At 69.9% G+C, this 57,671-nt stretch carries 45 protein-coding genes, 2 tRNA genes and 1 pseudogene (2 of these 48 running past the window's edge); 18 read left to right on the top strand and 30 right to left on the bottom strand.

All coding sequences use genetic code 11. The features are described 5' to 3' along the window. On the top strand, positions 1-833 hold the 3' portion of the coding sequence (locus tag ACYU96_RS19820) for a ParB N-terminal domain-containing protein (RefSeq protein WP_460757589.1). Its footprint begins 295 nt before the window's first position; the window shows 833 of its 1,128 coding nt (coding positions 296-1,128); the start codon falls outside the window, past its left edge; its stop codon occupies positions 831-833. Here ACYU96_RS19820 and ACYU96_RS19815 read toward each other — a convergent pair. From ACYU96_RS19815 to gyrB, 9 genes are all read right to left on the bottom strand, one after another. After that, positions 805-2,124: a tyrosine-type recombinase/integrase gene (locus ACYU96_RS19815; RefSeq protein WP_460757586.1), complete on the bottom strand. Its 1,320-nt coding sequence runs from the start codon at positions 2,122-2,124 to the stop codon at positions 805-807. The genes ACYU96_RS19820 and ACYU96_RS19815 overlap by 29 nt on opposite strands. Before the next feature lie 3 nt (positions 2,125-2,127). Then, a complete protein-coding gene (locus ACYU96_RS19810; RefSeq protein ID WP_460757582.1) occupies positions 2,128-2,406 on the bottom strand; it encodes a helix-turn-helix domain-containing protein in 279 nt (92 codons plus the stop codon). 178 nt (positions 2,407-2,584) lie between these two features. Then, positions 2,585-2,657 (bottom strand) — tRNA-Ala (locus ACYU96_RS19805). A 33-nt stretch (positions 2,658-2,690) separates the two neighbouring features. Continuing rightward, positions 2,691-2,810, bottom strand: coding sequence for a DLW-39 family protein (locus ACYU96_RS19800; RefSeq protein ID WP_211341653.1), 120 nt, complete (start codon positions 2,808-2,810; stop codon positions 2,691-2,693). 165 nt (positions 2,811-2,975) lie between these two features. Further along, the gene (locus ACYU96_RS19795) at positions 2,976-4,646 is read right to left on the bottom strand and encodes a beta-1,3-glucanase family protein (protein ID WP_460757580.1); all 1,671 of its coding nucleotides are present in this window, start codon (positions 4,644-4,646) and stop codon (positions 2,976-2,978) included. Between the two features lie 343 nt (positions 4,647-4,989). Beyond that, positions 4,990-5,063 (bottom strand) — tRNA-Ile (locus ACYU96_RS19790). 182 nt (positions 5,064-5,245) lie between these two features. Next, positions 5,246-6,643: a DUF3566 domain-containing protein gene (locus ACYU96_RS19785; RefSeq protein ID WP_460757577.1), complete on the bottom strand. Its 1,398-nt coding sequence runs from the start codon at positions 6,641-6,643 to the stop codon at positions 5,246-5,248. Continuing rightward, complete coding sequence (gyrA, locus tag ACYU96_RS19780) at positions 6,643-9,309, bottom strand: DNA gyrase subunit A (RefSeq protein WP_460757574.1); 2,667 nt, start codon at positions 9,307-9,309, stop codon at positions 6,643-6,645. The genes ACYU96_RS19785 and gyrA overlap by 1 nt, the downstream gene beginning before the upstream one ends. Before the next feature lie 130 nt (positions 9,310-9,439). Continuing rightward, positions 9,440-11,545, bottom strand: coding sequence for a DNA topoisomerase (ATP-hydrolyzing) subunit B (gyrB, locus tag ACYU96_RS19775; RefSeq protein WP_460757571.1), 2,106 nt, complete (start codon positions 11,543-11,545; stop codon positions 9,440-9,442). A gap of 803 nt (positions 11,546-12,348) precedes the next feature. Here gyrB and ACYU96_RS19770 point away from each other — a divergent pair. Continuing rightward, complete coding sequence (locus ACYU96_RS19770) at positions 12,349-13,152, top strand: hypothetical protein (protein ID WP_460757568.1); 804 nt, start codon at positions 12,349-12,351, stop codon at positions 13,150-13,152. 235 nt (positions 13,153-13,387) lie between these two features. Here the strand turns inward: ACYU96_RS19770 and ACYU96_RS19765 are convergent, their stop codons facing one another. From ACYU96_RS19765 to dnaA, 5 genes are all read right to left on the bottom strand, one after another. Continuing rightward, on the bottom strand, positions 13,388-14,029 hold the full coding sequence (locus ACYU96_RS19765) for a DciA family protein (RefSeq protein WP_460757566.1): 642 nt from the start codon (positions 14,027-14,029) through the stop codon (positions 13,388-13,390). After that, on the bottom strand, positions 14,022-15,365 hold the full coding sequence (gene recF, locus ACYU96_RS19760) for a DNA replication/repair protein RecF (RefSeq protein WP_460757675.1): 1,344 nt from the start codon (positions 15,363-15,365) through the stop codon (positions 14,022-14,024). The genes ACYU96_RS19765 and recF overlap by 8 nt, the downstream gene beginning before the upstream one ends. Before the next feature lie 4 nt (positions 15,366-15,369). Further along, entirely contained in the window at positions 15,370-16,263 is an 894-nt protein-coding gene (gnd, locus tag ACYU96_RS19755) for a phosphogluconate dehydrogenase (NAD(+)-dependent, decarboxylating) (RefSeq protein WP_460757563.1), read from the bottom strand. Positions 16,264-16,345: 82 nt separating this feature from the next. Further along, positions 16,346-17,479, bottom strand: a complete 1,134-nt coding sequence (gene dnaN, locus ACYU96_RS19750; protein ID WP_460757561.1) for a DNA polymerase III subunit beta — start codon at positions 17,477-17,479, stop codon at positions 16,346-16,348. A gap of 729 nt (positions 17,480-18,208) precedes the next feature. Then, on the bottom strand, positions 18,209-19,645 hold the full coding sequence (gene dnaA / locus ACYU96_RS19745) for a chromosomal replication initiator protein DnaA (RefSeq protein WP_460757559.1): 1,437 nt from the start codon (positions 19,643-19,645) through the stop codon (positions 18,209-18,211). 498 nt (positions 19,646-20,143) lie between these two features. Between dnaA and rpmH the strand changes: the two genes are divergently transcribed. From rpmH to ACYU96_RS19700, 9 genes and pseudogenes are all read left to right on the top strand, one after another. Beyond that, positions 20,144-20,281, top strand: coding sequence for a 50S ribosomal protein L34 (gene rpmH / locus ACYU96_RS19740; protein WP_460757556.1), 138 nt, complete (start codon positions 20,144-20,146; stop codon positions 20,279-20,281). Between the two features lie 2 nt (positions 20,282-20,283). Next, on the top strand, positions 20,284-20,751 hold the full coding sequence (gene rnpA, locus ACYU96_RS19735) for a ribonuclease P protein component (RefSeq protein ID WP_460757554.1): 468 nt from the start codon (positions 20,284-20,286) through the stop codon (positions 20,749-20,751). Positions 20,752-20,843: 92 nt separating this feature from the next. Continuing rightward, entirely contained in the window at positions 20,844-21,104 is a 261-nt protein-coding gene (yidD, locus tag ACYU96_RS19730) for a membrane protein insertion efficiency factor YidD (RefSeq protein WP_460757672.1), read from the top strand. 121 nt (positions 21,105-21,225) lie between these two features. Continuing rightward, a complete protein-coding gene (yidC, locus tag ACYU96_RS19725; protein WP_460757551.1) occupies positions 21,226-22,413 on the top strand; it encodes a membrane protein insertase YidC in 1,188 nt (395 codons plus the stop codon). 10 nt (positions 22,414-22,423) lie between these two features. Then, a pseudogene (locus ACYU96_RS19720) lies at positions 22,424-22,927 on the top strand (Jag family protein); the annotation flags it as partial. Between the two features lie 388 nt (positions 22,928-23,315). Further along, on the top strand, positions 23,316-23,966 hold the full coding sequence (gene rsmG, locus ACYU96_RS19715; protein ID WP_460757669.1) for a 16S rRNA (guanine(527)-N(7))-methyltransferase RsmG: 651 nt from the start codon (positions 23,316-23,318) through the stop codon (positions 23,964-23,966). A 626-nt stretch (positions 23,967-24,592) separates the two neighbouring features. Then, on the top strand, positions 24,593-25,426 hold the full coding sequence (locus ACYU96_RS19710; protein WP_460757548.1) for an LLM class flavin-dependent oxidoreductase: 834 nt from the start codon (positions 24,593-24,595) through the stop codon (positions 25,424-25,426). A 128-nt stretch (positions 25,427-25,554) separates the two neighbouring features. Next, positions 25,555-27,510: a ParA family protein gene (locus ACYU96_RS19705; protein WP_460757545.1), complete on the top strand. Its 1,956-nt coding sequence runs from the start codon at positions 25,555-25,557 to the stop codon at positions 27,508-27,510. Positions 27,511-27,574: 64 nt separating this feature from the next. After that, entirely contained in the window at positions 27,575-28,918 is a 1,344-nt protein-coding gene (locus ACYU96_RS19700; RefSeq protein WP_460757542.1) for a ParB/RepB/Spo0J family partition protein, read from the top strand. 195 nt (positions 28,919-29,113) lie between these two features. Here ACYU96_RS19700 and trxA read toward each other — a convergent pair whose 3' ends face one another. The 6 genes from trxA to ACYU96_RS19670 form a co-directional block, all read right to left on the bottom strand. Further along, positions 29,114-29,464 carry a thioredoxin gene (gene trxA / locus ACYU96_RS19695; protein WP_460757539.1) on the bottom strand — a complete coding sequence of 117 codons (351 nt, stop codon included), beginning with the start codon at positions 29,462-29,464 and terminating at the stop codon, positions 29,114-29,116. A 43-nt stretch (positions 29,465-29,507) separates the two neighbouring features. Further along, positions 29,508-30,476, bottom strand: a complete 969-nt coding sequence (gene trxB, locus ACYU96_RS19690; protein WP_460757536.1) for a thioredoxin-disulfide reductase — start codon at positions 30,474-30,476, stop codon at positions 29,508-29,510. 201 nt (positions 30,477-30,677) lie between these two features. After that, positions 30,678-32,576, bottom strand: coding sequence for a hypothetical protein (locus ACYU96_RS19685; RefSeq protein ID WP_460757533.1), 1,899 nt, complete (start codon positions 32,574-32,576; stop codon positions 30,678-30,680). Between the two features lie 181 nt (positions 32,577-32,757). Beyond that, a complete protein-coding gene (gene murJ / locus ACYU96_RS19680) occupies positions 32,758-34,437 on the bottom strand; it encodes a murein biosynthesis integral membrane protein MurJ (RefSeq protein ID WP_460757530.1) in 1,680 nt (559 codons plus the stop codon). Positions 34,438-34,480: 43 nt separating this feature from the next. After that, positions 34,481-36,772, bottom strand: a complete 2,292-nt coding sequence (locus ACYU96_RS19675) for a DUF6049 family protein (RefSeq protein WP_460757527.1) — start codon at positions 36,770-36,772, stop codon at positions 34,481-34,483. Beyond that, on the bottom strand, positions 36,769-37,413 hold the full coding sequence (locus ACYU96_RS19670; protein WP_460757524.1) for an NUDIX hydrolase: 645 nt from the start codon (positions 37,411-37,413) through the stop codon (positions 36,769-36,771). Before ACYU96_RS19670 ends, ACYU96_RS19675 begins: the two co-directional genes overlap by 4 nt. A gap of 190 nt (positions 37,414-37,603) precedes the next feature. Between ACYU96_RS19670 and ACYU96_RS19665 the strand changes: the two genes are divergently transcribed. Next, entirely contained in the window at positions 37,604-39,061 is a 1,458-nt protein-coding gene (locus ACYU96_RS19665) for a CCA tRNA nucleotidyltransferase (protein ID WP_460757521.1), read from the top strand. A 66-nt stretch (positions 39,062-39,127) separates the two neighbouring features. On the opposite strand, the gene ACYU96_RS19660 is transcribed toward ACYU96_RS19665, so the two are convergent. The 10 genes from ACYU96_RS19660 to ACYU96_RS19615 all read right to left on the bottom strand — a co-directional run bounded on the left by ACYU96_RS19660 (position 39,128) and on the right by ACYU96_RS19615 (position 50,953). Then, complete coding sequence (locus ACYU96_RS19660; RefSeq protein ID WP_460757517.1) at positions 39,128-40,078, bottom strand: ribose-phosphate diphosphokinase; 951 nt, start codon at positions 40,076-40,078, stop codon at positions 39,128-39,130. A 135-nt stretch (positions 40,079-40,213) separates the two neighbouring features. Continuing rightward, positions 40,214-41,746: an MDR family MFS transporter gene (locus tag ACYU96_RS19655; RefSeq protein ID WP_460757514.1), complete on the bottom strand. Its 1,533-nt coding sequence runs from the start codon at positions 41,744-41,746 to the stop codon at positions 40,214-40,216. Positions 41,747-41,944: 198 nt separating this feature from the next. Then, positions 41,945-43,282, bottom strand: coding sequence for a M23 family metallopeptidase (locus tag ACYU96_RS19650; protein ID WP_460757511.1), 1,338 nt, complete (start codon positions 43,280-43,282; stop codon positions 41,945-41,947). Beyond that, the gene (locus tag ACYU96_RS19645; RefSeq protein ID WP_460757508.1) at positions 43,279-43,896 is read right to left on the bottom strand and encodes a hypothetical protein; all 618 of its coding nucleotides are present in this window, start codon (positions 43,894-43,896) and stop codon (positions 43,279-43,281) included. Before ACYU96_RS19645 ends, ACYU96_RS19650 begins: the two co-directional genes overlap by 4 nt. Further along, positions 43,896-45,962: a hypothetical protein gene (locus ACYU96_RS19640; protein WP_460757505.1), complete on the bottom strand. Its 2,067-nt coding sequence runs from the start codon at positions 45,960-45,962 to the stop codon at positions 43,896-43,898. Before ACYU96_RS19640 ends, ACYU96_RS19645 begins: the two co-directional genes overlap by 1 nt. Next, entirely contained in the window at positions 45,959-48,490 is a 2,532-nt protein-coding gene (locus ACYU96_RS19635) for an ATP-binding protein (protein WP_460757502.1), read from the bottom strand. The genes ACYU96_RS19640 and ACYU96_RS19635 overlap by 4 nt, the downstream gene beginning before the upstream one ends. Beyond that, entirely contained in the window at positions 48,490-49,104 is a 615-nt protein-coding gene (locus ACYU96_RS19630; RefSeq protein WP_460757499.1) for a hypothetical protein, read from the bottom strand. Before ACYU96_RS19630 ends, ACYU96_RS19635 begins: the two co-directional genes overlap by 1 nt. Positions 49,105-49,133: 29 nt before the next feature. Continuing rightward, positions 49,134-49,451, bottom strand: coding sequence for a hypothetical protein (locus ACYU96_RS19625; protein ID WP_460757497.1), 318 nt, complete (start codon positions 49,449-49,451; stop codon positions 49,134-49,136). Between the two features lie 15 nt (positions 49,452-49,466). Then, on the bottom strand, positions 49,467-50,681 hold the full coding sequence (locus tag ACYU96_RS19620) for a hypothetical protein (protein WP_460757494.1): 1,215 nt from the start codon (positions 50,679-50,681) through the stop codon (positions 49,467-49,469). Continuing rightward, positions 50,678-50,953, bottom strand: coding sequence for a hypothetical protein (locus ACYU96_RS19615; protein WP_460757491.1), 276 nt, complete (start codon positions 50,951-50,953; stop codon positions 50,678-50,680). Before ACYU96_RS19615 ends, ACYU96_RS19620 begins: the two co-directional genes overlap by 4 nt. 261 nt (positions 50,954-51,214) lie before the next feature. Here ACYU96_RS19615 and ACYU96_RS19610 point away from each other — a divergent pair, with 261 nt between their 5' ends. The 6 genes from ACYU96_RS19610 to ACYU96_RS19585 form a co-directional block, all read left to right on the top strand. After that, positions 51,215-52,126, top strand: a complete 912-nt coding sequence (locus ACYU96_RS19610) for a hypothetical protein (RefSeq protein ID WP_460757488.1) — start codon at positions 51,215-51,217, stop codon at positions 52,124-52,126. Positions 52,127-52,465: 339 nt separating this feature from the next. After that, positions 52,466-53,314 (top strand): SAF domain-containing protein, encoded by an 849-nt coding sequence (locus ACYU96_RS19605; RefSeq protein WP_460757485.1) that lies wholly within the window; start codon positions 52,466-52,468, stop codon positions 53,312-53,314. Positions 53,315-53,318: 4 nt separating this feature from the next. After that, positions 53,319-54,140, top strand: coding sequence for a hypothetical protein (locus ACYU96_RS19600; RefSeq protein ID WP_460757482.1), 822 nt, complete (start codon positions 53,319-53,321; stop codon positions 54,138-54,140). Further along, positions 54,137-55,996, top strand: coding sequence for a CpaF family protein (locus ACYU96_RS19595; protein WP_460757479.1), 1,860 nt, complete (start codon positions 54,137-54,139; stop codon positions 55,994-55,996). The genes ACYU96_RS19600 and ACYU96_RS19595 overlap by 4 nt, the downstream gene beginning before the upstream one ends. After that, positions 55,993-56,874: a type II secretion system F family protein gene (locus tag ACYU96_RS19590; protein ID WP_460757476.1), complete on the top strand. Its 882-nt coding sequence runs from the start codon at positions 55,993-55,995 to the stop codon at positions 56,872-56,874. The genes ACYU96_RS19595 and ACYU96_RS19590 overlap by 4 nt, the downstream gene beginning before the upstream one ends. Then, positions 56,874-57,671, top strand: the 5' portion of a protein-coding gene (locus ACYU96_RS19585; protein ID WP_460757473.1) for a hypothetical protein. Its footprint extends 141 nt past the window's final position; only the first 798 of its 939 coding nucleotides appear in the window; the start codon lies at positions 56,874-56,876; its stop codon lies beyond the right edge, outside the window. Before ACYU96_RS19590 ends, ACYU96_RS19585 begins: the two co-directional genes overlap by 1 nt.

Genomic DNA, 57,671 nt, shown 5'->3' with positions numbered 1-57,671 from the left:
AACCCCTGCCGCTGGAGACCGCCGAAGAGCTGTACCGCGAGTACAAGTCCCTCGAAGCCGAACAAGCCGCCCTCCGGCAGCGCGCCACCCGCTTCCACGCCGCGCCAGCCTCGGCAGGCAGCGGCGACGAGAGCGGCGTGAAGGGTGGGGGCAAAAGAGGCAACCTCGGTGCCGCCGATTCGGCGGGACCGTCCGACCAGGCACTCCATGTACCGGGGCGTCATGGGGAATCGCGCGCCAAAGCCGCCCAGATGGTCACCGGCTCCAACTCGTACACCCGCTTCGAACACGCCGGGCGAATCAAGGACGCCCGCAAAGACCCGGACCTGCCCGCCCACATCCGCGCCATGGCCAAGACCGCCTGGGACAACGTCACCGCCGGGAACGCTTCCGCCCAGAAGGAATGGGCGAAGATCAGCGCCGCGATCACCGAACACGAAGCCACCGCCGACCAGCCCGCTGAGGACGGCAGCCAGGTCGACCCTGCCGACCTGGCGGCCGTCGCCCGTGCCGCGCTCGCTCAGCCCCGCCGACGCCGCCAAGCAGCGACGTCCGACGACGAGACGGTGGCAACGCCGAGCACCGAGCGGTCACTCGCCGAGGCGCTGACCGCCTTCGGCGAGTGGATCGACCACGCCGATCCCGACGCCCTGGCCGAGAACGCCAGCACCGCCGAGCTCGCACGCATGCACCACACCACCGAACGCTTCGACCACCTGTGCACCGCCGTCCACGCCGCGCTCCACAAACGCCACCCTGCGCTCCGCCGCCGCAAGACCACCGGCGGAGCACAGGGTGATGCCGTCAGCGGCGAGCAGTCCCGACTGTGGTGAGCGCACCCGCAGACCTGGCCGTGTCGTCGGCCGCCTCCCGCGCGGCTTCCTCGTCCCCGATCTCGACCATGGTCTGCAGCACCGCCGACGTGTCTGGCGCCAGCCGGAGCTGCTCGATGTAGTGCCTGCCGGTGATCCCCGCATCGATCGCATGACCGAGCAGCGCGGCGGCGTCGGCGGCGCGCATCTTGCGCGCCACCTGAGTCGCCACCGTCGAGCGCAGCAGGTGCGGATGCACCTCGCCCTTCATGCCTGCCCAGTCCAGCGCGGCGCGCAGCATCCGCCGCATGTTGTGCGTCGAGACCGGGCGGCCGGCGTTCCGGCCGTCCTTGAACAGCCGTCCCTGGAAGACCGGCATGTCGGCGGTCGTCTCGGCTGGCCGGATCGAGTTCAGCGCCTCGAGGGCGAAGGGCGGAAGGATGATGACGCGCGCCCCTGCGTCGGTCTTCGGCCTGTCCTGCCGCACGACTCCCTGCCCCTTGATGTCGGTCAGGGTGGCCTCCACGGCGATCGTCGGCAGGCCGTCGGGGGAGAGGTTCACCTCTCCCCAGCACAACGCCATCACCTCTCCGATCCGCAGCCCGGCACCCAACATGACGTCGACCGCGACGCGCAGGTGCCCGGTCGGCTTCGGCCCGGACCTGTCCTCCCGCGACTTCTCCCACCCGCGCACCACCGCCCGTAGACGGCCCACGTCCGGGGCAGTGATCGCCTTCGGCCGCGGCTTGTCCTTCGACGGCGCGATCGCCTTGCGCATCGGGTTGTCCCGCAGCGCATCGTGGACCACGGCGCGATCGAGCACCTGGTTCATCGCGTTCCGGACTTGGCGGGTGGTGGTGATCATGTTGTTCTTCCCGCCTTTGCCCTTCTTCAGGATCGAGTCCAGGAGCTTCTGGCACGACGCCGGGGTGAGCTCGTTCAGCCGCCGCTTGCCCAGTTCCGGGATCACGTGGTTGTCGATCACCCGCTCGTACTCGTCTACAGACTGTGGACGAAGCGGCGGGTTCGGCCACGTCGTGCGCTCTCGCATCTCGTCGATCCACTGGCGACATGCCAGCCCTACCTTCGACGTCGGTTTCAGATCCTCCGAGCCCCGGGCGGCGCTGAGGCGCTCGACCACGCCGCGCTGCACCTTCAACCGCGCCGCGTCGCTTGTGGTCGCGTTGCGTGAGACCGACGTCTTTGTGCCGTCCCACAGGCACAACCGCGTACGTCCACGCCACTTGCCTGGGCTGGTCTCCTTCAGGAAGATCTCGCCGTGCTCGCCTGGCTCCAGCTTCTGCTTGCCCATGGGTCACCACCCCGACCCGTCGCCAGCGGAGCCCCGCTCACCGCGAGTCTCGTGGGCGTCCGCCTCGGCCGCCGCCGCGCAGGACTCCAGCCACGCGGCTACGTCCGACTCCGCGAACAGCAGGTGCCGCCCGACCTTGTACGCCCGCGGCCCGGTACCCCGCTTCCGCCAGGTGTGGACGGTGGCCGGCGTCGTCCGCACGAACGCGCACAACTCCTCCAGCGTCCACATCGGAGTGCGGTCCAGCCGGTGGTGCTTCCGGTCGCCGGGCGTCGTACTCATACCCATCACGAGTCCGGCGCCGACCAAGCCCCGCCCGCAACTGACGTCGTCCACGGGCAACGCTGGGCGCCGCAATCGTGTCAGGAACCGTGTCATCCTCATCGCATCGCTCTTTTCGTCGATGCCTCGCGAGGAACGCAAAAGGCCGCTGACCTGCGGGTCAACGGCCTTCACCAGGTGGAGCCAAGGGGACTCGAACCCCTAACCCCCTGCTTGCAAAGCAGGTGCGCTACCAATTGCGCCATGGCCCCGGACGAGACGCCTCAGCCGGCGCCCCGCATATCTTACTCGACGGTGTCGGTGACCTCGGACCAGAGGTCGCGGCCCTCGGCGTCCTCGTTGAGCTTGCGCCACAGGACGTACCCGGCACCAGCAGCCAGAATCAGGACGAGCAACTTCTTCACGAGTTCCTCCGTGGTCAGTGAACGACGGACCGACGTCTACGGCCCTCGTGCGTTCCACGATCCCACATCTCCGGCGGCTACGACCAGTTGGAACAGGCCCCACGCGCCTCTGGGCGAGACCTGGCGGGCTCGGCCCAGGGCCGAGCCCGCCAGGTCCGGGTGACGTCAGGCGCCGAACGTCCAGGACTGCTCGGCCGCACCGCTGCAGGCACGGATCTCGAGCTTCTGGCCGTCCTGCATCGTGCCGTCCTTCACCGTGAGGCACTTGTCGGACTGCGGGTTCACCAGGTGCTTCGACCCGGCGTCGTAGGTCCACTCCTGGGCACCGGTGTCGTTGCACGTCCACAGCTGGACCGCGGTTCCGTCCGCCGTCCCGCCGCCGGCCACGTCCAGGCACATCCCGAGCGCGGAGATCGTGCCGCCCGAGCGCGTCCAGGTCTGGGCGTCGTTCCCGCTGCAGTTCACGATCTGGATCGGGTTGCCCTCGGAGGCGTCCGCCCACGGCACGTCGACGCACATGTCGTTGCTGGCGAGGATCGTTCCGGTACCTTCCGGCAGGGCCGTGCCCGGCGGGTTGCCGTCGTCTCCACCGTCGTCGCCGCCGTTGTCCCCACCACCGTTGTCTCCGCCGCCGCTGGTCCCGGCGATCGGGGTGGCAGCGCCCGCGAACGGGTCGAGCTGGATGAAGGCCTCGGTCGGGTTGCCGTCGTGCACCAGGGACTCCTGGTTCTCGACGTCGTCGAACGCGAAAGCGTACGCCTGGCCGTTCGCCATCTGCTGGTGGATGTACTTACCGTAGTAGTTCGTCTTCTCATGCTGGTAGAAGACGTCCTTCGACGGACCGGGGTGCACGTCGCCCTCGAGCAACGTGGAGCGGTGGAACCCGGCGCACAGCGTGCGAGCGATAGCACCCACGTCGTTGTTCGGCGCGGCCAGGTCACCGGCGCAGCCGAAGATCGACTCGGCAGACGGCTTCGGGAACGTGGCGACCTGCGCGCCCGACTGATCGGTGAACGTCATCGTGCCGCCGGAGACGGTCCCGAAGAACTTCGTGTCGGGCTCGTAGGAGTACGGCACCACCGTCATGGTCGCGCCGGAGTAGCGCGACCAGACCTGGTCGACGTAGGAGTCGATCACGTCGGAGCTGATCTGGCCCGTTCCGATCGCGTGGCCCGGGGACATCACGCGCAGGACGGAGCCGTCGCCGGACGTCTGCGCGAGCCCGTCCCAGCCAGGGGTTCCGGCGAGTGCGTCGACGACGTTCGAGAAGCCGTTCTCCTTGAGCATGCCGGTGTGCAGGACCTCGCCGTCGGAGGTGCGCAGGCCGGTCTGGTACGGCGCGGAGAAGAAGTCGACCTGGGTGCTGTTGATCCACAGCCCGGAGTCGTTCAGCGTGTACTCGGTCCAGTTGAACATGATGTCCCGGTTGGGGTCACTCGGGTTCTGGACCGCCGGCTGCACGAGTCGCCCGTCGAGCACGACCTGGAAGGTCATCTTCTGGCCGTAGCTGAAGTAGACACGGCCCGAGAGCTTCGGCATCTGGATGGTCTTCGACCCGCCCTGCGAGGGACCGGCGATGGACGCGTCCGGAGCGGGCTCAGGCTGTTCGCCGGCGTCGGGCCACGGGTGGAACGTGCCCTGGGCATCGGCATAGCCCTGCTGGCCGTTCTGCTCGCCCAGCACGTAGAGGTACACCTCGCCGCCACGGTCCGAGTCGTTGGCGATGGTCAGGGGAATGGTGTCCGGGACTGCTGCAGCCTGCGCGCCGTCCGCGGCGGGACCGGCCTCCGGCGCACCCTGAGCGGCAGCTGCCCAGGGAATCAGGAGACACGTCACTGCAGCGACGGTTCCGATCAACTTCCGGGACGATGACATCTGAACCTCCTCGGTTCTTGAATACCCGCGAGGCGTCTCTGCCTCACGCGCACAGGGCATCTAGGCCATGCACGCGCTCCCACAGTAGGGAGGGGTTACCGGTCTGTCACCGATCTAGAGAGAAATGGGCCCAGAAGCCTACTGGGAATTACGTACACGCGGACCGGGTGAATCCTCACCCCAGAATGACCTCGTTCCGCCAAACAATTTCACCTGCGCCCCGGGCGGGGCGTGAGGGCTGCGCCCCACAAGAAACGACGGTAGGCGGCGTGGCCCCAAAGGGCACACGCCGCCTACCGTCGAGTGGGGCTACGAGGACTTGAACCTCGGACCTCATCGTTATCAGCGATGCGCTCTAACCGCCTGAGCTATAGCCCCGAGTCGCTGCTAGGAGGGCCGGCCGGTTGGACCGGCCGCTCTCTGGCAGCACCCAGACATTACCCCAGCGAAGGGCTCTGTCCCAAACTGAAATCGTGGATCCGGCGAAGTTCGTGCTGTGATGTCCGCCGGGACGACGTGGCGGCGCCGTTCACTGAGCGCGCGACGCCGAGTCGGTGCGGTCAGTCGTCGGTGAGCGTCATGTGCACGCCGCCGACGAGGGCCGCCGTGATGTTGTACAGGAACGTCATGATCGTGGCGAGGGCCGTGAGCAGGACGACGTTGCAGATGGCCACGAGGGTGGCGAGCGAGACGACCCGCTCGAACTCGACGTACTGCATGACGTCGAAGTTGGTCTCGTCGCCGATCGCGTCGGTCACGAACGTCTGGATCTTGTCGAACACGCCGAGGCTGTCGATCACCGACCAGAACACCACGGTCGCGACGACGGTCATGATCGCGACCGCCACCGACAGCAGGAACGCCAGCTTCATGACCGACCAGGGGTCGATCCGCGAGATCGCGAGCCGCACCCGCCGCGGGCCACCGCTCGCCCGGGGCGTCATGCTGGGCGCGGGGCCGGGGGTCGTGTCACTCTCCGGGCGGCCCACCGGGCTGACAGGGACGGTCTCCTCGACGGGCGCGGACGCGGTGCCGCGCACGCTCCCCGCGGTGTAGTGCATCTCCGGGGGAGCGGGCGGAGCGGCCGTGGGCTCCTCCACGGGGACCGCGGTCTCCGCCGGCATCGTCGAGGAGGACACCTTCTTCGCCGCGTTGCGGGCGGCGGCGAGCGCAGCCTGCGCAGCCTTGACCGCTCCCTGCCGCACGGCGGCGCCGGGCTCGTCAGGGGTCTCACCGGCGCTGGCGCGCACGACCGGCAGGTCGCCCGCCTCCGAGGCCGGCACACGCTGCCACGCCTCGCTCGGCGGGTTGGGCGGCTTCGGCGGCGCGGCCGGGCGGGAAACGTTCCGCGGGTTCGTGGCGTCCTCGATGTCAGTCTCCGCGGACGCCGGCGCGGACACGTTGTCGATGGCGGAACCGAGCGACGAGGCCGACTCCGGCTTCTCGGGGCTCCCGTTCGACCCCGGCCCCGGCTTCTCGGGCCTACCGTTCGACCCCGGACGCTGCTGCTCCGTCGTGTAGCGGGACGACGGCGCGGACGCACCCGCCTCGTACGCCGAGCGCCAGATTCCACCCGGGATCGGCTTCGGTTCCGCCGGCTCTGCCGGCTCCGACGGGGGTGTGGCCGCGCCGCCCGCAGCGGGCGTCTTCCTCACCGGGGCCTCGGCCGGGGCGGCCTCCGGAACATCCTGCTTCGCCTTGTCGGCGACCTTCTCGCTCACCGTTCCCCCTGCCGGCTTCTCGGCCTCGGCGTCGTCGCTCCTCGCGGACGCCTCGGTCGCTTCCGTGCCGGCCGCTGCATCCTCGGCCGACGTCTCGTTCGACGCTGCACCGTCGGTGTCGTCCGACGGCTCCTTACCCTGCGAGGCACTGTCCCGGACCTGGGTCTTCTCCAGCTCGCCGTCGAGTCTTGTCGTCGCCGATCCGGGGCCCTGTCCGGTGTCGTTGCTGCTCGTCATCAGCTGTCCTCGCGTCCGGTGCTGTCGTGCTCTGGGGTGCTCGAAACGTCGTCGGGGCTAGGTTCACCGTCCACCGTAACGCCGTCCGCACCATTCCCGCTGTCCGTCGAATCGTCGGGGCCGTCCTCGGAATCGGCATCCTCGTGCTCGAGATTGCGTTCCGCGTTCCGCGCCACGGCGATGATCCGATCGCCCTTGTCGGGCTTCGCGAACGTTACTCCCTGCGTGTTGCGACCGGTGAGCTTCACCTCGGCCACCGCGCTCCGCACGATCTTGCCACGCTCCATGATGACGAGGACCTCGTCGTCGGCATCCGTCACCAGCGCCCCCACAAGGTCTCCCCGAGCCTCCACCAGGTTCGCCACCTTGATCCCCAGACCACCACGGCCCTGCACCCGGTACTCGTCGATCCGGGTGCGCTTGGCGAAGCCGCCCTCGGTGACCACGAAGAGGTCGGTACCGGGCGTCACCACCTGGGCCGCCAGCAGCTCGTCGTCGTCCCGGAACTTCATGCCGGTCACGCCCGACGTGGCACGGCCGAGGGAGCGGATCGTGTCGTCGGAGGCGTGGAACCGGATCGACTGTCCCTTGCGCGAGATGAGGATGAGGTCGTCGTCCGCGTTCACCAGACGCGCCGCGACCAGCTCGTCCGGGTGTCCCTCGTCGTCCTCGCGCAGGTTGATCGCGATGAGTCCGCCGGTCCGGGGCGAGTTGTACTCCTGGAGCCGGGTCTTCTTGACGACGCCCCGGCGCGTGGCCAGGACCAGGTAGTCCGCAGCGTCGTAGTCCGGGATGTCCAGCACCTGCGCGATGTGCTCGCCGGGCTGGAACGCCATGAGGTTCGCGACGTGCTGGCCCTTCGAGTCACGGCCCCCCTCGGGCAGCTCGTACCCCTTGGCCCGGTAGACCCGGCCCAGGTTGGTGAAGAAGAGCAGCCAGTGATGCGTCGTCGTGACGAAGAAGTGGTCGACGATGTCGTCCTCGCGTAGCTGGGTCCCACGCACGCCCTTGCCGCCGCGCTTCTGCTGGCGGTAGTTGTCGCTGCGGGTCCGCTTGGCGTAGCCGCCGCGCGTGATCGTGACGACCATCTCCTCCTCGGGGATCAGGTCCTCGACCGACATGTCGCCGTCGAACGGGAGGATCGTGGTGCGGCGCTCGTCGCCGTACCGCCCGACGATCTCGTCCAGCTCCTCCCCCACGATGGACCGCTGCCGCTCGGGCCTGGCCAGGATGTCGCGGTAGTCGTTGATCAGCGCCTCGAGCTTCGCGTGCTCGGCGAGGATCTTCTGCCGCTCGAGGGCCGCGAGCCGCCGCAGCTGCATCGCCAGGATCGCGTTGGCCTGGACCTCGTCGACGTCGAGCAGCTCCATCAGCCCGGTGCGCGCCTCGTCGACGTCGGGGGAGCGGCGGATGAGGGCGATGACCTCGTCGAGCGCGTCGAGCGCCTTGAGGTAGCCCACATAGATGTGGATCTGGTCCTCGGCCTCCTTGAGGAGGTACTCGGTACGACGCCGCACGACCTCGATCTGGTGCGTCACCCAGTGCCGGATGAAGGCGTCGAGGCTGAGTGTGCGAGGCACGTCATCGACCAGCGCGAGCATGTTCGCGCTGAAGTTCTCCTGCAGCTGCGTGTGCTTGTACAGGTTGTTCAGGACGACCTTGGCGACCGCGTCGCGCTTGAGCACGACGACGAGGCGCTGGCCGGTGCGGCCCGACGTCTCGTCCCGGATGTCGGCGATGCCCTGGATGCGCCCGTCGTTGACCAGGTCCGCGATCTTCACGGCGAGGTTGTCGGGGTTCACCATGTACGGCAGCTCGGTGATGACGAGGCAGATCCTGTTCTGGATCTCCTCGACGGTCACCACGGCGCGCATCGTGATCGAGCCGCGGCCCGTCCGGTATGTCTCCTCGATGCCCTTGTGGCCCAGGATCTGCGCGCCGTTGGGGAAGTCCGGCCCCTTGATGCGCTGCATGAGCGCCTCGAGCAGCTCCTCCCGTGTGGCGCCCGGGTTGTCGAGGTACCACTTGGCCCCGTCGGCCACCTCCCGCAGGTTGTGCGGAGGGATGTTCGTGGCCATGCCGACCGCGATCCCCGCCGAGCCGTTGACCAGCAGGTTCGGAAAGCGCGCCGGCAGAACCGTCGGCTCCTGCGTGCGTCCGTCGTAGTTGTCCTGAAAGTCGACGGTGGCCTTCTCGATGTCGCGCACCATCTCGAGCGCGAGCGGGGCCATGCGGCACTCGGTGTATCGCGGGGCCGCCGCCGGGTCGTTGCCGGGGGAGCCGAAGTTGCCCTGGCCGGCGACCAGCGGGTAGCGCAGCACCCAGTCCTGCACGAGGCGGACCAGGGTGTCGTAGATCGCCGAGTCGCCGTGCGGGTGGTACTTGCCCATCACGTCGCCGACGACACGTGAGCACTTGCTGAAGGAGCGGTCCGGCCGGTACCCGCCGTCGTACATGGCGTACAGCACGCGGCGGTGCACGGGCTTCAGCCCGTCCCGCACGTCGGGCAGGGCACGCCCCACGATCACGCTCATCGCGTAGTCCAGGTAGCTGCGCTGCATCTCGAGCTGCAGGTCGACCTGTTCCACACGGCCGTGGTGCACGGCCAACGCGGCGTCGCCGACGCCGTCGGGGAGGTCCTCCACGCCGGGGGTCTCGTCCGTCACGTCTCTTCCTTCCCACGCCGTCCGACGGCGTGCTGTTGTCTCCCCGGTCCCTCGTCACGCGGTGGCCGGGTTGCGCGCTCGCGCCTCGCGGCGACGCCATGAGGACGTCCTGCGGGGTTCGCGAGCTCGCTCAGATGTCGAGGAACCGCACGTCCTTGGCGTTGCGCTGGATGAAGCTGCGGCGGGACTCGACGTCCTCTCCCATCAGCACCGAGAAGATCTCGTCCGCGGCTGCGGCATCGTCCATCGTCACCTGGAGCAGGGTCCGGTTCTCCGGATCCATGGTGGTGTCCCACAGCTCCGAGTAGTCCATCTCGCCAAGACCCTTGTAGCGCTGGATGCCGTTCTCCTTCGGGATCCGTCGGCCCTGCGCGAGCCCCGACTCCAGGAACGCGTCGCGCTCCCGGTCCGAGTAGACGTAGTCGTGCGGTGCGTTCGACCACTTCAGCCGGTACAGGGGCGGCTGCGCCAGGTACACGTGGCCGTGCTCGATGAGCGGGCGCATGTACCGGAACAGCAGTGTCAGCAGCAGCGTGCAGATGTGCTGCCCGTCGACGTCGGCGTCCGCCATCAGCACGATCTTGTGATAGCGGAGCTTGCTGATGTCGAAGTCCTCGCCGATCCCGGTGCCGAACGCCGTGATCAGCGACTGCACCTCCTGGTTCGACAGCGCCTTGTCCAGCCGCGCGCGCTCGACGTTGAGGATCTTCCCGCGGATCGGGAGGATCGCCTGGTTGTGGGGGTTACGACCACGCACTGCGGAACCGCCGGCCGAGTCACCCTCGACGATATAGACCTCGCACTCCTCCGGACGCCGGGACTGGCAGTCCTTCAGCTTGCCGGGCATGCCGCCGCTGCTCAGGATCCCCTTGCGCCGCGTCGCCTCGCGAGCCTTGCGTGCCGCCATCCTGGCCTGGCTGGCCTGGATCGCCTTGCGGATGATGTCCTTGGCCTCGATGGGGTGGGCGTCGAACCAGTCGGTGAGCTGCTCACGGACCACGCGCTGCACGAAGGTCTTGGCCTCGGTGTTGCCGAGCTTCGCCTTCGTCTGCCCCTCGAACTGCGGCTCGCTCAGCTTCATCGAGACGACCGCGGTGAGTCCCTCACGGATGTCGTCACCCGTGAGGTTTTCCTCCTTCTCCTTGAGGATGGCCTTGTCCCGCGCATACGTGTTGACCAGGCTGGTCAGCGCGGTGCGGAAGCCTTCCTCGTGCGTACCCCCCTCGGGAGTGGAGATCATGTTCGCGAACGTGTGCACGGACTCGCTGTACGCGCTGGTCCACTGCATCGCGATCTCCGCCGAGACGTTCTTGCCCTCGTCCTCGGCCTCGAACGAGATGACCTCGGGGTGGACCAGGTCGACCTTCTTCGCCGAGTTGAGGTGCGTCACGTAGTCGACAAGACCGCCGTCGTACTTGTACGTGACCGTGCGCGCGACCGGGTCTCCCGCCGCGTCGGGCTCGCCGTCCGTGGCGGAATGGTCGCCCTCCGTGGTGGTGATCGTGCCTGCGACGTCGCCCTCGGTGAGCATGTCCGGGGTCACCTGGGGGATCTGGCCGGTGACCTCGTCCTCGTTGCCCGCGTGACCGGCACGCTCGTCGGTCAGCGTGATCCGCAGGCCCTTGTTGAGGAACGCGGTCTGCTGGAAGCGGGACCGCAGGGTCTCGAAGTCGTACTCGGTGGTCTCGAAGATCGAGCCGTCGGGCCAGAAGGTCTGGGTGGTACCGGTGCCCTCGCCGTCGGACATCGGGGCGAGCTTCTGGATGTCACTGGTGGGCTCGCCGCCGTCCCGGTACTCCTGCCTCCAGTGGAACCCGTCCCGGACGACCTCCGAGACGAAGCGGGTGCTCAACGCATTGACCACGGACATGCCGACGCCGTGCAGGCCGCCGGAGACCGCGTAGCCGCCGCCGCCGAACTTGCCGCCGGCATGCAGGATCGTCATGACGACCTCAAGGGTCGGCCTGCCTTCGGTGGGGTGCATCGCCACAGGGATGCCGCGACCGTCGTCGACGACACGCACGCCGCCGTCGGCCTTCAGCGTGACGTCGATGGTGCTGGCATGCCCGGCGAGAGCCTCGTCGACAGCGTTGTCCACGATCTCGTAGACCAGATGGTGCAGCCCGCGCTCGCCGGTTGAGCCGATGTACATGCCCGGTCGCTTACGAACGGCTTCGAGGCCTTCCAGGACGGTGATGTTCCCGGCGTCGTAGCCGCCGTCGATTCGCTCTGTCACGGGCGGGGTAGCTCCTCGTCTTGCAGGCGCACGCCGGGTTGGAGGAGTGGTCCTGACTCGGCGTGATTGTCCCCGTCAGTCTACCGCCAGAGCGCGGAAAACATCGGATTCTCAGCGGCTTGTGGACAACTCTCCACAGGGTCTTCGAGCGGGTGAAATACGTGTGGTTACCAGATTGTGATGCGCTTATCGAATGAAATATGGTATTTGAGGGGCTTAGATGCTGCTTAGATTCACGCAGTTGTGAGCGCGGACCGCCCCGGACGCGCTGCGAGAGGCCCGAGGAGCATGTGACGAAGAAGACATGGGCAGTGCTGGCCGGTGCCGGGCCGGCCGTGAGCGGCGCGGTGCTGTCGCCGTAGAGCGGACGCTCGCCGGGAGGGACCCGAACCTCACTCTCGGCTGCTTCCGCGTCGAGCCGGCCGTCGACTCCTGCGGTATGACGTACGGCGACGTCGCCCTGCCCGTGACCACGGCGTCACGGGCGGCTGCTTCTACGCCGAGTGGAACAGCATGGCGCGGCGTGCTCCTGGGGCTGCGGTGCAGGACGCTCCACGGCTGACGTTCCATGACCGCAGGTCATGTGAGCGAGGTCAGGTGCCCGACGTCGGGCACCCGCCTCCTTCTTTTCTGTACTGCGCCGGGCATATCATCCGCAATCAGTCATGGCACGGTGTGGAGACAGTCACCAAATGATTGAGCCCTGGGGACTATTTCCTTTTTCGGCGGGTTTCTGGTCTAATCCCACACGACCCTCGTATGCGCCCCCCAGCATCATGTTCGCAACTTTGAAGGATGACACCGTGAAGAAGTTTCTCGCCGGCGGTGCTCTCACCGCTGTCATGCTCGGTGGGATGGTCGCCATGGCCCCCGCAGCATCTGCCCACATCCCCAACGCCAACGCCGACTGCAGCGGCCTCAACGTCGACTTCAAGTCGTACCGAGGCGGTTCGATCGAGGTCGTCATCGACGGCGAGGTCGCCGAGTCGACGGAGTTCCCCGGTGGAAACAACAACTGGAGCGACTTCGTCAAGCACTACCCGTTCGAGGACGACACGGTCGACCACACGTGGTCGGTCACCGTGGATGCGTACGACAACGACAAGTACGACTACGCCGACGACGGCACCGTCGAGGCCTGTGCCGAGCCGCCCAGCAAGGAGGTTGCCTCGCCCGCGACTCCGGAGGTCGTCGCCGGCTGCGCGGTGACCATGGAGGACGTGGTCGTCCCCGAGAACACCGACGCTCTCACCTACTCCAAGAACGATGCCGGCGTCGTCGCCGCGCTCGCCTCGGACAACTACGAGTGGATCGAGGACCTCGGCGCCTGGATGCCGCAGGAGGACGGTTCGGCGCTGTTCCCGGCCGACCTGCTGCTCGTCGAGGAGGAGTGCGAGGAGGCCCCGACCCCCGAGCCCTCCCCGTCGGAGCCCACCGAGGCTGCACCGTCGCCGGAGCCCTCGACGCCGGTCGCCGAGGAGGAGCCTGAGGGCCCGGTCCTCGCCGCCACCGGTGCCACCGTCGGTGGCGCCGCGGCCTTCGCCCTCCTGCTGGTCGGCGGCGGTGTCGCGCTCGTCGTGGCCCGCAAGCGGATGGCCAGGAACTGACACGACCCCACAGCAGGTCGTAGCAGGTAGCAGCGTGCAGGGCCCGTCCGGTCATCCGGGCGGGCCCTCTCGCTGTCCCGGGACGCTCCGGCCGAGTGCCGTCGGTCCGGCCGAGTACCGCTGTCCCGTGCTACTCCGCCGGTGGCCTGACCTGGCTCGCCCCGGGCGCTCCGGCTGAGGCGTCGCCGCCCCTGGCCCGGCCGGCGCCACTCCCCGCGGCCGTACCGCTCGCCCGTCAGCCCCAGGTGTCGCGTGGGCCCGGTCCCCGGACCGACCTCGGCCCGCGGCGGAAGCCAGGTCCCGCCGGCCCCAGCACCGACACCTCCTCGACGACGCCCTCGCCGATCTCCTCGGCCATGCGCCGCAGCAGGTTCGGCACGAGCAGCCGCAGCTGCGTCGCCCAGGCGGTCGAGTCGGCCCGCACCACCAGCACCTTGTCCTCGAACGTGACGGGTGTGCAGTGCTCCGCGACGTCGTCGCCGACCACTTCCCGCCACCGTCCGACGACGCCCCCGACCGAGACGTCCTGCGTCCAGCCCTTCTCCCACAGCAAGCGGCCGACCACCGAGCCCAGCAACTGTGGGTCGCGCGCGTTCGGCCCCTTCGTCTCCTTGCGCGGCTCGGCGAGCGGGGATCGTCGGGCGGGCGAACCGGGCCGGAGTCCCTTCGCCCGAGCGGCCGCCTTGGCGCGGTTCAGAGCGGCTCGCGCGACCTCTTCGGGCGGTGTCACGGACAGCTCGACGACGTCGTCCGTACCGGTAGGTTCCGCACCGTTGTCCACAGCTTTCTGTGGATAACTTTCGGGGGTGTGGGGGCCCTCCCGGCGGCTCCCGGAGTCGTCGTCGGTTCGCACCCGCGACACCCTCTCGTCACTCACGGGTGACCACTCCTGGTTCCACGTGAAACCTCGCTCCGCTGAGCGATGCGGGCACGTCCTCGGGCACCGCGGCCGTGACGAGCACCTGCCGGGCAGGCAGCACGAGCTCCGCCAGACGCTCCCGACGGCGGGTATCGAGCTCCGCGAACACGTCGTCGAGGATGAGGACGGGATCCGCGTCCGTACCGTGGTCCGGATCCCAGAACGCGGGGGCCGACGGCGGGGGTCCGCCGAACCCCGCAACCCCTCCCAACAGCCAGAATGACGCCAATCTGAGGGCCAGAGCGAAGGACCACGACTCCCCGTGACTCGCGTATCCCTTCACCGGCAGACCGCCGAGGGTGAGCAGCAGATCGTCGCGATGCGGGCCGACCAGGCTCACCCCCCGGTCGAGCTCCTGCTGCCGCACCTCGGCGAGCGCGGCGGTCATCTGCTCCCGGATGCGCGGCACCGAGGCGGGGTCGGTGTCGTCGCCGACCGGCCCTTCCGGGGAAGCGCCCGCAGAGGCGTCCGACGGCGATCCGGACCCGGAAGTTAACCGGTCCGACACCGTCGGCGGGGCGCCCGATCCACCGGAGACCGAGCCCTCGGAGGAGCGTCCTTCCCGAAAGTTATCCACAGGCTGTGTGGATGACGAACGGTACTCCAGATGCGCCTCGCCCTTGCCCTCGCTGACGGCCTCGTAGGCCGCCCCGACGACCGGCCGAAGCGCCTCGACGAGCTGGAGCCGGAGCGACACGATCTCGGCGCCGAGCTCCACGAGCCGGCCGTCCCAGACCTCGAGCGTCGCCAGGGCCGCCGGGTCGGCACCGCCGGAACGCCGAACGGCGCGCGCCGACTTGAGCAGTGCCGACCGTTGCTTCAGCACCCGGTCGTAGTCGGAGAAGACGGCCGAGAGCCGGGGGACCATCTGCACGATGAGCTGGTCCAGGAACCGGCGCCGGCCGTCCGGGTCGCCCTTGACCAGGGCGAGGTCCTCGGGCGCGAACAGCACCGTGCGCAGGATCCCGAGGACGTCACGAGCCCGGCCGGGCTGGCCGCGATTGATCCGCGCCCGGTTCGACTTGCCCTGGGTGATCTCCAGCTCGATCGTGCTCGCCCGGTCACCCCGCACGACGCGCGTACGCACGACCGCGCGCGTCGCCCCCGCACGGATCAACGGAGTGTCGGACGCGACGCGGTGCGAGCCGAGGGTGGCCACATATCCCACCGCCTCGACAAGGTTGGTCTTGCCCTGGCCGTTGGCCCCGACGAACGCGGTGACCCCGGGTTCGAGCTCCACGTCGACGCTCGCGTACGAGCGGAAGTCGTGGAGGCTCAGGTGCGAGACGAACAGCGGTCTACTCGGCCTTCTTCACCGCGTGGCCACCGAACTGCTGCCGCAGCGCCGCGACCGCGCGCATCGCCGGGGAGGACTCCTGGCGCGAGGCGAACCGGGCGAACAGCGCGGCCGAGATCACCGGCAGCGGAACCGCGTTGTCCACTCCTTCGTCGATGGTCCAGCGCCCCTCGCCCGAGTCGTCGACCCAGTCGTCGAGGTCGGCCAGCCCCGGGTCCTCCTCGAGGGCCTTGACCATCAGTTCGAGCAGCCACGAGCGGACCACGGTGCCGCGCTGCCACGCCTTCATCGTGCCGTGCACGTCGGTGACGACGTCCTTCTTCGCGGCAAGGAGCTCGTATCCCTCGGCGTAGGCCTGCATGAGGCCGTACTCGATGCCGTTGTGGACCATCTTCGCGAAGTGGCCGGCGCCGACCGACCCCGCGTGCACGAAGCCCTCCTCGCGCGGGCCCTCGGGACGCAGCGCGTCGAACACGGGCATGACGGTCTTGACGTGGGCGGCCTCGCCACCGCACATGAGCCCGTATCCGTTGTCCAGGCCCCACACCCCGCCGGAGACGCCGCAGTCCACGTACCCGATGCCGCGCTCGGCGAGCTCGGCGGCGCGCTCCTGGTCCTCCACGTAGTGCGAGTTGCCGCCTTCGACGACGATGTCGCCCTCGGAGAGCAGCCCGCCCAGCTCGTCGACCACGCCGCGGGTCGGGCCGCCGGCCGGGACCATGACCCACACGATGCGCGGCGACGGCAGCGCAGCAACGAGGTCGGTGAGTGTCGCGACGTCCGAGACCTCCGGCCGGGGGTCGAACCCCGTGACGTCGATGTCGGAGCGGCGGAGCCGCTCACGCATGTTGTTGCCCATCTTGCCGAGACCGACCAGGCCGATGTGGCTGACCATGTTTTCCTCCAGAAAAGTTCTCCACAGGCACGGCGCACGACGCCGGGGCGCGCGAGGGGCGCGCGGTCACCCGGCGCGGAGCTCAGCCCGTGAAGCGGATCGGGACGAGCAGGTAACGGTAGGTCGAGTCGTCCTCGCCGTCGAGCGAGTCCTGCCCGGTGAACTCGACCGGTTTGTTCGGGTGCGTGAACGAGAGGCGGACGAAGTCGGTGCCGAGGGCGCCCAGACCGTCCAGCAGGTACTGCGGGTTGAACGCGACAGCGATGTCCTCGCCGGCGAGCACGGCCTCCAGGGCCTCGGACGCCTGTGCGTCGTCCCCTTGACCGGCATCGAGCACGACCTGGCCCTCGCTGAACGAGAGGCGGATCGGCGTGTTCCGCTCGGCGACGAGGCTCACTCGCTTGGCCGCGTCGATGAGCGGCGCGGTCGCGACGACGGCGTGGATCGGCGAGCTGTCCGGGAAGAGCCGCCGGACCGGCGGGTAGTCGCCGTCGACGAGCTGGGAGGTCGTGTGGCGGCCGCCGGCTTCGAAGCCGACCAGATCGACACCGGTACCTGTGGACAACCCGACGTTCACGGCGCCACCGCCGGCACCCAGGGAGCGCGCCACGTCGTTGAGCGTGCGCGCCCGGACGAGCGCGACCGCGGAGAACCCGGGCGTCGCGGGCGTCCAGGTCAGCTCGCGCAGCGCCAGCCGGTACCTGTCCGTGGCCAGCAGAGTGATCTTCTCGTCCTGGATCTCCACGCGGACTCCGGTGAGGAGGGGCAGCGTGTCGTCACGGCTCGCGGCCACGGTCACCTGAGCGACGGCGGCCGTGAGGGCTTCACCGGGGACCGTCCCGCTGAGCTCCGGCATGGCGGGCAGCGCGGGGTACTCCTCGACCGGCATCGTCAGCAGCGTGAAGCGGCTCGCTCCACAGGTGACGACGACCTTGCTGCCTTCGAGCGCGACGTCCACGGGCTTGCTCGGCAGCGCCCGGGAGATCTCCGCGAGCAGCCGGCCCGACACAAGGACCGTGCCCGGCTCGGAGACCTCTGCGGCGACCTCGGAACGGGCGGACGTCTCGTAGTCGAAGCTTGCGAGGTTGAGGATGCCTGAGGCGTCTGCCTCCATGCGCACACCGGCGAGGACCGGTGCCGGGGGTCGTGTCGGAAGCGTGCGAGCTGTCCAGGTGACGGCGTCCGCCAGCACGTCACGCTCGACCCTGAACTTCATTCGGTGCATCTCCCTCGCAGAGCCTCGTTCCGTACTTGCCAGAGCCTACGCGAGGTCACTGACGTTGACGACGGGGATCGGGGCTCTGTGGACACTTGCTTGCCCTCGAGCACGACTTAGCACTAATGTTCGAACAGGTTGGTGCGGGCCGCTCAGCCTGATGAAGGCGTGTTGATTTCCCCTTCTTCAATATCAGTAGTCGTCGTAGTAGGGGTTGTGGATACTGGGGATAACCCTGGTTTCCGCAGGTCAGCCTTGGTGTTGTGCTGTGGACAGCTTGTGGACCGAACTGTGGGAAAACTAGGGGCACATGTGGACGGCCGATTTTTACCCACAGGCCATCCACAGTTCGGGCTTCGCCGCCCACAGGTTTTGGGGAGTTGTCCACACGTCTTCCACAGGTTCGTCCACAGGGGTGTTCGCCCATGTGCTGCCCTGAACCGCCGTCGTACACAGGTTCTGTCCACAGCCCTGGGGATAGAGGGTAGACGACCGCGAGATCCTGCGGTTCTGGCTGTGCACAAAGCTGTGGATGCAGCCTTATCCACAGGGGCGAAGTTGTCCACATCGCTATCCACAGGCCTGTGGAGATGTGGACAGAGGCGTGCCGGATCGGCATCACTGCAGGCCAGGGCCTGTGCACAGGAGGGTGCACAGGCAGGTGCACCATGTGGGTAGAAGATGGCGCGAAGCAGCGTTCGGTGAACGCGTGAGATACCAGGAGATGCGTCAGGACACGCGGTGCTGCTGCTTGATCCGCGCGGTGAGCTCGGTGACCTGGTTGTAGGTGGATCGCCGTTCGGCCATCTGCCCGGCGATCTTCTTGTTCGCGTGCATCACGGTGGTGTGGTCGCGGCCGCCGAACTGCTGGCCGATCTTCGGCAGAGACAGCTCGGTCAGCTCGCGGCAGAGGTACATGGCGATCTGGCGCGCGGTGACCAGGACACGCGAGCGCGACGTTCCGCAGAGGTCGTCGATCGGGAGCCCGAAGTACGCGGCGGTCTGCGCGATGACCACCGCCGGCGTGATCTCCGCCGTGTCGTCGTCGTCGGTGATCAGGTCCTTGAGGACGATCTCGGCGAGGGTGAGGTCGACGGACTGCCGGTTGAGGTTGGCGAATGCGGTGACGCGGATGAGCGCCCCCTCGAGCTCGCGGATATTCGTGGAGATGCGCGAGCCGATGTAGGAGAGGACCTCGTCGGGAACGTCCAGGTGCTCGGACGCTGCCTTCTTGCGGAGGATCGCGATCCGGGTCTCGAGGTCGGGCGGCTGGACGTCGGTGATCAGGCCCCACTCGAAGCGGGAACGGAGCCGGTCCTCGAAGCCGCTGAGCTGCTTCGGCGGCAGGTCGGACGTGATGACTACCTGCTTGTTGGCGTTGTGGAGCGCGTTGAAGGTGTGGAAGAACTCCTCCATCGTCTGTTCCTTGCCCTGCAGGAACTGGATGTCGTCGATGAGGAGCACGTCGACGTCGCGGTACCGGCGCTGGAACGAGCCGGCCTTGCCCTCGCCGATGCTGTTGATGAAGTCGTTGGTGAACTCCTCGGAGTTCACGTAGCGCACGCGGATGTGGGGATACAGGTTGTGGACGTAGTGCCCGATCGCGTGCAGCAGGTGGGTCTTGCCCAGTCCCGAGTCCCCGTAGATGAACAGGGGGTTGTAGGCCTTGGCCGGTGCCTCGGCGACTGCGACCGCCGCGGCGTGGGCGAACCGGTTGGACGAGCCGATGACGAAGGTCTCGAAGATGTACTTCGGGTTGAGCCGCGTCGGCTCGCCGGACGGCTTCGGTGCCGGCTGGGGAGCGACGGGCATCTGCGCCTCGGTCGGCTCGGGGGCCTCGTCCGTGAGACTGGTCGGTGCGTGCGAGATCTGCGAAGGGCCGGCGAGTGCCGAGCTGCTCAGCTCGGGGTCGACGGTGATGCCGAAGCGCACGTCGCGACCGAGCGCCTCGGACACCGCCGACGAGAGCTCGTCGCGGACCGCGGTCTCGAGGTAGGCGCGGGTCTGCTCGTGAGGAACCGCGATGAAGAACATGTCGTGGACGACGGCCATCGGCTTCGCCAGCCGGATGAAGGCCAGCTGCCGCGGGCTCATGTCGGGACGAGCCCCGAGCGTGTTCAGCACCTTTGCCCAGACATCGGCGAGGTTGTCGTCCGGGTCGGCCACGGTCTTTCCTTACGGGTCGGCGTTGCGCGGAGGCGCGAGACTTTCGCTGGATCTCGGGTGGAAGGCCCGTCCCGCCCGAGGGCTTCCTCGTCGCGTGGGGACTTCTCGGAGTCTGCCATGATGAGGCACCGTCCACACAGTTGTCCACAGGTTGTGGATACTGTGGACCAGGGTTATCACAGCCAGCCTCACGCTCTCCGTCGTGCCGCTGTGCGCAGCGCACCTGTGGTCGGCGCGACACCGTCGGAGCCCCGGGCGCGTTTGACCGGAGGCGGCCCGGAAGCGTAACGTCAGACAGCCGTTCCAGGTACTTTCGCGCGCCCGCTGCCGGTGATGAGCCGGGCTGCGGGACCGGGCCTCGGGTCGGCAGCCCGGTTGGTGTCGGCACTTCGTCGGCACGGACCGCAAGAACCAACCCTGCATCGGCACTCGCCCCTGCATCGACTCGTCTCGTCGAGGACAGGCTGTGCCCTTCCCGACGTCTTCCAGGAGTACCTCGTGAGCAAGCGGACTTTCCAGCCGAACACCCGCCGTCGTGCCAAGACGCACGGCTTCCGTCTGCGCATGCGGACCCGCGCCGGCCGCGCGATCCTCGCCAACCGGCGCGGCAAGGGCCGCGCCAAGCTCTCCGCCTGATCGTGCTGCCAGCGGCGCACCGACTGCGCCGTTCCGTCGACTTCGAACGGACGGTGCGCCGCGGCACGCGTGCAGGACGACCGACCTTGGTGGTTCACCTCCTCACCAGCACTGGTGACGGCAAGGAGAACCCACCACAGGTCGGTCTTGTCGTTTCCAAGGCCGTCGGCAACGCGGTGCGCCGCAACGCGGTGAAGCGACGCATCCGGGCGTCCGCCGCAGGCCGTGTCGCCGACCTGCCCGGGGGAGCGTGCGTCGTGGTGCGGGCACTCCCGTCGTCGGCCGCTGCCTCGTACCAGGACCTCGACGAGGACCTGGGTGCGTGCCTGACCCGCGCGATCAAGAAGGCAGCGCGGGGAACCCGCGGGGCCGGGCGACCGTTGGCGGAGACGAGGGCCGGCACGAGTGCCGGCCAGGCCGGCCCGGAGCTGGAGCCGACGAACCCCACGAACGGCGGGACCCCAGCATGACCTCCTGGACCGATGGTTTCCGGATCGCGGCACTCCGTCCCGAGTCGTCGGGCGGACGTCTCGGCGACATCCCCGTGATCGTGCTGGTGGGGATGATCCGGGTGTACCAGGCCTTCATCTCGCCGATGAGCGGTCCCACCTGCAAGTACTATCCGTCGTGCTCGAGGTATGCCGTGATCGCGCTGCGCCGTCACGGCGCTCTCCGCGGGCTGGGTCTCGCGCTCTGGCGGCTGCTGCGCTGCAACCCCTGGAGCCTGGGCGGGGTCGATGATGTCCCGCCCGCGCGCGACCGTCGTCGGGCACACGCCCCTCAGGACGACGCGGCCGTGCACGCTGAGCCGCACACGCACTGAGCACCGCTCGTGCAACTGGTCCGCGTACGACGACGGCCGAGGGCCGTCCCGCGCGGGCGCCGGGCAGCGGCACCGGCACCCAGCCCCCGACTTCCGCAACAATCAGGAGTGACTGAGACCGATGAGTGACTTTTTCCTCTGGGTCTGGCTGAAGCAAGGCGTGTCCTGGATCATGGTCGGCTCGCACGAGCTGTTCACGTTCCTCGGACTGCCGGACGGCCCAGGCATCGCATGGGTGCTCGCGATCGTGATGTTGGTGATCGTGATGCGCATCCTGCTGATCCCGCTGTTCTTCAAGCAGATCAAGGCGTCGCGCGGGATGCAGATGATGCAGCCCGAGCTGCAGGCCGTGCAGAAGAAGTACAAGGGCAAGACCGACCCTGCGTCCCGCGAGGCGATGACCCGCGAGACGATGGACTTGTACAAGAAGCACGGGACGAACCCGTTCGCCTCCTGCATGCCGCTGCTGCTGCAGTCGCCGATCTTCTTCGCGCTGTTCAGTGTGCTGCGAGGGCTCAAGCCGATCGCTGACGGCCAGAGCGAACCGCTGACGCCGATCTCGCAGGAGGTCGCCTCGGACATCGAGCAGTCGACGTTGTTCGGCGCGCACCTGTCCGACATCTTCATGCAGGACTCCTCGGTCACGTCGAAGATCGTCATCGCGTGCCTGATCATCGCGATGTCGGCCACGACCTTCTTCACACAGCGCCAGCTGACCATGAAGAACATGCCGCCGGCGGCGCTTGAGGGTCCGATGGCGCAGACCCAGAAGATCATGCTCTACATGCTGCCGGTCATCTTCATGATCTCGGGCGTGAACTTCCCGGTCGGTGTCCTGATCTACTGGACGGTCACGAACCTGTGGTCCATGGGCCAGCAGTACTACACGATCAAGCGGATGCCGGCTCCCGGCTCGCGCGCCGAGAAGGAGATGCAGGAGCGCAAGGCGCGCAAGACCAAGGAGCGGGCCCTCAAGCGCGGCGAGCCGATCCCCGAGGAGGTCGTCGAGGTGCTCGAGCCGAAGCCTCGCGGCCAGCGGGTTCAGCCGAAGCGCAAGGACCGCCGCAAGGGCGCGCCCCGTGAGGCGGCGGCGGTGGCGCAGTCGGCGCCGGCCGAGGACTCGTCGGGCGACGGCGATGCGGCGGAGAGCTCGCCGGATGCGGCATCCGGGTCGGGCCCGGCCGCCGGCTCGGACGCTTCGGCGAAGGCCGACGCCAACGGCACGCCGACCGCGAGCACGCAGGCCAAGGCGAAGACGAAGACCAAGACAGCCGGCGGCGCGCCGTCCGGCAAGCGGAAGAAGAAGTAGGAGGAGTGCGATGAGCGAGTCCACTGTCGGCGCGGCCGAACCCGGCGACCGTACTGCCCGCCTCGAGGAAGAGGGCGAGATCGCGGCCGACTACCTCGAGGAGCTGCTCGACATCGCCGATCTCGATGGCGACATCGACCTCGACATCCGCTTCGGCCGGGCCGCCGTCGAGGTGCTGTCCGAGGAGGGCGGTGACGAGCTCAAGCCTCTGGTAGGCCGGGACGGCGAGGTCCTCGATGCGCTCCAGGAGCTCACCCGGCTGGCCGTCCAGGTGAGGACGGGGGAGCGGTCCCGGCTGATGCTCGACATCGGGGGCTTTCGCGCGGAACGCCGCGCCGAGCTCGTGAAGCTTGGTGAGGCCGCCGTCGCAGAGGTCCGGGAGACCGGTGACCGCGTGTCGCTCGACCCGCTCAACGCCTTCGAGCGCAAGGTGGTGCACGACGTCGTCGCCGAGGCCGGCCTCATCAGCGACTCCGAGGGTGAGGAACCGCGCCGGTATGTCGTGATCCACCCCGTGACCGCGGAGACCGTGACTGGGGAGACGGATACGGAGACGGAGCAAGGCGTCGCGGTGGCTGCGGCCGACCGTCCGGCGAGTGATGCGGCGGCCGGTGGTACGACGGACACCGTGACGGATGCCGGGGACACCAGGGAGTCCGCCGCCGCTGCGGACTCCGTGTCCGAGGCGCCGGCGGAAGCAGCCGGTGCCGTGGAGTGATACGACGCCGGCCGGTGGGCCGGGCGGTGCATGACCGAGGGCTGGTGCGCAGATGGGCACCAGCCCTCGGTCATTCCCGGGTAGTTCTCCGCGGGGATGGTCACCGATGTCGCGCCCGCAGTGTTCGTCGCGCCCGCAGTGCACGGGGCCGAGCGGAGTGATGGAGACTGAGTGCGTGGAGAACATGGACGAACAGGCGCTGGACGCGGACACCCTCGGCGAGAGCGAAGCGGTGCGGGAGTACTTCGGGGAGCGGTACGAGACGGTGCGGGCCTACGCGCGGCTGCTCATGGACCAGGGTGAGCTCCGCGGGCTGATCGGCCCGCGGGAGGTGCCCAGGCTGTGGGAGCGGCACATCTTGAACTCGGCCGCGGTTGTGCCGTACCTGGCGGGCGCCTCCTCGGTGGCGGACGTCGGGTCCGGTGCGGGTCTTCCGGGAGTGGTCGTGGCGATCATGCGTCCGGACGCGGAGGTGTTTCTCGTCGAGCCGATGGAGCGGCGGGTCATCTGGCTGACGGAGGTGGCAGAGGAGCTCGAGCTGTCGAACGTGGTGGTGAAGCGAGGGCGAGCGGAGGAGTACGACGGCGCGTTCGAGACCGACGCCGTGACCTCGCGGGCGGTGGGGGCGTTGTCGAAGCTCGTGCGAGTCTCGATGCCGCTGGTCCGAGTGGGTGGAGAGATGGTTCTGCTGAAGGGGCGGAACGCGCGGGACGAGTTCGCGGGGGCGCGGAAGGTGCTGCGGAAGTTCGGCGCGGGAGAGCCCGAGGTCCTGCCGGGGGAGACGGTCCCTGGTGTGGAGACGACGACCGTGCTGCGGCTTCGGCGACAGAAGTAAGGCGGCGGACTCGTTTCACGTGAAACAGGGATCACGTGAGCCAGGGATGAAGGCTGCGGTGACCGTCCCGGCCAGCTCGCGCTCGTTCACGTCTCGGCAGGCCAGGCTCAGCGGCCGGCACGGGGTGCACTGTCGTGCCGGGTCGCCAGGGCGGGAGGGCGGGAGCCGAAGGGATTAACCCGGGCGGGCGCGGTCCGCCTCGGCCTGAGGGGGCGGGCCAACGTCGTGGCGCTCCGCTCGATGGCGATCGGGATGCATGACGCCGGGCTGATCATCCCGATGTCGATGGGGAGATGGTCTCGTTGCATCCCTCTGGAGGGCGGGATCAGTGGGCGAGGTCGCGGCGACGGCGGGCTTCCTGCTGTCGCTGGGTGCGAGGTTCAGAGGTTCATCAGCGAGGTTCATCAGCGGAGCGTGATCCCGGTGGGTAGGACCCGGTCCGGGAAGGGACCGGGTCCGGAGGCTCGCTGAGGCCTGTTTCACGTGAAACGGGTCGAGGCGCGTTTCACGTGAAACGGAGACGGCGTTGCTCGGTCGATGGCGCAGCACGTGGAGAGTCCGGCAGCGAGAAGCGGCATGCTCGGGGGAGGGTTGCGCATCGGGAGGGCGCACGGGAGAGTCTCAGCATGGCGCTTCGTGTGGGGATCAAGCTGACTCAGAACGTCGGGGTCGACGACCTCGTCGCATTCTGGAGGTTGGCCGACCAGGCCGAGTTCCACTCGGTGTGGAACATGGACCACCTCATGGCGTTCGGACCCGGCGAGAGCGGGACGATCTTCGACGCCTGGGCGATGCTGGCAGCGATGGCTCGAGAGACCTCTCGCGTGCGCATCGGATGCATGGTTTCTGGGAACACCTACCGGCACCCCGGGATGCTGGCGAAGTTGGCCGTGACCGTGGACCACCTGTCCGATGGGCGGCTGGAGTTCGGGATCGGTGCCGGGTGGAACGAGCGAGAGCACGAGATGTTCGGACTTGAGCTGCCCCCGGTTCGAGAGCGGATGGATCGCTGGGAGGAATCGCTCCGCGTGATCCGGTCCCTCTGGAGCGAGGAACGGACGACGCTCGACGGCGAGCACTACCAGGTGCGGGACGCTGTCGCGGAGCCGAAGCCGGTCCAGCGACCACATCCACCGATCTGGATCGGGGGGGCGGGCCGAAACGGACTCTTCGCATCGCAGCCAAGTATGCGGACGCGTGGAACTGCACTGGGGAGTCGCCCGAGAGGTTTGCAGAACTCTCGGCCGTCCTCGACGCCCACTGCCTGGAGGTGGACCGTGATCCGGGGTCGATTCGGCGGACGCTGCAGATTCGCCCCGATCGTGTCACCGGCGGGGCGGGCGTCGTCGAGATCGCTGAGAGGTACGCACTGGCGGGTGCGGACGAAGTCATCGTGGTGCTGGCGCCTGAAGAGTGGCGAGCTACTTTCGACGGAGTGGCTGGCGTGCTGGACCGCATGAAGCGCCTCGGGTGATCGGAGCGCCGCGCGCGGACGTTTCACGTGAAACAGGCTGCCAGGTGTTATCGGTGTTTGTCGGCGTCGGCGTTTCGGGGCAGGGTGGGGCACCGGACTGCTTAGCGTGAGTGCGTGGTCTCACTCCGGGGATGGTTCAAGAAGCTGTTCGGTCGGCGACGGCCGCCGCGCGCCGTCGATTCCGCGAACACGGATGCCCCCCGAGTGAGTTCGGCCGTGGCCCGCGGTGCGAGTGGTTCCGAATCGATCGTCGCGACCGAGCCGGGCCGCCTCGACGACCCGGGCGCCGCGTGGGAGCCGAACGAGGTACCGGCGGCTGCTCCACCTCCACCCGGAAGGCTTCCAGGGACGGTAGAGCTCTCCAGGTTCTCCCTCGGTACCGGGACGCTCGGTACCGGGACGCTCAGTACCGGGACGCTCAGTACTGCGGAGCGGGCAGCGGCAGCGGCCGGCCCGATGCGGGCGGTGGTCGAGGAGGAGTCCGGGGTTGCCCGGGCGGCCCCCCGCGAGACACCCCTTGGCGATGAGCGGCGGGGCGTCCCGGGCGCACAGATCGACGAGTCAGCCGTCCCCGGTCCCGGTGGCGAGCAGGACGAGCGCGGGGACTCGGGCGGGCGGGACCTTGCTGAGAAGGACGATGCGCGCGGTGCGAGCGGAGAGCAGGAGCAGCAGGGCGGCGCCTGTGAGGTGAGGTCCGGACAGGACGACGGAGGCGCGAGGGAGTCGGACGGACATGGTACGGGCGACGACGAGGGGGACGAGGTGGCGCTGACGGGAGGAACAGGCGCGGGGGAGTCCACGAATATCGTGAACATGGCTGCCGCGCTGGAGGAAGCCGCGGAGGTGACCGCGGTCCGGGTGACGCCGGACGAGGCCGACGAGTACGGCGGCCGAGATCAGTCGGGCACTTCAGGCGATGTTGTAGAAACTTCATGCGAGTCCGGTCACAGCGACACGTCCACGGATTACAGTGTCAACGTGACCGATCCGATCTTTGTGCAAGGGCTCCAAGTCCCGGGCGTTTCACGTGAAACGTTCGAGGACGGCGTGCCCTCGAATCCAGAGTCCACGGATGGCGGGTACGGCGGCGATGATGAGCGCCGAGAGGCTCTGATCGCTTCGGTTCCCGCCGTCGACGAATCCACCCCCCTCGCAGCGCAGCTGGCGATGGACGCCCGGCGCCGCATCGAACTGCAGGGTCGCACCTTTCCCCGGCCCACCCGCACGCGCGTCATCACGGTCGCGAACCAGAAGGGTGGCGTCGGCAAGACGACGACCACGGTGAATCTGGCAGCCGGCCTGGCGATGTCCGGGCTCAACGTCCTCGTGATCGACAACGACCCACAGGGCAACGCGTCCACGGCGCTCGGCATCGAGCACCGCGCGGGCACCCCGTCGGTCTACGAGATCCTTGTCGAGGACGAGCTCCTCGCGAACACGATCCAGCAGTGCCCCGACATCGAGAGTCTCTGGGGTGTTCCCGCGACGATCGACCTGTCTGGCTCCGAGATTGAGCTCGTCTCTCTCGTTTCACGTGAAACAAGGCTTCGGAAGGCCGTCGACCGGTTCCTCGTCGACCGCGAGGCCGCCGGCGAACCTCAGATGGACTACGTGCTGATCGACTGCCCGCCGAGCCTCGGGCTCTTGACCGTCAACGCGTTCGTGGGTGGCCGTGAGGTGTTCATCCCGATCCAGTGCGAGTACTACGCATTGGAGGGACTGAGCCAGCTGCTGAAGACGATCGACCTGATCAGGTCGCACCTGAACCCGGAGCTTCGGGTGTCTTCGATACTGCTCACCATGTACGACGGCCGAACCAACCTTGCGCAGCAGGTGGCGGGAGAAGTCAGGTCGCACTTCCCGGCCGAGACCTTCCGTACCACGATCCCGCGCTCGGTCCGAATCTCGGAGGCTCCGAGCTACGGCCAGACGGTGATGACCTACGACGCGACGTCGACCGGTGCCCTCGCGTACCTTGAGGCGGCACGGGAGCTCGCCGAGCGCGGGCAGGGCGCATCCAGTCCGCGCCGGCAGACGCAGATGCAGCAGATGCAGGAGGCCCAGCCCTGAACCGGGCGGAGCGCGTGCGGCCCGTGAAAGGCCGGCGGACGGCGCAGACCAACGAGGAGAACCGATGAGCGCAAAGAGGCGAGGGCTTGGCCGAGGCCTTGGTGCCTTGATCCCCACCGGCCCCGAGGGGGAAGAGGGTGACGCGATGGCGGGCGGGGCCGTTGCGACGCTGCCTACCGTGGACGAGCCCGCGCACGAGGCCGGAGGCACGCCGGCGCCCGTCGAAGTACCCGAGAGCCCTGCGGAGACGCCGGAAGGCGCAGACGCGGCGTCGTCGGCGGCGGGGGAGACCGGAGCGGCAACATCTGCGGCGACTGCGGGCGCGGCAGCGGCGTCGGCGGACTCGTCGATCCCGTCAAATCCGGTCTCCCCGGCCGCGAACGGTGAGTCGAAGAATCGCGGCAACGGCCGGCACAGCGCAGAGAACTGGGACACCGCGATCGCGAGCGGGCGTCTCTCCGTGGCGAGTGAGGCCGCGTCCGGTGAGACGGCCATCGACACGGCGTTCTTCGGGAACAACGATGCGAATGTTTCACGTGGAACAGAGGCCGAGCTCGTCCCCGTCCCCGGCGCTCGGTTCGCGGAGCTGGACCCGGCGGCGATCCGCCCCAACACCTGGCAGCCGCGCACGGTCTTCGACGAGGGCGAGCTCGACGAGCTCGTCGACTCGATCCGGGAGATCGGCGTGCTGCAGCCGATCGTGGTCCGTCCGGACAAGGAGGAGCCGGGGGCCTACGAGCTCATCATGGGTGAGCGCCGCTGGCGTGCGACCCAGGCGGCCGGTCTCGACGCGATCCCGGCGATCGTCCGGGACACCGAGGACGGCGACATGCTCCGGGACGCGCTCCTGGAGAACCTGCACCGCGCGGCGCTGAACCCGCTGGAGGAGGCCGCGGCCTACCGCCAGCTGCTCGACGACTTCGGCTGCACCCACGAGGAGCTGGCCACGCGGATCGCGCGCAGCCGGCCGCAGATCTCGAACACGCTCCGACTGCTCCGCCTGCCCCCGCTCGTGCAGCGTCGCGTCGCTGCCGGTGTGCTGAGCGCAGGCCACGCGCGTGCACTGCTCGGCCTCACGGACGGCGCGGAGATCGAGCGCGTCGCTCAGCGCATCGTCTCCGAAGGTCTGTCGGTCCGTGCGACCGAAGAGCTCGTCATGATGACCGACGGTGCCGGCAAGGCCGGCAAGGCGCGCAAGCCGCTGCGGCCGGGAGCGCGCACCGAGGCGATGGACGAGCTCGCGACACGACTGTCCGACCGCTTCGAGACTCGCGTGAAGGTCGCGCTCGGCAAGAGCAAGGGACGCATGACGATCGAGTTCTCGGACGTTGGTGACCTGAACCGCATCCTCGGCGTGCTGTCCCCGGGAGACCCAGGTCTCCTGAAGACCTCGGAAGACTCCGAGTAGCGCGGCCTGCGGACCCGAGCGGGCTCCGCAGGACTCCGGCGCGGGACCGTTCGGTGCCCCGGGCCGCACCCGGTGCGGCGAGGCACGAGAGGCCGACGCGGAATGCCGAAGGCCCGGGTCCCGATCCTCTTCTGGATCGGGACCCGGGCCTTCCAGCTCGTCCGAGACTGCCTCGTCCGAGGCCACGGAGTGCGGTCAGGCGGTGCCCTCGGCGGCGCCGGCCGACGTGAGGACGCCGTCGATCTCCTCAACGAGCGCGCGCTTCGGGCGAGCGCCCACGATCGACTTCACGACCTCGCCGCCCTGGTAGACGTTGAGGGTCGGGATCGAGCGGATCCCGTACGCCATCATCGTCTCGGGGTTCTCGTCGGTGTCGAGCTTCGCGATCTTGATCTTGCCGCCGTACTCCTCGGACAGCTCCTCGAGGATCGGCGCGACCATGCGGCACGGGCCGCACCACGTGGCCCAGAAGTCCACCAGTACGGGGACGTCGGACTCGAGAACCTCGCTCTTGAAGGTGTCGTCGGTGACCTTGACGGTGCTCATGGTCTGCTCCTCAGGGTGATCGGGTGTTGCGTTGCGGAGGCCGTCAGGCGGCCGGGGTACGGGCGTCGTTCAGAGTGTCGAGGTACGCCTGCGCATCGAGCGCGGCGGCGCAGCCGGTGCCGGCCGCCGTGATCGCCTGCCGGTAGATGTGGTCGACGGCGTCCCCGCTGGCGAAGACGCCAGGCAGGTTGGTGCGCGTGGAGCGACCCTCGACCAGGATGTAGCCGTTCTCGTCGAGCTCGACCTGTCCCTTGACGAGGTCGGTGCGAGGCTCGTGCCCGATGGCGACGAACAGGCCGGTCGCGTCCAGCTCACGCTGCACGCCGCTCAGGACGTCGCGCAGCGAGACGGACTCGACCTTGTCCGCACCGTCGATCCCGATGACCTCGCTGTTCCATGCGAACTCGATCTTCGGGTCGTTCTTCGCGCGGTCGGCCATGATCTTCGACGCGCGCAGCTCGTTGCGGCGGTGAACCACGGTGACCTTCGACGCGAAGCGGGTGAGGAACGTTGCCTCCTCCATCGCGGAGTCCCCGCCGCCGACGACGACGATGTGCTGGTCGCGGAAGAAGAAGCCGTCGCACGTCGCGCACCAGGAGACGCCGCGACCGGAAAGGCGCTTCTCGTCGGGCAGCCCGAGCTCGCGGTACGCGGAGCCGGTCGAGAGGATGACGGAACGCGCGCGGTACACGTCGCCCAGCCCGGTGGTGAGCACCTTGACGTCCCCGGAGAGCTCCGCCTGCTCGACGTCGTCCCAGATCACCTGGGCGCCGAACCGCTCGGCCTGCTCACGCATCTTGTCCATGAGGTCGGGACCCATGACGGCCTCGGGGAAACCGGGGAAGTTCTCGACCTCGGTGGTGTTCATGAGGGCACCGCCGGCCGTCACCGAGCCGGCGAGCACGACAGGGGCGAGGCCTGCGCGCGCGGCATAGACGGCCGCGGTGTATCCGGCGGGGCCGGAACCAATGATCACCACGTCGTGGATGGTCTGCTCTTCGGTCAACGTCATCTCCTCGAGTCTCGCCCGGGTCAACACGGATGGGGCTTCCAGTGTTCCAGCCGACGGCAAGATCCTGCCCCCCGGGCGGGTGAGGCTCGACACCGTCCATATTGAAGTTTATCAATGCAACGCGCGATCCGATATGCCGGCGCCGGGTACGGCGAAGGGCCGTCCCCTGCAGGACGGCCCTTCGCCGGGATGTGTGGCAGGTCAGCTCAGCGTGACCTCGTTCAGCTCGACCCGATACTTCAGGTCGGGGTTCCCGTCCAGCGGCGACGACTCCGGGAGCGCGGTGAACCAGATGACGAACGAGCTGCCCGCCACCGGCTCTTCCAGGTCGAACGTGGTGCTCGACGAGACCGGTCCCTCGGCGACGACCTGACCCCCGGCCGGGTCCTCGGGCGTGGTCGCCCGGATCTGCACGTTGCCGCCCTGGCTGTTCGTGGACAGCTCGATGGTCGAGACGGCCGCGGACTCCTGCAGCGCGAGGGCCACGCCCGTGCCGCCCTTGTACCCGCCGAAGTCGGGTGAGGTGTAGGTGCGAGTGAACCAGAACGTCGTCGGATCGCCGTCGGACACGAGGGCCGCCGCCTCCGGATGATCGGCTTCCTCGCCGTCGACCGGGGCGCCGTCGGCTGCCACGAGCGTGGAACCGGTGATCACCGGCCGGGCCTCCGGTGCCTGCGACTCCTTCGCCGGGGCGGAGCTGTCGCCCGCCCCCTCTTCTTCCGTCTCGGCGTTGTTCGTCGCGTCGGACCCGGCGACCGGCGGGGCGTCCGCCGGCGACAGGATCGCCACGATCGCCCAGATCAGGCCGGCGACCACGGCGACGCCGACGACACCGAGCACGATCGGCGTGGGGTTCACGCCACCGCGCTTCGGCGCGGGCTGGGTCGGGAATCCCTGGTTCTGGTCGTAGTACTGCTGCTCGTAACCCGGCTGAGGTGCGTACGCGCCGGGGGCTGCCGGGTACTGCGGGTCGTACGCCTGCGGCGGGAACTGCTGCTGCTCATAGCCCGGCTGCACCGGGTACTGCTGCGGGTCGTAGCCCGGCTGCGGGGCGTACTGGGGAGGCTGCTGATAGGCAGTCTGCTGGGCGGTCTGCTGCTGCGCCTGGTACTCCGGCGGGGGTGGCGGCACGGGCGAGTGGGGCGAGTACCCCGGGGGTACGCCCTCGGGAGGGACTGATGACATGGCGGGGGCCTCCTCGGCTCTGGCGATGCGGCCGGTCACGACCGGCCTCCGGACCGGTGGCGCTGGGGGCACCGACGGCTCGGTAGATTCTGGTTCCCGTTGGACGAACGCCGGCAACGACGCCAGGACGGAGACTTCGCCCCACGGCTCGAGGGTGGCGGCGACGTCGTCCGGGGTCTTGGGGGCGTTCTCTTCGACGGACGCGGCGAACGTCCGGCTGATCAGGGCGTCGACCGCTGGGTCGACGTGCGGTACGAGAGTCGACAGCGCGGCGACCGCCCCGTCGTCGTCCCGGCGTGCGGGGAGCGGGATCACGGTGTCCTTCGTGATCCAGGCGGCCTCGAGGTCGATGCCCGGCCAGCGCGCCGTCATCGCGTAGTAGAACAGGGCGAGCGAGCCCTGCGCATCCGACCTGGCAGACGCCTGACCGAGCGTCTCGGTGCCGGCCAGGCCGCCGTCGAGACCGAGCCCGGTGACCACCACGCGGTCCCGCTCGATGCGGATCGCCTCGGGCCGCAGCGCGCAGTGGTGCACGCCGCGGGCGTTCGCGACGGCGAGCGCGGACGCGACCTCACCGGCGATCGCCCGGGCCTGCTGCTCGTCGACGAGGCCCTGCGACACGATCTCGGTGAGCGTCTCGCCCGGGTAGGGCTCCGTCACCACGTAGGAACCGACGTCGGCGGTGCCGACGTCCAGGACGCGGGTGAGCCGTGGCTCCGAGACCACCGCGGCGCGGCGCGCGGCATCGAGCGTGCCGGCGGCCCACGAGCCGTCGGAGACCAGGGTCAGCCGGACCTGACGGCCCAGCACCTGATCCTGTGCCTCCCAGACGTCCGCGGCGGCGAGGTCGGAGCGGAGCTTGGAGCCCAGGCGGTAGCGGTCCACGAGGACGGCACCGGGTCCGGGCGTGCTCACTCTGGCCTCCCTTGCTGATCAGAAGCGTCGTCGTCGACGACGGCGGGCTGTTGCCCGCCCATGCTACGCGGGAATGCCGACAATCCGCCGATCCAGCAAGGTTCATCCACAGCCTGTGCACGACGACCGATCGTGCACAGGCCGGGCAGGGGGAGCGCCCGCAGTCCGCGGGCCCCCGGCGTCAGCGCCCGAGGCGCCGGCGGATCGGGACCAGGAGGGTGTCGAGCTCACGCACGCGGAACACCCGGAGCAGCCCCACGTACACGACGAGCATCGTCAGGCCGCACAGCCCGCTGATCCACAGGCCGCTCAGGAGCGTGCCGAACAGACCGTGGTCGAAGTCGATCGCGCCGAAGCCACCCACCCACTGGTAGAGGGCCCAGCCCACGAGCGCCGCCAGGACCCCCGCCAGGAGCGTCCGGACGTGCAGCACCAGGATCCGGCGGCCGTCCATCCGGCCGTCGAGCATCCCGCGCAGCCCGCGCGTGCGCAGGATGCACGTCACCCAGTTGGCGAGCGCGAACGAGGCGCCGGCGGCGACCACCCAGTGCTCGCTCGGGAGCCAGAGCTGTGCGACGAACAGCCCGAGCACCAGCGCGATGGTCGCGGGCACGGTGATCCAGAAGACGCCGCGGCCGTCCTCGTAGGCGAAGTAGACCCACTTCATGAGGACCATCGCGCCCAGCGGGATCAGGCCCAGCGACAGCGCCACGAGCACGGGCGCGATCGCGGCGGTACCTTCCGCACCCGCGGTCGGCACGATCATCGCCGTGAGCGGCGCGGCCAGCACCGTGAACGCGGCGGTGGCGAAGACCGTGAAGACCCCGACGGTGCGCATGCCGAGCGAGAGGTCGGAGCGGACCCTGTCGGTCTCGCCGTTGGCCGCCGCCCTGCTCAGGCCCGTGAAGAGGGCCGTCGCGATCGAGACCGTGACGAGGGAGTGGGGGAGCAGGTAGATCATCAGCGCCTGCGTGTAGGCGGCGTTACCGGCTGCCGCGTTCGCGAGCTCGCCGGTGACCGCGTTCTCCGCGCCGCTGCGGGAAGCGACGCGCGTCAGGTACAGGACGCCGAGCTGCTCCAGCACGACGGCGGCGAACGTCCAGCCGACCACAGATCCGGCCGAGCGCAGCCCGATCCCGCGATACCCGAGGCGGAACCGCCAGGTGAACCCGGACCGCATCAGTGGGACGAGGAGGACGAGCGCCTGCGAGGCGATGCCGAGGGTCGCGGTACCGGCGAGCAGGATGGTGCGAGGCGTGTCCCACGAGCTGACGTCGTTGATGCCGCCTTCCGGCGCGCTCCCGTAGATCACCCAGAAGAGCCCGAAACCGATGATGGAGATGATGTTGTTCGCGACCGGCGCCCACATGTACGGGCCGAACTGCTCGCGGGCGTTGAGCACCTGCCCGAGCAGCGTGTACAGGCCGTAGAAGAAGAGCTGGGGGATGCACCAGAACGCGAAGATCGTGCCCAGCGCGAGCTGTTCCGGGGTCCATCCGTCCGTGTACAGCCAGACGATGATCGACGACGCCCCGGTCAGGACCGCGGTCAGCGCGAGGATCCCCACGCCCGAGAGCGTGAGCAGCTTGTCGAGCCGCTCCTGGGAGTTCTTCGCCTGGAATGCGCGGACGATCTGCGGCACGAGGATCGCGTTGAGCATGCCGCCCGCGAGGATCGCGAAGAGGACGTTGGGCAGCTTGTTCGCGACGTCGAACGCGTCGGCGACCAGCCCCGTGCTGCCGATGATCGCGACCATCACCATGTTCCGGACGAGCCCGCCCAGCCGGGAGACTGCCGTCCCCGCCGCCATGACCAGCGAGCTGCGTCCTAGTCCACGGCTGCCGGTGGCCTGTGAGGTCATGTGGGGTTCTCTTCCCGTCCGTCCGGGGCCAGGCCCCGGGATGTCAGTCCGTCCGCTGCGTGGCGTCGGCCGGTGAGGGAACGAGGTCGGCCGTGGACTCGGTCGCGGCTTCGATCTCACCGGTTGCTGCCTCGACGTCCTCGACCGTGGCACGGTTCGGGGAGCGCCCGCGCCGTACGGTACGCCAGATTCCTGCCAGGAACAGTAGCCCGACCAGCCCGGCGGCAATCCAGGTGCCGACTTCCTCCCATCCCGCGCGCACCCGCACCTCGAACGAGGACTCGGAACCGAGCTGCACGCCCGACGGCGCCAGGAGCTGGGACGTCACGGTCACGTCGCCGGACCCGATCGCCTCGACGGGGATCGGCAGGTCCATCTCCTTGCCCGAGGGAACAGTGCCGCTCACCGGGCCCGACACGGTCAGGCGCGGGCTGTCGGGCCGCAGCAGGACGGTCACGGTCACAGCCGTGTCCAGGCCGTTGCGGACGCGGACCGGCAGGTCTCCGCGGTCCGAGATGAGGTTGATCTCCTCGCGGGGGATGACGGTGACGGCGTCGAGCAGCTTCCGCGTGTAGGCGATGCCGTCCTCGACGGCTGTCTGCCGCTGCTCGGCGTCGGTGCGGTAGGCGACCGACAACGGGGCGACCAGGTGCCGGAGCGAGTTGCGGCGCAGCTCGGCGGGGTCGTCCGCGATGGAGGAGAAGTCGATGATCTTGGTGCGGATCCAGTCGATGCGGCCCACCTCGTGGACGTCGAGCTCCCGCTTCGTCACCTTGTCGTCCTCCAGGGGCGTGCGCTCGACGGCGGGCGCGTCCGCCTCCAGCAGGCGGTCCAGGGGAGCGAGGTCGACCCAGGAGGCGGCGTCCAGCGCTGCGAGGACCGTGTCGACGGCATCTGCGTCCGGGTACCACCCGCGGTCGGTGGCGATCAGGGCGTGCGGCGGAGCCTCCGGGTTCTGCGCGACGAGCGCGGCGGTCTCGGCGAGGATCCGCTGCGCCCCGGCGGCACCCGCGGGTGCGGGATCGGCAGGGCTCGCGGAAGCGTCCGTACCGGACTCCCCGGACTCCCCGGAGTCGGCGGCGGCCGCCGCGGCGGCGTCGTACGCCTCCACCACGTCGGTCGCGCCGGTGAACACGTCGCTGAGGACGGAGTCAGCGACGGCGGTTCGCGCGGTGCCGTCCTGGAGCTGCACGTCCGCGCGGGCGTTCGCGACGTCCAGCGAGGTGGGGGCGAACGTCCCGCCGCCGAGGATCATGTTCGGCCGGTCGGCGTAGGTCCCGGCCGCGACGGTGGTGCGGTCCGCCACGCCGCGCGCCGGCCATGCCAGGTTCTTGCCCCACCACTTCGGCGTCGCCCACTCGTCGACGACGGGCGTGTCGAGGAAACCACGCATGCGGCCCCGCGAGATGTCGGCGTGAGCCAGCGCGGCGATGTCCGGGTCCCAGGCGGGCAGCTCGTAGGTGCTGGTCCCCTCGGTGGCCGAGAGGAACTCCTCGCCCCAGGCGCGCAGGTCCTCGTCCCCGGCGGACCCCGCGAGGCCCAGCACGTTGGGATCCACGGCGAGCGAGACCATCCCGGTGCGCGCGACCCGGAGCATCTCGTCGAGGCGGCCTTCTTCGGCGGCGTCCTGCGCCAGCCGGAGCTGGGCGCCCTCGAGGTCCGCGGGATCCACGATCCCGGACGTCACCGGGGCGGCGACCGTGAGCCGCATCGGATTCTGGGCGGTCGCCACACCGTCGTCGTACATCAGGAACGTCCGCAGGACACCGCGCCGGCCCGTCGCGTCGCCGACCTCGACCGACAGCTCGCGCGGGCCCCAGCCCTGCAGCGTGTAGGTGGCGGTGGGGAAGGTGAGCTGCACGGACTTCGAGTCGCCGGGCTGCAGCGTGCCCAGGTTCTTCGGGCCGGGGCCGCTGCCGCCGACCCGGTCGCCCAGGGCGAGGGACTCCCACTGGGAGAGGACCGAGCGCTGCGTGAGTGCGACGGCGTTGACGGCGAGCCGCGCCTCCAGTCCGGTCAGTGCCGCGTCGGTGTTGTTCGTGACCCGCACGGCGACCTTCACCTGGTCGCCGGCCTGGGCGACCGTCGGGGAGATCTTCTGCAGGTCGACCGAGACCGGGTCGGTCTCGCCGTTCTTGGCGGCGACGGCGGTCGTGGTGGCGGGAGACGTGCCCCGGGACCCGGTGGTCGGGCTCGTCGAGACCGGGCTCGCTCCGACGTCGTCGGCGGATGCCGTGCTCAGGGGCAGGGGGGCGCCCAGGAGCGTGAGGCACGCGGTGAGAATTCCCGCGGTGATGCGGGTAGGGCGTCGCGGGGCACCGTGCTGCTGCGTCATGGGTGGTCTGGTGTCTCCAGGTGGGACATGCCGGATCGCAGGGCCGCGAGCAGCTCGGGTGACGAACCCAGGCGCTCCGCGGCGACGGCGGCCAGTCGCTGCTCGTTCGGGTAGGAAAGCTTGCCAGGAAGGTCGTCCATGCCGATCCAGACGGCGTCCTCGGCCTCGCCGTCGGGATCGTTCTCCACGGTGAGGTCGCCGCTCTCGGCACGCAGGAGGAAGTGGTGCACCACCTTGTGCACGCGGCGGTCCTCGCCCGTGAACCAGTAGTCGATGACGCCGAGGTCGTGCTGGATCGAGCCGCGGATGCCGGTCTCCTCCACGATCTCGCGGATGGCGGCCTCCTCCGGCGTCTCCTCGCCCTCGAGGTGGCCCTTCGGGAGGCACCATTCGAGCCGTCCGTTGCGGTTGCGGCGCAGCAGGACCGCGGCATCGAACCCGGCGGAACCGGGCGGGGCCTCCGGGGTGCGGCGGAGCACGAGCCCGCCCGCGGAGGTCTCGTCGACGACGGGGAGGTGCGCGGTCGCGGACGGTACCGCGACAGCGCGTGACGGGTCCACCCGTAGCGGAGCCCCACCCGGGGGTGTGGGCACGTCGGGGCGACCCATGGGTCGGTCGCCGGCCGGCGCTGGGGTGGACATGCCCCAACACTACCGACTGCGCGTGGCGATCCAGATCACGCGGGCGCTGCTCGGGCGGGCGCGCGGACCTGCCGACGGCGGCGCCCGCGCGCCCCGTGCCGGTGCGCCGGGCGGGCCCGTCCCGACCCGTTGCTCCGGCATCCCGGTCGGCTCTGCCACCGGTGTGCCGCGTCTGGGAGAATCGGTGCTCGTGTCAACCCCTTCTGCCAAGCCCGAGCTGGATCTGCTGCGCCGCGCGCTCGGCGTACTGACCGAGATGGCCCCGGCCGCGATCGACCTCGGCGAGGTGTTCCGCGCCGAGGGGCACGAGCTCTCGCTCGTCGGCGGTCCGGTCCGGGACGCGTTCCTCGGCCGTGCGAGCAACGACCTCGACTTCGCGACGTCGGCGACCCCCGACGAGACGCAGCACCTGCTCGCCGCCTGGGGCGACGCCCACTGGGACATCGGCAAGGAGTTCGGCACGATCGGCGCGCGGAAGGGCGACGTCGTCGTCGAGGTGACCACCTATCGCACCGACCGGTACGACCCGGACTCGCGCAAGCCGCTGGTCGAGTTCGGCAGGTCGCTCGACGGCGACCTCTCGCGCCGCGACTTCACGGTCAACGCGATGGCGGTGCGCCTCCCGGACCTCACGTTCGTCGACCCGCACGACGGGCTGATCGATCTCGCGCGCAAGGTGCTGCGCACGCCGATCGCGCCGGAGCGCTCGTTCGACGACGATCCGCTGCGCATGATGCGTGCCGCACGGTTCGCCGCACAGCTGTCGTTTCACGTGGAACAAGGAACGCTCGCAGCGCTGGTCGCGATGGCCGGGCGGATCGAGATCGTCTCGGCCGAGCGTGTGCAGGCCGAGCTGAGCAAGCTGGTGACGTCCTCGAACCCGCGTGCCGGGCTCGAGGTCCTCGTCGACACCGGGCTGGCCGACCACGTGCTGCCCGAGCTCCCGGCGCTGCAGCTGGAGATCGACGAGCATCACCGGCACAAGGACGTGTACGAGCACTCGCTGATCGTGCTGGACCAGGCGATCGCGCAGGAGACCGGGCCCGACGGGGCCGTACCGGCCCCCGACCTGGTGCTGCGCCTCGCCGCGCTGCTGCACGACGTCGGCAAGCCCGCCACGCGGAGGTTCGAGCCGGGAGGGGGAGTGTCGTTCCACCACCACGAGGTGGTGGGCGCGAAGCTGGTGTCGAAGCGGCTGCGCGCGCTGAAGTACGAGAAGCAGGTGGTGAAGGACGTCGCGCGGCTCGTCGAGCTGCATCTGCGGTTCCACGGGTACGGCGACGGGGCGTGGAGCGACTCGGCAGTGCGGCGGTACGTGACCGACGCCGGGCCGCTGCTCGAACGGCTGCACCGGCTGACCCGCGCTGACTGCACCACCCGGAACCGGCGCAAGGCGAAGCGGCTGTCCGACGCGTACACCGACCTCGAGCAGCGGATCGTGACGCTCCGCGAGCAGGAGGAGATCGACTCCATCCGGCCCGACCTCGACGGGAACCAGATCATGGAGATCCTCGGGATCGGACCCGGACGCGAGATCGGGCAGGCGTACAAGCACCTGCTCGGGCTGCGGATGGAGCACGGTCCCCTCGGCGTCGAGGTCGCCACCGAGGAGCTCAAGAAGTGGTGGGGGAAGCGGGCCGACGGGTGAGAGCGCCGACCGGCCCGGGTCCCCGCGGCCCGGGGCCGGTGGCGCCGGCCGACGGAACCGCCGGCCTCAGACGTGGGTGGGGTCGAAGAGCGCGCTGACCGACTCGCCCGAGTGGATGCGGCGGACGGCCTCGGCGAAGGCCGGGGCGACGGTGATGATGGTGAGCTTGTCATGGGCGACGAGCTCCGTGGACGGGACGGTGTCCGTGGTGACGATCTCGACGACGTCGGGGTCGTCGGCGATCCGGTAGAGGGAGTTGCCCGCGAAGATCCCGTGCGTGCACGCGATGCGGACCGAACGGGCGCCGTGCTCCCGCAGGAGGTCGAGGATCGCCGTGATGGTCGTGCCGCCCGCCACCTCGTCGTCGAGCACGATGATGTCGCGGCCCGCGACGTCACCGATCAGGGACGTGATCTCGACGCGGTCGCCGTGGAAACGTTCCTTGGCCGCCGCCGCCACCGGGACGCCGAGCATCTTGGCGAACGCGCTGGCCGGCTTGGCGTTGCCGAGGTCGGGAGAGACGACCGTCGTCTTCGACAGGTCGTTCGACGTGAAGTGGGACGCCAGCTCCCGCAGGGCGTTGAGCTGATCCACCGGGACGCGGAAGAACGCGTGCACCTGTGGGGCGTGCAGCGTCATGGTGAGGACGCGGCCCGCGCCGGCCGTCTCCAGCAGGTCCGCGACGAGCCGGCCGCCGATCGAGATGCGGGGGGCGTCCTTCTTGTCGGAACGCGCGTACGCGAAGTGCGGCATGACCGCCGTGATGCGTCGCGCCGACGCGCCCTTCGCGGCATCGATCATCAGCAGCAGCTCCATCAGGCTCTCCTGCGTGGGGGTGATGACGGGCTGCACGAGGTAGACGTCGCGCTCGCGGCAGTTCTCCATGAGCTGCGCCTGGAGGCAGTCGTTCGCGAAGCGGCTGATCTCGACCGGACTCAAGGGGACACCGAGGTCAGCACACATCTTCTGGGCGAAGCGCTGACCCGTCGAACCGGCGAAGACCCGTACCTCGGTCATGTCCGAAGTGTAGACACGAAGGCAAGCCCTTGCTTGAGATGCTGCACACCCGAGAACGCGCGATGCGCCGGCTGCTGGGCAGCAGCCGGCGCATCGCGGGTGTGGGCGGCCGGGTCACCGGATCCGCCGCCGGGATCAGTGAGCCGGTTCCGTCTCGACCCGCTTGATTCGCAGGGCCAGGACGATCGCGCCGACCACGACGGCGGCGCCCACCGTGAACGCCAGCCGTGCGCCACCGGTGAGAGCTTCCGCCGCTGACGCGCCGTCGTCCTCCAGCGTGGTCGAGCGGATGGTCATCAGCGCGACGAAGAGTGCCGTGCCCGCCGCGCCCGCGACCTGCTGCACGGTGTTGATCGTGGCGGAGCCGTGCGAGTACAGGTGCTGGGCGAGGTCGCCCATCGCCGAGCTGAACAGCGGCGTGAAGGTGAAGCTCAGGCCGACCATCAGCAGAAGCTGCGCCATGACGACGAACCACAGCGGGGTGCCGGTGCTGATCGTCGCGAGCAGGGCGACCGCGGCCGCGACGGCCGTCAGGCCCGGCACCATGAGGGGCCGCGGGCCGTGCTTGTCGTACAGGCGGCCGACCACCGGACCCAGCAGCCCCATCGCCAGACCACCCGGCAGGACGACGAGCCCCGCCCAGGTCGCCGAGTAGCCCAGGGCCTCCTGGAGCACCAGCGGCAGCAGGATCATCGCGCCGAACATGGCGATCATCGCGATGGCCATGATCCCCACCGCCACGCGGAAGTTGCCGGAGCGGAAGGTGCGCAGATCGAGGAGCGCCGAGTCGGTCCGCTGCCGGGAGAGCTGACGCCGGATGAAGAGACCGAGTGCGACGACCCCGAGTCCGAGCGGCAGGTACGGGTTCACGACGCCCGCGCCGTTCGCAGACTCGCCCAGCTCGGACAGGCCCCAGACGATGCCGCCGAAGCCGACCAGCGAGAGCAGGATCGACAGGGGGTCGATCGGGTGGACTTCCTTCTCCGACACGTTGCGGATCCAGACGATCCCCGCCGTCAGGGCGATCAGGGCGACCGGAACGACGACGGCGAACACAGCCCGCCACCCGGCGAGGTCGACGACGACGCCCGACATGGTCGGCCCCGTCGCGGGAGCCAGGGCGATGACCAGCGTGATGTTGCCCATGACCTTGCCGCGGATCTGCGGCGGGACGATCGTCATGATCGTGGTCATGAGTAGCGGCATCATGATCCCGGTGCCCATCGCCTGCACGACCCGCGCGCCGACCAGGAACCCGAAGCTGGGCGCGATCGCACCGAGCAGGGTCCCCGTGGTGAACACGGACATCGCCAGGATGTAGGCGTTCCGCGTGCCCAACCGGTTGATCAGATAGCCGGTGGCCGGGATGACAACGGCCATGGTGAGCATGAACGCTGTGGTGAGCCACTGACCGGTCGTCTCCGTGATGCCCAGATCGGCCATGATCTCGGGGAGCGCGATCGTCATCGTGGTCTCGTTGAGGATCACGGTGAACGCGGACACCATCAGCAGGGCGATGACCCGGAAGTGTCCGGGTGCCAGCTTGATCGCCGCCCCTGCTGCCGGCGGCTTCACCGTGTGCTCCGGTTGCCCGACTCCGGCCGCACCCCCGGGCGCGGCCGGAGAACTCCCGTCGATCCCGTCGATCGTATCGGTTCGTGCGCTCATGTCGGGGTCCCTCTCTGGAGCAAAAAATGTGGGGGGCCGAGACCGCGAGCACCCTTGCGCACGACCTACGTCAGTACGACGCACATCCATGGTCAGGTATTCCCGCCCGCGAAAGCGACCTCTTTACTGGAGACGTCCGCCACGAGCAGAACTCATCGGTCGTCGCCGGAGGTTTCGTGATGAGGCGGAAGGTCCGGGTCAGGGAGCTGCCTGGGCGGGGTCGTCCGAAGGGCCTTCGCCAGGCTCCATCGGTTCCGGGACCTGCGCCGGCGTGGCCGACCCCAGCGTCACGCCCTGCTGGGCCATGAACGGTTCCGGATCGATGGCCTGCGCGTTCATCCGCACCTCGTAGTGCAGGTGGCAACCCGAGGACGTGCCCGCCCCGGCCGGGTCGATCCGGGAGTCCCCGCCCATCGACGCGATCTGCTGTCCCGCCTCCACGACGTCCCCGACGTTGACCGCGTTCGTCCCGGTGAGCAGGTGCCCGTACGTCGAGTCGAGCCCGAGCCCGTGCTCGATCCGGATGGTGTTTCCCGTTCCCCAGCCGGTTCCGCCGGAGATCACCACGCGCCCGGCGGCGGCCGCGTAGACGGGGGTCCCGCACGACGCCGAGATGTCCTGCCCCTGGTGGAACCGCGACGCTCCCACGATCCCGGTGCTGCGCGGCCCGTACCCGGACGCCTTCGCCCCCACGGCAGGGTTCGCCCACCCGCCGGCACTCACCGCGGCCTGACCGATCGACCCGCTCAGGCACGGCGCCCCCGGGGAGGCCCCCTGGATGGACGCCGACAGCGCCTCCAGGTCTTGCTCGTCCGCGCCGCTGACCAGCTGCATCACCTGCATCGCCCGGTCCCACTGCGGTGCGTAGTGGTAGGGGTCGGCGTTCCGCTGCGCCTTGTGCGCCGCGATGGTCGGCTCCATCGCCTGCCAGCCCTCGACCGCGAGCAGCCGGTCGTAGAAGCGGCCCGAGGAAGCCACCGGGTCCAGCCGTTCCTGCGTCGTCCCGAACCACTTCTGCTCCTGGAACATCCCGATCGAGGACGTCAGGGAGCCGTCGGGGTTCCGCACCCCGACGATGTCGTCGCCATAGGTCAGGTTCCGCATGCCCGACTCACCGAGTGCCGTCATCACAGCGATCGCCTGCGCCTTCGCGGGCACCCCGCGCTCGGCCCCGACCTGCAGGATCACGGCAGCGTTCTGCAGCTGCTCACCCGTGAACCCGCCCGCGGCGACCTGTTCGGCCCCTTCCCCGCCGTCCGTGCCCTCGGCGACCACCACCGCGCCGGAGATCCCGCACCCGGCACCGCCCGCGCCCTGCTGCCCGCCGACCATCCCGGCGATCAGCACCACCATGGCGACCAGCGCGACAGGCAGCGCGAGCACCGCCGCGCCCAGCACGCCGAGCACGAGCATCGCCCGTTTCGTGGAGTCGTTCTTCTTCGGGGCCTTGCCCGACCTCGCCGCCCGCCGTGCGGCCCTGCCCAGCGCCCTGGCCGCGAGCCGGCCACCCCGGCCCACCGGCTGCGATCCGCTCACGACGGCGGCCTGATCTGCTCCGCGAGCCAGGGCGAACCACCGTCGGCCCGGACGAGCATGACGGTGTAGGCGCCGACGTCGGTCGGCACGGTGACCTCGGTGAGCAGGGTCGACGACTCGTCGGCGACCTTCGCGGCCCCGGTCACCTCGCGCACCGGCACGTTCCGCGGGTCGATGTCCTCGTAGACAGCCCGCGCCTGTGGCGTGAGCAGCGGTGACAGGTCCTTCCACCAGGCGTCGGCGGACCGGTCGGCGTCCGAGAACGCGGTCAGCGTGGCGGTCGCCGCCGCGCGTGCGGCCGCCCGGACGTCGTCGTCCCAGGTCGCCTCGACCTGTTCCGTCGGCTCCTCGTCGGCGTCGAACTCGGGTTCCTCGACGACCTCGAGCGCGGGGTCGCCCGGATCGACATCGCCGTCCGGGTCCGACGACGGGTCCGTGCCCTCGCCGCCCGGCGGTGTCGTGCCCTCGCCGCTCCCGGCGTCCTGTTCGACGGTGCTCCCGGACCGGTTCGCGAACTCGTCGGCCTCGCCGCCGGCGTCGTCGCGGGGCCAGCCGATCCATGCCGCGACCACGAGGACGACGCCGGCCACCACACCGAGCACGACCTTACGCATCAGCGCCCCATCCTTCGCAGGTCACGGGCGCTCGGGTAGGACACCACGCCCGGAGCACCGCCCTGACGGACACCACGGCCACCTCCCAGTCGCCGCTCCAGGTCGGCCCGGCGCTGGTAGTGGTTCGACACCGCCCGGGCGCCGCTGCGCACGGCGCCGCCGACCTTCTTCGCCCGCCGGACGAAACCCAGGGCGCGCGACCCGCCCACCGCCGCCGCGGCCGTGCCGCCGGTGGCCGCCGCCGCACCCATCTGCAGGCCGGTTCGCGTGGCCGCCCGGGTCGCGTTCGTCATGCGGTCGCGCAGCTTCTCCGACTCGGTACGCGGCGGGAGCTGGTCGGTGTGCTTGTCGTGCATGTTGGCGTCCGAACCCGGCTCCTGGCCACCGACCACGGCGGGCACCTCGTCGCGGTCCTGCTCACGGATGGTGTTCGCGGCCTCGGACCATTCGCCGGCGGAGCGACCGTCGGTCGGGACGGGTGTGCGACCGTCGGTGCCGTCGGCCGGGGCAGGCTCGCCGTCGGGTCTGCCGGCGGCCGCAGCACCCGCGGCCGCGCCGACGGCGGCACCTGCGGCGCCGGCCGCCGCGGTGCCTGCGGCGCCGCCTCCCGCCCGGCCGCCGAGGTCCATCCCCGCCGGGCTCGCGCCCGCGGTGGTCCCGTCGCCACCGGAACTGCCGGACTCGCCTCCCGCACCGGACCCGGCGCCTGTGGCGGGCACGGGCCCGAGGCCGATGCCTGCCCAGTCCTTCGCCTTGTTGTAGCGCTCGGTCCACTTTGCCTGGTTCGCCCACGGCATCGCCTGTGGCTCGCCCACCTGGGACGGGACGCCGGCGGCCGCGAGCTTGTCGGCGAGGCCGCGCAGCCCCGCGCGCACGCTCGTGCCCATCAGCACGTAGAACACGGCACCAGCGACGACGAGCGTGTTGAACAGGTACAGCCGCACGAGGAACGGCATGCCGTCGGTGGCGTCGTAGAAGCCGAGCAGCATCTTCATCCAGGCGACGAGGAACATCGTCGCCATCGCCACGAGGATGCAGCCCAGCCCGATGCTCGCGAAGGTGCGGAACAGCTGGGCACGCGTGCCGCTGGACACGACACCGACCGGAAGCTGCCACAGGAGCTTGATCGCCGACCAGCCCAGCAGCACCACGGCGAACAGCGTCCCGCCCACGATCACGACGCTCAGCAGGAGGAACACGAAGCCGGTGCTCAGCAGGCTCAGGGTGGAGACCACCTTGGGCGCGTCGATCTGCGAGGCGGCGTCGGCGTACCGGTCGTCGCAGTCGCCGATCCGTTCGACGGCGTCCTCCGTCCCGACCGCGTCGGTGTACGTTCCCTCGCAGCGTGTGTCGTCGATCATCGAGCCGTAGTTGATGATCTGGTGCGGCGTGCGGATCAGCGTGTCGACGAGCTGGCCCTTGAGCCCTTCCCGGATCACCGCGGCGTCGCGTTCGAACGAGGCGCCCTCGGTGGCGAAACCGGTGGCGATGTCCATGCCGGCGTCGCGCGACTGCATGATGATGCCGCGGTCGCCGCCGATCGTGCCCATCGGGTCGGCGAGGAATCCCGTGGCGAGGGCCGCGATGATGCAGCCGATGATCAGCTCCATGAACCCGCCCGCGTACCGGCCCTTGAGCAGCCAGAACCCGACCACGAACGCCAGGATGATGAGGGTCAGGCTGAGCAGGCCGATCTGGGAGATCATTCCCTGGACGATGAGGCTCAGGCCGGCCAGCGGGGACAGCACGTAGTCGAGCCAGTCCATGCCGAGCACCCAGTCCAGGACCCAGATCTGGACGGCGACGATGTCGCGGTACCAGGACCAGAACATGCCCGCGAGCGTGGAGAAGATCTCCGAGTCCACGTTCATCGGGTTCCACGCCGAGCCGGTGTCCCACTGCAGCACGAAGCGGTCGGTCGAGACGCCGCTCGTGTCCTCGAGGCGCAGGCCGGCGGTTCCGGCGGAGGAGCCGTCGTCGTCGGCGGTGCGCAGGACGGAACCGACGACACCGGTCCCGGCGTGACCGGATCTCTGGACCGCGATGTCCACGAGCGCCCCGATCATGAGCGGACCACCGATCCCGTCGAGCTGGTGGGGGTCGTCTTGACGGTCTCGGCACGGTTCTCGACGAGCGGCGCCATGACCTTGGTCCGGCCGTAGCGCGCCTGGAAGTCGCGGACGAGGCACTCGCCGCGGCGCTCTTCGGGCACGCCGACGGCGGAGTCCACGACGGGAGCGGTGCCCTCGGTGATCAGCTTGACGAGCTGGGGGTCGACGGCGGCGTCCGGCGGGAGACCGTGCAACCACCGCAGGCCGCGTCGGGCAAGGTTCTCGTCACGGTGGCGGAGCAGCACCCGGAACGGGATGAGGCCGCGGACCACCTCGTTGCCGAAGTCCTCCTCGGCGTCGTGACTGCCGAGCAGGAGGGCGGCCTTGTGCTTGCGGCCGTCCCGGACGAACATGCCGATCTCCTCGGCGGCCTCGGGCGACGACATGGTCTTCGACGCCTCGTCGGCCGCGAAGATGTCGAGCCGCCGGCGATCGGCGAAGCAGCGGTACCTCGCCAGCGCGGCGATCAGCGCGAACGCGGCCCGGCCGAACACCTTCTCCGCCTTGAGCTCGGCGAACAGGTGGCCGTGCTCCATGTCGGCCCGGGAAGGTAGCTGCATCTTGTGCGTGTGCAGCACGATCGCGGGCGTGGCGAGGTCGACGGGCGGGACGGAGTCGTCGAAGACGGCGCTCCCGAAGTCGAGCTCGGAGAAGATCCGCATCTCGTCCGCGAGCATCCGGGCGCCGGGAAACTCGCAGTCGGTCTCGAGGTGCCGGGCGAGGGAGCCGAGCGACCGGATGCCGTGCCGGGTCATGTAACCCGGCTGCAGCACCTTGGAGAGCAGCACGTTCTGCTCGGACTTGGTCTGCACGCTGAGCAGCACCGTGAGGAACGACCGCGTGACCCGTGGTGCCTGCGCCGGCGGAAGGATCCGCAGCGGATCGAGCGAGCGCTGCGCGTCCTCCGAGATCTCCACGACCTGAGATCCCGGGATCTCCGAGACCGCGATGCCCCACTCGCCCATCTCCGTGTGGTCGACGGCCATGAGGGTGGCTCCGCGGTCCACGTTGTCCATGGCGACGGACTTCATCGAGACGGACTTGCCCGATCCCAGCTCGCCGACGAATCCCATGGCGAGGGCCACGTCCAGCTTGTCCGAGGCGCCGCCCAGGTTGACGAACACCGGGTTGGGGCGCGAGGCGCCGTTGCTGATCTCCAGCGCGAACAGCGAGCCCGAGGTGTCGCCCAGGTCCGTCGTCGCGAACGGGACGGCTGCCGCGAACGAGCGCGCCGTGGTGATCTGCGAGTACTCGCGCACGGCGCGCGGGTTCGGTATGCCGGGCAGCGTCGCGTCGAAGAGCGCGGGCTGCACCGTCGGGTCGTTGCGCAGCTTGAACTGCATGGCGGCGAAGTACTTGGTGAGGTCGCGGGCGTCGTCGAGCACCTGCTCGGCGGTCGGGCCGGAGACCGTGAACATGGTGGTGGCGTCGACCTCGACCTCGAGCTCGTCGGCGTCCATCACCGCCTGGTACTCGCCGAGCGCGCGGGCGGTGCTGTCGAGGGACGACCCGGCACGCTCCTCCTCGGAGCGCTGGTCGAACTGGTCGTTCAGGGTGCGCACGGCACGCCGGTTGCGGCCCGTCACCTCTTCACGGGACCGCACGGTCATCCGGATCGCCCAGTCGCACGGGACGCTCGACTCGTCCACCCGGCCGACCCACTCGCAGCCCGGGTACACGATTCCGCCCGACGGCGTGTCGCTGACCACGAGCGTCGACTGGTACGACGCCCGGTCGGGGTTCTCCGGGTCGATGACCTTCACGTAGGGGCGCTTGAGGATCTGCATCGGGGTCAGCCGCTTGGCCGAGTCCGTCTGCCCGGCAGGGTCCACGAGGATCCCCGGCAGCACGGAGGAGCCGGTCAGGTGCAGCTCGGCGTCCAGCGACCCGTGCACCGGCACGTCCGTGTCCAGGCCCAGGCCGCGCTGCATCGCGTGGCCGAACATCCAGGCCATCTCCGCGACCGACGCCGGCCGGGGGTCGAAGGCGCCCGGCATCTCCTTGCGCAGCGCCTCGGCCTGCGCGGCACGCTCGCCGATCGCGTGCTTCGACGGCACCGCGCGCGGCAGCATCAGCTGGTCCTTCAGCGACGCCCAGCTCGCCTGCAGCGGCTCCAGCACCGCCTTGGCACCCGGGTTGGCGAGCGGCGCGGCGATCCAGTGGACCCGCCGTCCGATCTCGATCTGCTCCAGGAAGTCGAGGGTCGCGTTGCACTCCGCGGCCCACGCCTCGTGCTCGGCCACGTCCACGCCGTCGACCATCGCCTCCACCACGGAGACCGGGTCCGTCGCTGCGACCAGACCCAGGTGCAGCGACTCGCCGCGCAGTGCGCGGTACAGCGCGGTGTGGTGCCGGCGCGCGGCGTGCTTCTTGTCGTCGGGTTGGTAGGCGTAGGGGATGGGTGACACCCGCCAGACGGCCCACACGGTCCCGGAACGGGTCCACATGAGGCCGTCGGTCAGGGCGGAGATGTGACTGAGCATCAGCCGTCCTTCCTGCGGAGCTTGCCTGCGAGAAGTTCGCCGACGCCGGTCAGCGACGCGGTGTCCCGCTCGTCGCCGCGGACCAGGTCCGTCGGGGTGAGCGGGGGCAAGGGAGTCTCGTTGGTCCCGGTGGCGACCTCATGCCGGTCCACGTCGTCCACCGGCACCAGGTCCGGACCTGTCCACCCACGTGTGCGCGCGAGCCGCGCCGCGCGGTCTCCGTCGGGCAGCAGCACCATGACCCGATGGCTGATCCGGCGCGGGCGCGGGACCGCGAGGCGTCCGCCCGACATCCGCCCCGGGTTCGTCGTGAGGTTCAGTGCGTCCATCACCCACGTCGCCGGGTTGCGGCCGGTGCTGGGAATCTTGCCGGTGAGCCACACCGCGCCGATCACGATCCCCGCCGCGAGGATCACGTTCATGAACCCACCGAGGTGGGCCCACAGCGGGGCCGTCTTCCACAGCACGAAGCCCACCAGGGCGCCCGCGCCGATCTGCGTGATCGTGTACGGGCCGCCCCAGATGCGCCCCCCGCTCGGCATCTTCCCCACCAGCATGGGGATGCGCCGAGCGCGGGTGTAGAACTTCGCGGTCTCCAGCTCGGGTTCGTCCACCAGGTCCTACCCCCTCGTGCGTGCCGGTGTCAGACCGTGGTGCTACTGACGACCGCGGGCATGCTGAACTCCTCGTCCGTCAGGTCCTTGGTGACGTTGATGCCACCGTTGACCAGCCAGAGCACGATGCCGCCGACGATCGCCGACATGAGAATCGCAGCGATCGACATCTTCGTCTTCACCGCGGTGATGACGACCATGAGGATGACGACGACAAACGTCACGGACTCAATAGCAGCCTTGACCTCCTCGGACTTCACGGTGATGAGGTCGAGGAAGCCGTCGGCACGAACCGTCTGGGCTGCCGCGGTCATTTCCGGGGCAGCGATCATGATCTCGGTGAACATGGTTCCCTCTCCTTGCTACTGGGTTACTTCGGTACCGGACTCGCCGGGACCGGCGACCTCGGTGCGGACGGCCTTGTCCAGGCCGGACACCTCCCAGCGACCGTCCCGCGCGATGAGCGTCAGGACGTACTGGGCGGTGGTCTTCTCCCCGTCGGGACGGGTCAGCTCGGCCGTGACGAGGGCATGGGTGCCCTCGCCGTCGGCCGGGTTGTCGGTGATGTCGTGCGAGCCGCCGATCGACGTCACGGAGACCTCCGTGTACGGCGGCGGTGTGACCGGATCGATCTTCGCGCCGGGCTGCACGTAGCGGGTGATCTCACCGTCGCCCGCCACCAGCGCGCCCAGGAACGCCGCCACGGACTCACCGGCGGCCGACGTGATCGGGATCGTGCGCGGGTAGTCGAGGCCCGGGATGTCGGCCGACGACGCCGGACCCGACACCGGAGCGGGCAGCGCCAGAGCGGCCACCGTGAGCGGCTCGTCCTCGTCCGTGGGCTGTTGCACGGTCACCGGGACCTGGAAGTAGCGGCGGACCCAGACGAGCACGGGCTCCTCGGCGTCCTCCTCGGAACTCCCCCCGGACCCGCCGTCACGGGAGGACGAGCCCTCACCCGAACCCTCGTCGTTCGCGGGTACGGCCTGGCCCGGCGCCGGCTCCGCGACGTCCACGCCGACCGTCACCATCCACGTCGTGCCCGACGGACCCGGTTCCCCGGGCCGCACCTCGGCGACCGAGCTGTCCCGGATCGTCAGGCCGGTGGCCGGCAGCGTGCCTACCGAGGCCTCGGTCAGCGACGAGACCAGCGCCTGGTCGTCCCGATCCGCCCGCAGCCACGTCTCCGTCAGCTCCACCGCGCGCTCTCCGGCAGCCGCGGTCGCCGCCTGGTCGGCGGTCGAGATGCCGGACACACCGGACTCGGGCGCCGGCCGGAGCACCGTCCACACGAGGGCGATCGGGCCGGTCGCCAGCGCCAGCACGAGCAGGGCGGTCCACGCCTTCGAGGCCAGCGCCGGGCCCTGCGACCACTCCACCACCTGCGGCGGCGCGGCATCGTCCGACGGGGGAGTCGGGCCGGGCTGCGCTCCTGCGGATCCGTCCTGCGTGATCTGCCAGGGGTTCTCCGACGACGGCGTCCCGGGGCCGTCCGCGGCGCGCTGGGGATGCGCCGGGAGAGCCGTGGGCGTTGCCGGGCGCTTCTTGCCGCGCCGCCCGGTCAGGAGTGAGGTCATCGCGTGCGCACCTCGTCGGGCAGGCCGTTCGACAGGTCGCGCGCCAGCCGCGCACGTGCGGCGCGGGCGCTGCGCGTCCGTGGGTTCTCCAGCGCGTTCGCGATCTGGTGCGCGGTGTCGTCGTTGCCGAGCGGGTCCTGCGTGAGTGCGGCCACCAGTGCCTCGATGACCGGCTTGACCTCTCCGCGGACGGCGTGCACCTCGGCCGTGTCGCGCAGGAGCTCCATGGTCACATCATCGTGGTGGAGCTCGGGGGCTGGCTCTTTGCTCATCTCGCTTCTCCCAGTCACCGGTGCGGGTCTCGTCTCGTCCTGCTCTGCATCTTCTCTCTGTGTTCGTCACCTCGAACAAATGGGTCGCCAGCGGTTCGTGTGACCCCAAGATTGCGCATCAAGTCGTTAATGTGACCCAGATCACATCAAGTGTAAATCTGCGGGCAACAGTAGCGGGCAACAGTCCCCCGGTGAGGTGATGACCAGGCGCTGACCAGCGCTCCGGCACCTCGCCGCCCAGAGATCCGAGGAGTCACGTCCATGCCAGGCATGTCCCCATCTGCCTCCGGCACGCTCATGACCGAGCTCGACCACGACTGGGCGGACCTCGTGGCGACGCGATCCTTCGCGGACGAGATCGACCGCTTCTCACGCCGCTTCCCGCAGCTCTCCGGCCTCGCCGACGGCAGGCCCGTCCGCTTCACCGCGGACGAGGCGGACACCGTGCTGCACGCGCTCCTCGTCGAGCACGCCGACGGGAGCTTCGCCGCCGGCCGCGCCGTGCTGCAGTGCATGCTCCCGGCGGTACGCACCATCGTGCGCCGCTCGCGTCGCCACTACCGCGACATGCAGGATCTGGAGCAGGAGGCGGCCGCGGCGATGTGGGACGCGATCTGCACCTACGACCTCGACCGTGTCGACAGGGTGGCGATGCGGCTCCAGGGCCACACGCTCACCCGGGTCGTGGGAGACCGGGCTCCGTTCGCGCGCGGTACGCGCGTCAGCCGCGGCGCGCGGGTCGAGGAGATCCCCACCGATGCGGCGGTGCTGCCGCACCTCGAGCGCCCGGAGCCGGAGGAGCAGGGGTCAACGGCGGTGTATTCGCTGGCCAGCGCGTCGCTCGGAGCGACCGGAGAGGTCCTCGACGTGATCGCCTGGGGGATCGACGTCCGCGTTATCACAACAGAAGAGGCGTCCCTCCTCACACGCGTCTACGCTCCGGATCCAGAGCTGCCCGAGTATGCCGAGCTTGGCACCGGGCGGGGTACATACCAGAAGCGGGTTGCCGACGAGCTCGGCATCTCGCACGACACACTTCGCCAGCGCGCGAGCCGTGCGGTTCGCAGGCTGGCCGAAGCCGTCCGCACCGGGGGTCTGTCTGGGGGATCACCGGACGGGCGGAAGGACGAGGGCCGTGGAACGGCATCGGGAGAACCACTGGGGGGTGCGTGACTCTCGGGGGTTTCCACACAAGCCCCGTCCCTTGGCATGGGGGGTCGTCCGCCTCCAGTCGGCGGCCCCCCATGTCGCATCGTGAGCTCCCGCGTCCGGCGGGTTCGGTCGACAGACGGCCAAGCCGGACGAGGCCCGGGTGAAAACTCGTCACCCGGATCGTTTTCCCAGGTCAGGGCCCCTTCCGGTGTTTACCCGACATCCAGGGCATCTCCACAGCATGTGAACTGTGCTTGACCTTCCCTTGCCCGGAGTTGTCCGGCTACCGTTCAACCTGCCGGGTTCGCCCGCGTGCACGAGGATTGCTTGCGGGAGTACACGACCGGGAGGGGACAGCAAGTGAGCAGTGAGACGAGCGTCGGTGCGAGACGCACCGGCGTGGGCGGGACCGCGAGCCCGCCGGCCAGTGGCAAGGACGCACGTGCGGCCGGCCCCAAGACTCCGGCCCCGTCGAAACCCACCCGCGGTCGTCGTCGGCCTGCCGTGATCGCGCTCGGTATCGCCCTCGTCGCGCTCGGCATCCTCGCGTCCGTCTACCTCACGACCACCCTGGGGCAGACGCACAAGGTCCTGGCGGTCACGGCCGACGTCCCGCGCGGGCAGGAGATCGCCGCGGGCGATCTCACCAGCGTCGACCTGCCCACCGGTCCCACGCTGCTGGACCCCGTGGACGCGACCGCGCTCGACGACGTCGTCGGACAGCGTGCCACCGCCGACCTGCTCGCCGGGTCCCTGCTCACCGCGACCAGCTACGAGGCCACGCTGCGACCGGACGCCGGCCACTCCATCGTCGGCGTCGCGCTCACGCCGAACCAGATGCCGGCCGGGACGCCGCTGCGCTCGGGCGACCCGGTGCGCGTCATCGAGACTCCTGTCAACGGTGGCGACGCGCCCGTCGAGGAGCCGTTCGCCATCCCGGCCGTCGTCGTCACCTCGCACGCGGCCGCCATCGGCGACCAGACCGTCGTCGACGTCGAGGTCGCCCACAACCAGGCCGCAGCGCTCGCGGCGCGCGCCGCGACCGGACGGGTCGCCCTCGTCCTCGACACGTCGCAGGCCGCCGGGGACGCCCCGGCGGGCGGGGAAGACGCCCCGGCCGGAGGCGGCGGTCAGGGCAGCGGCGCCAACGGCGAAGGCGGCGTCGGAGACTCCGCCGCCGGTGACTCGGCGACCAACGGGGACGGGTGATCCCGTGGCCCTCGTCGCACTCGCGAACGCGAAGGGCTCGCCAGGAACCACCACGACAGCGCTCGTGCTCGCGATCTCCTGGCCCCGCCCCGTCCTGCTCGTGGAGGCGGACCTCTCGGGCGCCTCGATCCTCGCGGGGTACTTCCGCGGACAGCTGGCGCACGACCGCGGGCTGAGCCGGCTCGCGATCGCGCACAGCCACGGCGAGCTCGAGTCGTCCCTGTGGGACCAGACGCTCACGCTCGTCCAGAACAACCAGGACAAGAAGGTGCTGCCGGGCATCGTGTCCCCGCACCTGGCGCCGTCGGTGGCGAACCTCTGGGGGGCGCTCGCGAACCAGCTCGTCGCGCTGGAACGCGGCGGCATGGACGTGATCGTGGACCTCGGGCGCCTCGGGCCGGCCGGGCGCGACGACCGTGAGCCGCTGCTCCGCCTCGCCGACCAGGTGGTCCTCACGACCGGTTCGCGCCTGCCGGACATCGCGGTCACCCGCGAGCTCGTGCGCTCGCGTACGTCCGTGATCGAGGCCGCGGCGCGCGACCTGACGAACCTCGCGGCGCTGACGATCGGGCCTGGCCGGCCGTACGACACGAAGGAGATCGCCCGGACGCTCGGTCTCGGGACCGTCGGTTCGATCGCGTGGGACCCGGTGAACGCCGAGGTGCTGTCGGTCGGCTCGCCGACCGGTCGCAAGTGGGGCTCGTCGGCCCTGGTCCGGAGTGCGGGCCCGGTGATCGCGGCAGTCCAGGAACGTACGGCCGTCCGGCGGGAGCGCTTCTCGACGGGTGCGCGGGTGAACGGCGCGACCGGAGGTGTCGGGCGATGAACGCCAGACCGAACGAGCTGGAGGGCCTGCCGATCTTCGGCGGCGACGACGCACGATCCGAGCGGCGGCCGGAGGAGCTCCGCCGGCCGCCCGGGGCAGAGCCCGCGGAGCCCGGGTACGACGGCGCGGGGCAGCGACAGGGCGCCACGACCCCCCCGGCGGGCCTGAGCGGTGCGGTCGGCGCGGTGGCCGCGGGTCGCCGTCCCGCACACCCGGCGGGACGTCCGGCCGACGTCCAGCCGGGCGGCCGCCGCCCGAACGCCGGCCCCTGGACGGCCGCGAACCCCGCGCGGGCGGGGGAAGGCCCCCAGGCGCTCCCGCACCGCGGCGGTCAGGTTCCCGCCGAACGTCCTGGCACCGCCGAGTTCGTGGTTCCCGGCGGTCCACCCGGGCACGGCGCCGCGCCGGAGGGTGCCGCACAGCACGTCGGTCAGCCGGCCGGGAACGGCTCGGGCGGGGCGGACCCTTGGGTCCTCGGTGGTCGGCAGATCCGGACGCTCGAGGCGTCGAACCCCGGCGGGATCCGGGACGCCGAGTTCTGGCGTCAGGTGAACAGCCTCCGCGGCGAGGTCTCGTCCCGGCTCACCAACGCCCTCGCGGCGCGCGAGCTGGACGAGGAGGAGCGGGAGGCCCTCGGCCAGGAGCTCATCCAGCAGGTGGTCCGGGACCACAACGACGCGATGCTGTCCGGCGGCGAACGGCCGTGGACGGCGGAGTACCAGGTCGAGATCACGCGCGCGCTGTTCGACGCGCTGTTCCGGCTCGGTCGCCTGCAGCCGCTCATCGACACGCCGGACGTCGAGAACATCGAGATCACGGGCACGCAGTCCGTGCTGATGCTGATGGGCGACGGGCGCCGGGTCTACACCGAGCCCATCGCGGACTCGGACGCCGAGCTCATCGACTTCCTGCAGTTCCTCGCCGCGCGCGACCCGGCGAACGAGCGCTCCTTCACCCGCGCCAACCCGTTCCTCAACCTGGACCTGCCGGGCCGTGTGCGCCTGGCGGCGGTCGGCTGGGTGGTGCCGTCTCCGCGCGTGACCATCCGGCTCCAGCGCCTGCAGTCCGTCGACCTGAGCGTGCTGCGCAGCACCCGGACCGTCGACACCGTCCTGGAGGAGTTCCTCGCGGCGGCGGTCCGCGCGCGCAAGTCGGTGGTGGTCTCGGGCCAGGGCCAGGGCTCCGGCAAGACGACGCTGCTCCGTGCGCTCTGCGCGAGCCTCTCGCCGTGGGAGTCGGTCGCCACCATCGAGACCGACTACGAGCTCTACCTGCACCTCGAGCCGGCGAAGCATCGCCGGGTCGTGGCGCTCCGTACCCGCGAGGGATCGGGGGAGATGAACACGGCGGGGCGCCGGGTCGGTGAGATCGACACCAACATCAACGTGTACGAGTCGCTGCGCCACAACATCTCCCGCGTCATCGTCGGCGAGGTCCGCGGCCCGGAGATCGTCTCCATGTTCCAGGCGATGCAGATGGGCAACGGCTCGCTCTCCACCGTGCACGCGGACGGCGCCCGCGACGTCGTCGAACGGCTCGTCGGCATGGCGGTGCAGGACAGCACTCTCAGCGAGACGTACGCGTACCGGCAGGTGGCGCAGTCGATCGACCTCATCGTGTTCCTCCGCGTCGACATCGACCCAACCACCGGGCGGCGCACGCGGTACGTCTCGGAGGTCATCGAGGTGACGCGCGGCGAGGCCGGCAACCCGGTCGCGATCACCGACGTGTTCCGACCCGGCCCGGACGGCCGTGCCGTGCCCGCGCACACGCCGTCGTTCCTCGCCGACCTGGAGGGTGCCGGATTCGACAGGAACCTGCTCAACTTCCACGAGGGTCTGTGGGGTGTCACGTGACCACGTTTCTCGCCGTCGCCGCCGGCCTCGGGGTCGGGATCGGGGCGTGGCTCGTCGTCGTCGGGCTGCTGAGGCGTGACGACACCCCGCGACCGCCGTCGTCGTCGGGCAGGCCCTTCGACGGGCTGCTGCGGCTGTTCGGGCTCGACGAGGGTGGGCCGCTGTACTCGAAGCGCAAGACCGTCCTGATCACGGCCGGCCTGGGACTCGTGGCAGGGATCTTCACCGGCTGGTGGTCGCTGGCCGTGATCGTGCCGGTCATGGTGGTCGGGCTGCCGGCGCTGTTCCGCACCACCACGCAGTCGAGCGAGGTGGAGAAGCTCATCGACCTGACCGCCTGGGTGCGCTCGCTGATCGGGGTGCTGAGCGGTGGCGCCGTCGGGCTGGAGCAGGGGATCGCGGCGACGCTGCCGTCGGCCGCGCCCTCCGTCCGTCCGTCGCTGGCGCGGCTCGTCGCGCGGCTGGAGGCACGGCAGCCGATCAAGCCGGCGCTGTACCGCTGGGCCGACGAGATGGACGACTACTCGTCGGACATGATCGCCTCCGCGCTGGTCCTCGAGTCCGACAACCGCACCGGCGCCGTCGCCCCCGCGCTCAAGCAGCTCGCGGAGTCGCTGTCCGCGCAGGCACGTGCCCGGCGCGAGATCGAGACCGAGCGCGCGACCGGCCGCGCGACGGTCCGCTGGGTGACGGTGGTGACGCTCGTCGTGCTCGGCGGGACCGCGATGACGGGGTACCTCGACGGGTACGACTCCCCGGTCGGGCAGATCGTGGCGGTCACCCTGTTCGGGGCGTACTGCGGGTGCCTCCTGTGGATGCGGCGGATCTCGATGGGGCAGCCGATCCCGCGGTTCCTCCCGCACGAGGGAGGCGCGTGATGTTCCTCGGCAGCATCTGGCCGTCCGCGATCGCGGGCGCGATCGCCGGGCTGGGCCTCTGGCTCGTGATCCGGGCCCTCGTGCCGACGCAGCCCGGGCTGCAGTCTGCGCTCGACCGGATGAGCGGCGAGGACAAGCTCGCGTCGATCGAGGTGCCCGACGACGACGACTCCGGGCTGAGCCGCACCGAACAGGTGACCCAGCGGTTCGGGGCCTGGGCTCAGCGTCGGCTGCCGCTTCCCTTGCTCGTGCGCGCCGGGCCGACCGCGGCCGACCTGGACCTCATCGGGAAGACCGCCACCGAGCACTACGGGTCCAAGGCGCTGGGCGCGGTGGTCGTGCTGGTGGGTGTGCCGTTCATCGGCCTGATGGCAGGGATGCTGAACCTCGGGCTGCCCGTGGGACTGCCGTTCGGGGCGGCGCTCGTGCTGGCTGTCGGTGCCTGGTTCCTTCCGGACCTGGAGGCGCGGAGCAGGGCGAGGAAGGCACGTCAGGAGTTCACGCGCGCCGTGTCGACGTACCTGGAGCTGCTGGCGATCGAGCGGATCTCCGGCGCGGGGGCGACGCAGGCGACGTTCGCGGCCGCGCAGGTGGCCCAGTCCTGGCCGTTCCGGCGCATCGCGGAGGCCCTCGAGCGCGGGCGCTGGGAGGGCGAGCCGCCCTGGACGGCGCTGCGGGACCTGGGGAGCGAGGTCGAGGTCGACGCGCTGGGCGAGGTGGCGTCGATCGTCGAGCTCGCCGGGACGCAGGGGTCGTCGATCCATGACCAGCTGCAGTCCAAGGCAGCGGCGATGCGT

This window comes from Myceligenerans cantabricum (genome assembly GCF_054777735.1).
The sequence above is the reverse complement of the archived record's forward strand: the minus strand, read 5'-3'. Positions and strand labels throughout refer to the sequence as shown.

Excerpts from the sequence above, each read along its gene's own strand:
- gnd (WP_460757563.1), bottom strand. The coding sequence starts at position 16,263 with ATGGTCAGCCACATCGGCCTGGTCGGTCTCGGCAAGATGGGCAACAAC.
- yidC (WP_460757551.1), top strand. The coding sequence starts at position 21,226 with ATGAGTGACTTTTTCCTCTGGGTCTGGCTGAAGCAAGGCGTGTCCTGG.
- murJ (WP_460757530.1), bottom strand. The coding sequence starts at position 34,437 with ATGACCTCACAGGCCACCGGCAGCCGTGGACTAGGACGCAGCTCGCTG.
- ACYU96_RS19595 (WP_460757479.1), top strand. The coding sequence starts at position 54,137 with ATGAACGCCAGACCGAACGAGCTGGAGGGCCTGCCGATCTTCGGCGGC.
- ACYU96_RS19625 (WP_460757497.1), bottom strand. The coding sequence starts at position 49,451 with ATGTTCACCGAGATCATGATCGCTGCCCCGGAAATGACCGCGGCAGCC.
- rsmG (WP_460757669.1), top strand. The coding sequence starts at position 23,316 with ATGGACGAACAGGCGCTGGACGCGGACACCCTCGGCGAGAGCGAAGCG.
- ACYU96_RS19640 (WP_460757505.1), bottom strand. The coding sequence starts at position 45,962 with ATGATCGGGGCGCTCGTGGACATCGCGGTCCAGAGATCCGGTCACGCC.
- trxA (WP_460757539.1), bottom strand. The coding sequence starts at position 29,464 with ATGAGCACCGTCAAGGTCACCGACGACACCTTCAAGAGCGAGGTTCTC.
- dnaN (WP_460757561.1), bottom strand. The coding sequence starts at position 17,479 with ATGAAGTTCAGGGTCGAGCGTGACGTGCTGGCGGACGCCGTCACCTGG.
- ACYU96_RS19655 (WP_460757514.1), bottom strand. The coding sequence starts at position 41,746 with ATGAGCGCACGAACCGATACGATCGACGGGATCGACGGGAGTTCTCCG.
- ACYU96_RS19700 (WP_460757542.1), top strand. The coding sequence starts at position 27,575 with ATGAGCGCAAAGAGGCGAGGGCTTGGCCGAGGCCTTGGTGCCTTGATC.
- yidD (WP_460757672.1), top strand. The coding sequence starts at position 20,844 with ATGATCCGGGTGTACCAGGCCTTCATCTCGCCGATGAGCGGTCCCACC.
- trxB (WP_460757536.1), bottom strand. The coding sequence starts at position 30,476 with ATGACGTTGACCGAAGAGCAGACCATCCACGACGTGGTGATCATTGGT.
- ACYU96_RS19815 (WP_460757586.1), bottom strand. The coding sequence starts at position 2,124 with ATGGGCAAGCAGAAGCTGGAGCCAGGCGAGCACGGCGAGATCTTCCTG.
- ACYU96_RS19675 (WP_460757527.1), bottom strand. The coding sequence starts at position 36,772 with ATGACGCAGCAGCACGGTGCCCCGCGACGCCCTACCCGCATCACCGCG.
- ACYU96_RS19710 (WP_460757548.1), top strand. The coding sequence starts at position 24,593 with ATGGCGCTTCGTGTGGGGATCAAGCTGACTCAGAACGTCGGGGTCGAC.
- ACYU96_RS19645 (WP_460757508.1), bottom strand. The coding sequence starts at position 43,896 with ATGCGTAAGGTCGTGCTCGGTGTGGTGGCCGGCGTCGTCCTCGTGGTC.
- ACYU96_RS19810 (WP_460757582.1), bottom strand. The coding sequence starts at position 2,406 with ATGAGTACGACGCCCGGCGACCGGAAGCACCACCGGCTGGACCGCACT.
- ACYU96_RS19620 (WP_460757494.1), bottom strand. The coding sequence starts at position 50,681 with ATGACCTCACTCCTGACCGGGCGGCGCGGCAAGAAGCGCCCGGCAACG.
- ACYU96_RS19785 (WP_460757577.1), bottom strand. The coding sequence starts at position 6,643 with ATGACGAGCAGCAACGACACCGGACAGGGCCCCGGATCGGCGACGACA.
- ACYU96_RS19615 (WP_460757491.1), bottom strand. The coding sequence starts at position 50,953 with ATGAGCAAAGAGCCAGCCCCCGAGCTCCACCACGATGATGTGACCATG.
- ACYU96_RS19610 (WP_460757488.1), top strand. The coding sequence starts at position 51,215 with ATGCCAGGCATGTCCCCATCTGCCTCCGGCACGCTCATGACCGAGCTC.
- ACYU96_RS19635 (WP_460757502.1), bottom strand. The coding sequence starts at position 48,490 with ATGCTCAGTCACATCTCCGCCCTGACCGACGGCCTCATGTGGACCCGT.
- ACYU96_RS19670 (WP_460757524.1), bottom strand. The coding sequence starts at position 37,413 with ATGTCCACCCCAGCGCCGGCCGGCGACCGACCCATGGGTCGCCCCGAC.
- ACYU96_RS19660 (WP_460757517.1), bottom strand. The coding sequence starts at position 40,078 with ATGACCGAGGTACGGGTCTTCGCCGGTTCGACGGGTCAGCGCTTCGCC.